The following is a 57671-nucleotide window of genomic DNA, read 5'->3' as shown; positions in this document are numbered from 1 at the left end:
CAGATGATCCAGATTGCCCACCCCGCCCGAAGCGATCACGGGCACATCCACCGCATTCGAGATGGCGCGTGTCAGCGGCAGGTTAAACCCGGCCTTGGTGCCGTCTCGGTCCATTGAGGTCAGCAGGATTTCACCCGCGCCTTTGGCGACAACGGTTTTGGCAAACTCCACGGCGTCGATCCCGGTGGGCTTGCGGCCACCATGCGTGAAAATTTCCCACTTACCGGGGCTGACGGTCTTGGCGTCGATGGCGCAGACGATGCATTGGCTGCCAAATTGATCCGCTGCCTGGGCGACCACGTCCGGATTTGCCACTGCGGCAGAATTGAAACTTACCTTGTCCGCTCCGGCCAGAAGCAGGGCCCGAACATCTTCCTTGGTGCGCACGCCGCCGCCTACAGTCAGGGGAACAAAACATTGCTCGGCCGTGCGTTGAACCACGTCGAACATGGTGCCTCGGTTTTCGTGGGTGGCGTGAATGTCCAGAAAACAAATCTCGTCCGCGCCGGCGGCGTCGTAGGCCTTGGCCGATTCCACCGGGTCGCCTGCGTCACGCAGGCCCACGAAGTTCACGCCTTTGACCACACGGCCATCAGCGACATCCAAACAGGGAATGATGCGGGTTTTCAGCATGGCGGCATCCTTTGTTGCCGCACCTGTACCGACAAAGCCCCGCCGATGCCAGTGCCGAACGGCGCGACACCGGCGAAACGCAGGTTGCATGACCTTCAATCAGTCGGTGTGCAGTATCTTGAGGGCTGACAACAGGTTGGCCTTGTCATCTGTCCAAGGAATCCGACCGTCTGCAACCAAAGGCTGCCACTCTCCCTCTTCGACAAACGCGTCGATGCGGCTTTTGTCACGGCTCAGGATAACCACATGTGTATCGGATGCGCCCTGCTTTTTTTCCTGCTTTCCGACTTTGTCCCTTTGGAGTGCAGCGAAAAGGTCAAGTGCGGCGGCAGACCGGGCCAGTTGCGGGGACAGGTCGTAGTATTGGTTCGAGATATGGAAAACCAAAACGCCATCCTGGTTCAAATGGCGCAGGTAAATTTCGATCGCTTCACGGGTGATCAGGTGCAGGGGGATTGCATCAGAGCTGTAGGCGTCCAGCACCATGATATCAAAATCAAATGCTTGATGTTCCAGCACGATCCGGGCATCGCCAAGATGCGTCTCGGCAGTTGGGGCGCATTCGGACAGATAGGTGAACAGCTCTGGATCACGAGCGATACGGTCGACGGTTTGGTCGATCTCGAAGAAATCCCATGTCTGATGCGGCTGGCCGTAACAGGACAACGCGCCAGTCCCGAGACCAACAATGGCGATATTGCTGGAGTTGACGCCGTAATCCGATGTGAGAACTTCGGCCATCGGTCCGTTCGGATGGTAATACGACAACGCAACTGGTCGTGTGCCGGGGGGCGTTCGTTTTTGCCAACCATGCATTGTGGTGCCGTTCTTGTAGACGCGGAACTCGCCCAAATCAAAAACATCGTGGGTTCCAAAAAAGCTGCGGTCGCGGAAATGGCTGTCTTGCTTGGAAAAGAGCGTTGGTACCAGAACGATCAGCAAAACGGTCGCCAAGCGGGTCGGATTTCCTCTGAACATAAGCAAAACCGCAGCGACAACGGCTGTAACTGCGACAAACGCGAGTGTCCGGGACTCGAATTGAAAGCTCAGCTTCAGAGCGCCAGTCATGAACAGCAGAGGGAACGAGAGGACTATGCCCAGTGCAACGTGGCGCGGATTGAACTTCCCCGATTGCAGCAAGAACAGGCCTCCGGTCAGGATTAGGGTGACGGCGAATTCGATCTCGCGGTTGAAAACGGCAGGTGCGATGATTGAGTTGAAAAGCCCGCCACAAGCGCCGCCAACTGAAAGTGCCAGATAAAACACAGTAAGATGCTGGGCCGGTGGGCGAAACTCATACAGCAACCGGTGCGCAAACAAAGCAATCAAAAAGAGAATAGGAATATACAAGGCCATAACGACGGGTGGCTTGTGCGCGGACAGAGTATTGGACAGCAGCACGACACCTAATGCCAGTGCGATCAAAACCGGCATCTTTAACCCGTTCAGGGTTAAGCGACGCCACTTAGCAAAGGCCAGGATGAACGTCAGTAAATACGTCGCTAGTGGCACAACCCAGATCAGGGGAATAGCACCAAGGTCGATGCTGAGTTTGGTTGTGGTGGCCAACATCAGGGACGAGGGGATGAAGGCAATGAAGACCCAGCCGATGATTGCCCCGAAGCTCAGCCTGTCGCTAGCGGAAGGTGTGTTCTGTGTTGCGACAGGTTTGTTTGCGCCTTTCAGGGCAAACATGCCGCTGACCGCCATGAGAAGCCCGAATGCGACAAACCCAACGGACCAGAACAGGCTGATGTCCTGAGCACCAAAAAATGGATCGGCAATAAGTGGAAACGCCAACAGGGCCAGTAAAGACCCTACGTTGCTGGCCGCATACAGAAAATACGGATCATTGGCCGACGGACCGCCCGAGCGTGAATACCAGGCTTGTAGCAATGGTGCATTCGCTGACAGCACCGCAAACGGTACCCCCACACCGACCGCGAAGACCAGAAGGGTTTGAAGGGCGATCGAGGCCGAGGGATCGAACCTCCAATCGTCTTGCGTGGCAAGAGGCAAAAAACTGAGCGCCAAAACCCAAAGGGCCAGATGTGTCACAATCTGCCACCGAAGACCGAGCCATCGTGTCAGCACATGAGCGTACAAATACCCCAAGATAAGCATCAGCTGGAAGAACAGCATCGCTGTTGTCCAGACCGCAGGTGTGCCGCCAATTTTCGGCAAGACAAGTTTCGCAAACAGTGGCTGCACAAAAAACAAAAGGCTGGCGCTGACAAAAATCGTCACGCAGAAACTGATAACCGGAGCAAGATAACGCCAGTTTTCTGTAGGTTGCGAAACATTTGAAATAGACACGGCAAAACTCCGGCTATGGGGTACGGTTCAGCGGTAGGCGCGGAATTTGACCTTTTCGCGACCGATCTGTGCAAATTCTGCAAGTTTGACCAAAATTGTTTACGATCTGAGATCGATTCGAGGGCCAGTTTTCTTGGGTGGGTCAATCAGATGACAGCAGAGGTAAACACCGCGTCGATGATGCCGGACTTGTGATTGCAAGGCCATTCAAACCCGGGAAGTTTACACCCAAATTCAGCGGGAGATTAATGAGATGCGCAGTTTCATTTTGGCAACTGTTTTCGTTTTAGGAGGAACCGTCGCAGCGATGGCAGACGATATCATCAAGGTTAGCACAGACAAATCGGTGTCAGAGGCGCTGGATGCGTTTGAGGACGCTGTTGGTAATGCGGGTGCAACCGTTTTTGCACGCATTGATCACGCAGCTGGGGCCGAAAAGGTTGGGCTGACCATTCCAGCCAATCAAGTGCTGATCTTCGGCAACCCCGCGATGGGTACGCCCGCTATGCAGATTGATCCGCGTGCAGGATTATTCTTGCCGCTGAAAGTGCAGGCATACGAGGACGAAAACGGTCAGGTTTGGTTGGCCTATGAAGACCCCAAAGAGACTATGGATGATCTAGACGGTGTTGATGCATCCCCGGTCATTGAAAAGATGCGGGGGGCGCTGGCAAAGCTGACGTCTATCGCGGCGGAATAGTTGATCGACTGTGCTGGCAACACGGCTTGTTGGCACAGCCCACCCTTCGAAATCTGCTTGATTGCAGGACTATGGGGCTTTTTCGTTTATCGGGCCTTGCGGGAATCGTCGCACGCAGGGGAAAATGACAGCTTACCTTGAGGGCGGCAAATCCGGCGCTGATGAATCACTCAAGCCAAAGAACGCTGTCTGCACGGGCGCGCGCTAAGCTGATCGTTGGAAATTCTACCTTTCCTGCTTGAAAGAACCGCACTCTGGTAAAGCCGAGACATTCTTTCCAAGCCGTTGGGGGCAGGGGGAGCAAATGTTCCAACCCGGTGTCACGGTCAGGATTAGCTTTTTAGCGTAAACAACGCCTCTTTCAGGTCAATCGCACCATCATAGAGCGCACGGCCCGAAATCGCACCATTCAAAGCTGCGCCACAATCGCGCAGCGCGATCAGGTCAGCGATCGATGAAACGCCACCCGAAGCGATCACCGGAATCGATACAGCGCGCGCCAGGTCTGCGGTAGCTTCGACATTTGGACCCTGCATCGCACCATCGCGGTTGATGTCCGTATAGATGATGGCGGCAACGCCCGCATCCTCGAAGCTGCGCGCCAGATCGGTGACCTGCACGTTGGTTTCTTGGGCCCAGCCTTTGGTGGCAACCATGCCATTGCGCGCGTCGATGCCGACGGCAACTTTGCCCGGGAAGGCTCTTGCAGCCTCTCGCACGAGGTCGGGGTTCTCAACTGCCACTGTACCCAGAATGACGCGTGCCAGACCTTTATCGATCCAAGTCTCGATCGTGGCCATGTCACGAATGCCGCCCCCAAGCTGTGAGGGAACTTTGCAGGCCTTCAAAATTGCTTCAACCGGCGCGGCGTTCACCGGCTCGCCTGCAAAGGCACCGTTCAGGTCTACAAGGTGAAGCCATTCGCACCCTGCGTCAACAAAGGCACGGGCCTGCGCGGCCGGGTCGTCGTTGAAAACGGTGGCCTTATCCATTTCACCGCGCAGCAAGCGCACGGCTTGGCCGTCTTTCAGGTCGATGGCGGGGTAGAGGATCATATTATGCGGCCCTATGTCAGAGGTTACTCGCGCGGCATATCGCACATGCAGGGCAGGGGATGCAACGCGACGCAAAGTCAATCTTGCCCGGTGGCGAATGGCGGGCCAGACTGGCCACAATACAGGGAGACACTCATGAAGACATTTACTTTTGCAGCGGGTTTGGCAGTGCTGGCAACAACCGCCTTGGCAGCCGATCCTGTCGACGGGCTGTGGAGGACCGCACCGGGGGATACCGGCGGGTATCTGCACGTCACGATTGCCGAATGCGGCAGCGCCATTTGTGGCACCATTGATACCGCCTTCGACGCGGATGGGAACGAGCAGTTGGACTATGAGAATCTGGGCAAGCAGATCATCTGGGATATGATCCCCGAAGGCGGCGGCAGCTATGACGATGGCAATATCTGGGCCCCGGACCGGGACAAGACCTATAATTCGAAAATGGCGCTGGACGGCCAGAACGAGCTGACTGTCAAGGGTTGTGTCGCCGGTGGCCTGATCTGCCGCGGACAGACCTGGACACGCGTTCAATAAGCTTTAAGGAATCCAGGTCAGGAAATTCCCGATCATACGCAGACCCACATCCTGGCTTTTCTCGGGGTGGAATTGCATGCCAACCATCGTGTCGCGGCCGATCACGGCCGTGACCTCCTGTCCATAATCCACGTAAGCCAACCGTTCAGCCGGGTTTTTCACCCGGAAGTGGTAGGAGTGGACAAAATAGGTGTGATCGCCAGAGTTGACCCCGCTAAACACCGGGTGGTCGCTTTCCAGCACCAGATCGTTCCAACCCATATGGGGGACTTTCAACGCTTTGTCTGACGGTTCAATCCGCACCACATCGCCAGCGACCCAGCCCAGCCCGTCCGTTTCACAGTATTCATGGCCCTTCGTGGCCATAAGTTGCATACCGACGCAGATTCCCAGAAACGGTCGGCCTTTTTGTTCGACCGCCTCAACCATGGCGTCATAGATGCCTTTATGTCCGCGCAATTCGGCGGCGCAGGCCGGAAAAGCACCGTCGCCCGGCAGAACCAACCGGTCGGCACGCGCAACAACATCCGCGTCCGAGGTCACAACGACCTCACCCGCATCCATTTCGCGCGCCATGCGTTGAAATGCCTTTTCGGCCGAGTGCAGGTTGCCGCTCTCGTAATCAATGATGGCTGTCAGCATTTACAGCGCGCCCTTAGTGGAGGGAATCGCATCTGCCTTGCGCGGGTCAGTCTCAACCGCCTGGCGCAGGGCACGGGCCACGGCCTTAAAGGCAGCCTCGGCAATGTGGTGGCTGTTGAAGCCGTGCAACAGGTCGACATGCAGTGTGATGCCGCCATGGGTGCTGAGCGCCTGAAAAAACTCGCGCACCAATTCGGTATCGAACGAGCCAATCTTGGGTGTCGGCAGGTCCACGTTCCAGATCAGGAATGGGCGGCCTGACAGGTCCAGCGCACAGCGAACCTGCGCGTCGTCCATGGGCAGGTGGCACTCGCCATACCGACGGATACCCTTTTTGTCGCCCAGGGCTTGTGTCAAAGCCTGACCCAGCGCGATGCCGGTATCCTCGACCGTGTGGTGATCGTCGATGTGATAATCACCCTTGGCGCGGATCGTCATGTCGATCAGTGAATGGCGCGCAAGCTGGTCCAGCATATGATCGAAAAACCCGACACCGGTCTGGTTGTCATATATGCCTGCGCCGTCCAGATTGACCTCGACCGAGATTTCGGTTTCGGCGGTCTGACGGCTGATCTTTGCGCTGCGCATGGGCGAATTCCTTTTGCTACAGGCGCGCTTATAGACGGGGTTGGGGCGGCTTATCCAGACCGCACGTGGTAATCAGCGCAAACTGTTGCAGGGGATTGCGCCCGCGCGCGCCCCATGCCAGCCTGCCAGCAATTCAACCAACAAGGCACGGCCCATGTCCACCTGCGTTTTCATCCAGATCCGCTGCAAACCCGGCACCACCTACAAGGTCGCTGAAGAAATCGCCTTGCGCGAAATCCACTCCGAGCTTTATTCGACCAGCGGTGAATACGACCTGCTGCTGAAACTCTACATCCCCGAAGACAAGGATGTGGGGCATTTCATCACGGAAAACCTTTTGGTGATTCCAGATATCGAACGGTCCCTGACCACGATGACGTTCAAGGCGTTCTAGCCCAGCTCAAACGTCGTAACGCCAAAGATGCGGTTCAGGTCGATATCTGGTTCGTGATTCGAATACATCCGCGCCGTTTCAAACACTTTGCTCAGTCCAAGTTCGTCCGCCAATGCCATGGCCGATGCATTGGGCTGAGGCATGTCCACAAATACCTCGTGCGCGCCGTGTCTCTCAGGAAGCGCGGCAAGAACTGCGCCAAGCAACGCCTTTGCGATCTTGCCTGTATCCGCAAACAGGGGGCCAACCTTGTACCCATTCAGGCAGGGGCGCAGTGTGGCATACCCACTGATCCTGCCACTATCGATATACACCTTTGAGACGTGGCCTGATGCGCTCAGCCAATGTTCAAGAAATGCATCGCGCGGCGCGGGGAACAGACTGCGATCATAAACCCGCAGGTCATCTGAAACGCTGGAAAGCTCAGAAATCTGAGCAACCGGCCCTGTTTCCAGTTTGGCCAGTATGTCCATTGCAGTTCCGGAGAAACGATAGTTGTTGTAGGCAAAGGCAAAGCCCGACTTGCGATAGTTGTGTTGCTGATCGACGACCCCATCCAACCCGATGTTGAGCGCATTGCAATTTGCCAGCGCATGCCGCCAGATTTTCAGCCCGTGGCCAGAACCGCGAAACTCGGGCCGAACGATGTAGAACCCAAGAAATGCAAATGTATCGTCGTAGCGGACGACAGAGATTGAGGCGATCATCTCACCATCCAGAAAACCGCCCAGAAACCCGCCGGAATCGGTGCTGTGGAAACATGCGGCATCATGATGACCGGGGTTCCACCCCTCGCGTCCGGCCCAATCTACAGCTATCTGTAGTTCATCAGCAGTTAAAGGGCGGATGACATATTCAGACAAGGCGAATGTCCTGTATTACGCAATACTGCCAGAATGGCGCAATGACAGCGTATACGCTAGGCTATATTGGAGTGTTGGTATCTGGAGCGGGCGAGGCGATTCGAACGCCCGACCCTAACCTTGGCAAGGTTATGCTCTACCCCTGAGCTACGCCCGCATCAGATACATATGTGGTCCAAAGACCTCTCAATGGAGCGGGCGAGGCGATTCGAACGCCCGACCCTAACCTTGGCAAGGTTATGCTCTACCCCTGAGCTACGCCCGCGCCGTTGAGTGAGGAGGGATGTATAAATTCCCACGCAAGCCTGCAAGCGGAAAAACACAAAAAGGCAGAAAAATCTTTCGACGGAAATCCCCGCGCCACACGTTTAAGGCTATGACCGTTGTTGAGTTGGCCGGTTTGAGGAGAGGAAGATGACACGCAGTGCAGATATAAAAACGGCCCTTTTGGCGGCACTAATCTTGCTGACAACCGTGATTTGTGTCCGGGATGAGAACGAGGTGGTCAAGCTGGAACTGACCCTCATGCAAGCCCCACCGATTGAGACGCGGATTTTGGCAGGGTAAGCCCCGCCACGCACGTCACAGCGCCAGCATGAGGTTCGCAATGGCAGCAACCAGTATGGCGGTGAATGTCAGCAGCATTCCCATGCGGCGTAAAATCACGATCTGAGGGGTGCGGCCAAAGCCATATGCGTGAAAAACACGACCGGCTAGCAATGTCAGCCCAAGCATATTCAAGAGAAAGCCTCCTGCGTTTTGCAGTTCGGCCATGGCGATCAGTAGCAACGCAAAAGGCGTGTATTCGACGAAGTTGGAATGCGTTCTGATGACCTTGATCATGTTCTTGCTGCCCCCGTCGCCGTACGAGATTTTGTCGCTCAAGCGTTGACTGATTACCCTTGCGCTGAGGGCGATGTACAGGATTGCCAACAGCGCGGCGTAGATGGGGGATATGGTCAGCATAATTGCCTCCGTTCGATCAGGAAAAGCTGCACTTTTTTTGAAACTTTAATCGGTTTTTCAACCTGTTCCAGTCCATTCGGAAAGTGTGATTTTTGAGATTTCAAACCTGTCACGGCTGGACAAATTTCCGCCGCGGTTTTGCCAAATTCCAATGTCACTTTCTTTGAGAATATTCACTTCATGTACTTGGCTCCTGCTGCCGTTGATGAAAGGGACAATTGAGAAAATGACACGAATTCTTCTGATAACGCGCGTGTTCGCGACATCTTTGATGCTGATTGGGGCAGTCAGTTTTGTAGCTGTTGTCGCGGCACCGGATATGGCCATTGCCAAGAACGGCAATGGCGGCGGTAACGGTGGTGGTAACGGCGGCGGTAACGGTGGTGGTAACGGCGGCGGTAAGGGAAATGGTGGCGACAAGGGCAATGGTGGAAGCCAGGCCAGCGGAAAATCCGGAGAGCAGGGTGTAAAAGCCAAGGGCAACTCAGGCACGAAATCAACCGGCACGGGCAAGGGCCTGTTGGGGAAATTGGGGCTCAAGAAAACTGATCGTCAAAAAACTGCGAAATCCCGCAGTTCAAATCGAAATAAGCCAGGCTTTATAACCAAGATTGAAAAAATAGTGACGGGCAAAAAAAACCAGCCCAAGACGGTGACGCACGCGAAGCCCAAAGCCGTAGTCGCACTCGATGAGGAAGCCGTTCCACCTAACAAACATGGAAAAATCGCTTCCGAGCTGAAGTCGCTCAATGCAGCGCATGCGAGCCAAACGGCGCTTAAAAATGCCGCGCCCAATAGTATGCCTGGCAAGTTGTACGCATATCAACAAAGTGTTTTGGGGTACCCAGACGCAACTGCCGATCTGAGCAAGAAGCAAACCGAACTATCGGATCTGCAAAGTTTGACCGGTGAGCAAATTGAGGAACAGTTCGCGCCGACCGAAGATGAGATTGAGCAGGGCATCACAGCAGAAGACAAGTACAACGATGCAGTGGCCGATGCTGAGCAGGCGGTTCAGGATGCTGAAGACAATCTGGCCGACGCGGCAGACCCGCAAGAGACTTTCGACACGCTAACTGGCGGTCGCGAATTGTCGCCTGATGCGATGGACGAGTTGCATGACCTTCTGGGGTTGCCTGAGCCCGAAGAACTTGACGAAACCTCTGTTGAGGCAAGCACAGAGGCGACAGCGGAAGATGAGGTCGTCGACGGCTGATACCTGCACTCGCCCAAAAGTGAAAAGGCGCGCAGTTTGCGCGCCTTTTTTAGTCTATTCCAGTTCAACCAGCAGGTCTTTTGCGTCAATTTGGCCGCCGGGCTGGACGTTGACGACTTTGACCGTTGCGTCACGCTCGGCGTGGATGCCGGTTTCCATTTTCATGGCTTCGATGGTCAGCAGCATGTCGCCTTCCTTGACCTGTTGACCGGCTGTCACGGCGATTGTTGCAACCACACCAGGCATCGGTGCGCCCACATGGTTGGGGTTACCGACTTCGGCCTTGGGTCGCGCCTGCGTGGCCGATGTGACCATCCGGTTCGGCACTCGGATCACGCGAGGCTGACCGTTGAGTTCGAAGAACACTTTGACCTCACCCTTTTCGTCGGTCTCGCCGATGGCCTGACAACGGATTTCCAGCGTCTTGCCGGGATCGATCTCGGCGGTGATCTCTTCACCCGGTTCCATACCGTAGAAGAAGGTCTTGGTCGGCAGGGTGCGGACCGGTCCGTAGATCCGGTGGCGGCCCATGTAATCCAGAAACACCTTGGGATACATCAGGTAGCCATTCAGGTCCTCGTCATCGACCTGCATCCCTTCCAATTGTCCGGAAAGCTCGGCGCGGGTGGCTTCAAGGTCGACGGGCGGCACATGCTTGCCGGGGCGCTCGGTGTTGGGGGCTTCGTCCTTCAGCACCTTCTTGATGATGGTGTCGGGGAACCCGCCCGGAGGCTGGCCCAGATTGCCGCGCATCATGTCGATGACCGAGTCGGGGAAGGCCACATCCGTGCCGGGGTTCTCAACGTCCGCACGCGTCAGGCCCTGACTGACCATCATCAACGCCATGTCGCCAACCACCTTGGAAGACGGCGTTACCTTGACGATATCCCCGAACATCCGGTTCACATCGGCATACATCTGAGCGACCTCGTGCCAGCGTTCTTCCAGCCCGAGGCTGCGCGCCTGTGCCTTGAGGTTGGTAAACTGACCGCCCGGCATCTCATGCAGATACACCTCGGAGGCCGGGGCCTGCAGGCCGGATTCGAACGCCGCGTACTGGCCGCGCACCGCCTCGAAATAGTCGCTGATCTCGCGGATCGCCTTGATGTCCAGACCGGTGTCCCGCTCGGTATGGCGCAGCGCCTCGACCACGGTGCCCAGCGTTGCCTGGGATGTGTTGCCCGAGAATGCATCCATCGCGCAATCCACCGCGTCAACGCCTGCCTCGGACGCGGCCAGAATGGTCGCGCTGGCGATACCCGCCGTGTCGTGGGTGTGGAAGTGGATCGGCAGCCCGACCTCTTCTTTCAGCGCGCGGATCAGGATTTTAGCCGAGGCCGGTTTCAGCAGGCCCGCCATGTCCTTCAGGCCCAGAACATGCGCCCCTGCGTCGCGAAGCTCCTTGGCCATGCCGACATAGTATTTCAGGTCATACTTGGCACGGTCCGGGTCGAGGATATCACCGGTATAGCAAACCGTTCCCTCACAAATCTTGCCGTTCTCGATCACCGCATCCATCGCCACGCGCATGTTCTCGACCCAGTTCAGCGAGTCGAACACGCGGAACACGTCGATATTCTGCGCGGCCTGACGCACGAATTCCTGCACCACGTTGTCGGGGTAGTTGGTATAGCCAACGCCGTTTGCCCCGCGCAGCAGCATCTGGGTCATCAGATTCGGCATCGCCTCGCGCAGGTCGCGCAGACGTTGCCAGGGGCATTCCTGCAGGAACCGGTAGGCCACATCAAACGTCGCGCCGCCCCAGCATTCGACACTGAATAGCTGCGGCAGGTTGGCGGCATAGCTGGGCGCCACGCGGATCATGTCGATCGAGCGCATCCGCGTCGCCAGCAGCGATTGGTGCCCGTCGCGCATGGTGGTGTCGGTGATTAGCAATTGCCGCTGCGCCTTCATCCAGTCGGCCACGGCCTGCGGGCCCTTTTGCTCCAGCAGGTTGCGGGTGCCCATCTGGGGTTCGGCCTTGAGCGCAGGGGGCTTGGGCTCTTTCAGGTCGGCGCGTGGCTCGGGCCGGTCTTTGGTCTCGGGGTGCCCGTTCACGGTGATATCCGCGATATAGGTCAGCACCTTGGTGCCCCGGTCGCGGCGGCGCTTGAAGGTGAACAGGTCCGGCGTCGTGTCGATGAACTTGGTGGTGTATTCATTCGACAGGAAGGTCGGGTGCTTCAGCAGGTTGATGACAAAGTCGATATTGGTGCTGACGCCGCGAATGCGGAACTCGCGCAGCGCACGGTCCATCCGGCTGATGGCTTTGTCGGGCGTCGGCGCCCATGCCGTGACCTTGGTCAGCAACGAGTCATAATACCGGGTGATCACGCCCCCTGCATAGGCCGTACCGCCATCCAGACGGATACCCATGCCGGTGGCCGAGCGATAGGCGGTGATGCGGCCATAGTCGGGGATGAAGTTGTTCTGCGGGTCCTCGGTGGTAATCCGGGTCTGCAGCGCATGGCCGTTTAGATGCACATCCGCCTGGCTGGCGGCTCCGGTGGCTTCGGCCAGCGTCTTGCCCTCGGCGATCAGGATCTGCGCCTGAACGATGTCGATGCCGGTGACTTCCTCGGTGACGGTGTGTTCCACCTGCACGCGCGGGTTCACCTCGATGAAGTAGAACTTGCCGGTTTCCATATCCATCAGGAACTCGACGGTGCCCGCGCATTCATAGTTCACATGGGCGCAGATCTTTCGGCCCAGTTCACAGATCTCGGCGCGTTGCTCTTCGCTCAGATACGGGGCAGGCGCTCGTTCGACGACCTTTTGGTTCCGACGCTGAACCGAGCAGTCGCGTTCATACAGATGGAAAATCTCACCATGCTTGTCGCCCAGGATCTGCACCTCGACATGGCGGGCGCGGGTGATCATCTTTTCCAGATAGCCTTCGCCATTGCCAAAGGCGGCCTCGGCCTCGCGGCGGCCTTCCAGAACCTTTTCCTCCAGCTCATCCTCGGACTGGATCGGGCGCATGCCGCGCCCACCGCCGCCCCACGACGCCTTGAGCATCAGCGGATAGCCGATTTCCGCGGCTTCGGCCCGGATCGCGTCCATGTCATCGTCCAGAACTTCGGTCGCCGGGATCACCGGAACCCCTGCCGCAATCGCAACCCGCCGTGCGCTGGCCTTGTCACCAAGCGCGCGCATGGTCTCGGCGCGGGGACCTATAAAGGTGATGCCATTCTGAACACAGGCATCCACGAAATCAGGGTTTTCCGACAGCAACCCGTAACCCGGATGGATCGCATCCGCACCACATTGCTTGGCCACGCGGATGATCTCGTCAATCGACAGATACGCCGCAACAGGACCCATCCCCTCACCAATCCGATACGCCTCATCCGCCTTGAACCGGTGCAGGCCCAGCTTATCCTCCTCGGCGTAAACCGCGACGGTCTTCTTACCCATCTCATTCGCCGCGCGCATCACGCGAATCGCAATCTCGCCGCGGTTGGCTATCAATATCTTCTTGAAATCGGTCATATCGGGTCCCGGTCTTTTTTGTTTGGCCGTGTCATAGGTGGACAATAGGCGCTCGTATATCAGTCGTTCTGGGTAGAACCGGCATGTTAACGCTCGCAAACGCCGCTTGTTAGCGGTAACTTCTTACCCGCTCTGCGTTGCAGCATCAATTGGCGTGATCATGTGTCTTTATCTGATCCAGTTGCGCCAACCCCATCTGCCCCATATTCGCCTGCAAATCCTGCCGTAGAATGTCGATGACATGGGCCGGTCCACGTGCCCCCAAAGCAGCGAGGCCATAGAGAAAACCGCGCCCCAGCATGACAAAATCTGCTCCAAGCGCCAGCGCGCGCAGAATGTCCAGACCGCCTTCGACGCCACCGTCAAAGATAAGCGGCAGGTTCGTGGCCGCGCGAATGGCAGGCAGCACGGAAATGCTGGCCGGGGCGCCATCGAACTGCCTGCCACCGTGATTCGAAACCCAGATTGCGTCAACTCCTGCCCGTTGCAGCCGGTCAGCGTCTTCTGCGCGCATCACACCTTTTACAATGAAAGGCCCATCCCACGCGTCACGCAGCCAGTTCACGTAATCCATATCCGGTGAGGTGCGCAGCAGGTAACCGACATGTGCCGTTGGCGAGCGGGCGCTGTGGTTGTCGATATACTTGTCCAACGTCCGCATTCGCGGCATCCCGTTTCGCGCCATCCCCAAGGCCCAGGTCGGACGCAGGGCAATCTGGGCCAGTAGCCTCGGGGTGAGTCGCGGCGGATTGGTCAGGCCGGATCGCACCTGCCGTTCCCGACGAGAGGCGACAGGAACATCGACGGTCAACACAAGTGTCGTGAATCCAGCACTTCTGACGCGGTTCAGCATATCAGTACGGATTTTGGGATCTTTTGGCGGATAAAGCTGAAACCAGGCACTCTGTCCGATATGCGGTGCCATGTCCTCGGGGCTCTGACTGGCGACGGTCGACAGGGTATAGGGCACGCCCGCCTTTGCGGCGGCTTGCGCCAGCAATTGTTCCGCATTCGGCCAGATCAGCCCTGACATCCCAATAGGTGCAATACCGAAGGGCAGTGGAAAGTCATTACCAAGGAACCGCGTGCCAGTCTCACATTCGATTGGGCCATGCAGGATCGAAGGCAGAAATTCGACATCATCCAGCGCAGCCCGGTTTCGATGCATAGTGGCCTCGGTCCCGGTGCCGCTTGCCAAGTATTCCCATACAAAATGCGGCACCCTGCGCCGGGCATGGCGCTTCAGGTCGGCAATGCCGGGGAATGAGCTGTGAAGGTCCATATGAATTGATCCGACCTGTTGCGCGATTCTGCAAGGTTTTCAGACTGCTGCCACCAGAAAGGATGCACGAGCGGGCCTTTGGGCGATTGATGTCAAGACACTGTGCCGACGGAGGCAGGGTGAAACCGGGTGCTGTTCGACCTGTTATGCATAGCCCAGAGATTTATGCGCGCCTGCTGGCAGAACCCAAGCCCGTCAAGTACTCCGGCGCAAAGGGAGTGAAATAGGTGCAGGCAAAACCCGGTGTATTGATCAGAAATGCGACGGTTTTTTTTTGAGTGTTGTGTGAACAAGCCGTGAACAAACCCTTTCCCTTGCGGCGTTTCCAGCGTAGTTTGGGCAAATGAGCAGTTTCGACGAAATGGACGCCTTTGAGGGCGCATCGTTATCCGCGCGTGCCATGGCTGCACGCCCCACGCCGTATCTGAATGAACTGAACCCGGCCCAACGCGAAGCAGTCGAGCGGTTGGAGGGGCCAGTTCTGATGCTGGCTGGCGCGGGTACGGGCAAAACCAAGGCGCTGACGGCCCGGATTGCGCATCTTCTCAGTACTGGTCGCGCGCGTCCGAACGAGATTCTGTCCGTGACCTTCACCAACAAAGCTGCTCGTGAGATGAAAGAGCGGGTCGGTCGATTGCTTGGGCAGCCGGCGGAAGGAATGCCGTGGCTGGGAACATTTCATTCGATCTGCGTCAAGCTGCTGCGCCGCCATGCTGAATTAGTCGATCTGAAATCCAACTTCACGATTCTCGATACGGACGATCAACTGCGCTTGCTCAAGCAGTTGGTACAGGCGGCGAACATTGATGATAAACGCTGGCCCGCGCGAATGCTTGCCGGGATCATCGACGACTGGAAGAACCGCGCGTTGACACCCGACAAGGTGCCTGTGGCTGATGCCGGGGCCTATAACAACAAGGGTATTGAGCTTTACGCGCAGTACCAGACCCGGCTGCGCGAGTTGAATGCAGTGGATTTCGGCGACTTGCTGCTGCACATGGTTACGATTTTCCAGACACATCAGGATGTGCTGGAGCAATACCAGCGTTGGTTCCGGTTTATCCTTGTGGACGAGTATCAGGATACTAACGTCGCGCAGTATCTATGGCTGCGCCTTCTGGCCGGGGCGCATAAGAATATCTGTTGCGTAGGCGATGACGACCAGTCGATCTATGGCTGGCGCGGGGCCGAAGTGGGCAACATCCTGCGCTTCGAAAAGGATTTTCCCGGTGCCTATGTGGTTCGGTTGGAGCAGAACTATCGCTCGACCCCGCATATTCTGGCCGCAGCATCGAACGTGATCCGAGGCAATGAAAGCCGTCTGGGTAAAGAGCTTTGGACAGACGCTGAAGAGGGCGAAAAGGTTCGGCTGATCGGTCATTGGGATGGCGAGGAAGAGGCCCGCTGGATCGGTGAAGAGATCGACGCGATGCAGGGCGGGACGCGCGGTGTGCGGCCCATTGGGCTGGATGAAATCGCCATTCTGGTCCGTGCGTCGCACCAGATGCGCGCGTTTGAGGACCGGTTCCTGACCATCGGCCTGCCCTATAAGGTAATCGGCGGCCCCCGGTTCTATGAGCGGTTGGAAATTCGCGATGCCATGGCTTATTTCCGGCTGGTGGTCAGCCCCGGCGACGATCTGGCGTTCGAGCGGATCGTAAATACTCCGAAAAGGGGTCTCGGCGACAAGGCGCAGCAGACGATCCAAATGACTGCGCGCGAGCATGGCGTGTCACTGGTCGACGGCGCGCGTATTGCGGTCGACAATGGGTTGATCAAGGGCAAGGGCGGTAAAGCGCTGCGCGAGTTGATCGACGGGCTGGCGCGGTGGAACGCGATGACGCGCGGGCCTCGGATCGAGGTCGACGATGACTCGGTCATTGATGATGGCGCCCCGATGCGGTTCGGAGAGCCTGAGGTCTCGCATATCGAGCTGGCGCAGATCATCTTGGATGAATCCGGTTACACCGCCCATTGGCAGAACGAGAAAACACCCGAAGCTCCGGGGCGGCTGGAAAACCTGAAGGAACTGGTCAACCAGCTGGACAATTTCGAAAACCTGCAAGGCTTTCTTGAGCATGTCAGCCTGGTCATGGACAATGAACAAGAGGGCGACGGGGCTAAAGTCTCGATCATGACCTTGCACGCAGCCAAAGGGTTGGAGTTTCCAGCCGTATTCCTGCCGGGGTGGGAGGACGGGCTGTTCCCTTCGCAGCGGTCTATGGACGAATCCGGAATCAAGGGTTTGGAAGAAGAGCGGCGTTTGGCCTATGTGGGCATCACCCGCGCGGAAGAAATCTGCACTGTATCTTTCGCGGCGAACCGGCGCGTGTTTGGGCAATGGCAGAATGCAATGCCGTCACGGTTTATCGACGAATTGCCCGAGGATCATGTTGAGGTGCTAACACCTCCGGGGCTTTACGGCGGTGGTCAACCCACGACTGGGATCGAAACCCGCGCGGCTGAAGCGAATGTCTATAACTCTCCGGGGTGGAGGCGGATGCAGGCGCGACAAGGGCAGTATGGAACCTCTCAGCCGCGCGAAAGCCGCAATACGGTGATCGACGCAACTGCCGTGGCCAGCTTTACGATGGGTGAGCGCGTGTTTCACCAGAAATTCGGGTATGGTGCGGTAATCGGTATCGAAGGCGACAAGGTCGAAGTGGATTTCGACAAGGCGGGGATCAAAAAAGTGGTCTCGCGGTTCCTGTCCGCCAAAGACGACGTGCCGTTTTAACCAAATGGAATGTGCCTGACGGCACATGCTCGACTTATTTTATAGGCGCCCGGCATTGGCCGTGGCGCCTCTTTCGTGCCCGAGGAATGAAAAACGGCGGTTCCCAGGGAGGAGGAGGGGAACCGCCGTTCTTATCAACATCGGGATAGGGAGGAGAAGACCCGATGTATCCGAACCCGGGTTTGATCCCGGTATTTGTAAGTCGCGGCGACGCCAGGGAGGAGGAGAGGTGCCGCCGCGCGCTTTCAACATCAAGGCAGGGAGGAGGAGAGCCCTGATGTATCAGCTTCCGGGTCTGATCCCGGTATGTCGAAGACGCGGCGACGTCAGGGAGGAGGAAGACGTCGCCGCGCTCTTTCAACACCGGGAAAGGGAGGAGGAGTACCCGGTGTGTCAGTGTCCGGCATCCTGGGCCGGTATAATTGCGGCGATATCAGGGAGGAGGAGAGATATCGCCGCTGAAGTACAGGTCCAAAAGGGAGGAGAAGGACCTGATCTTGTTATGTCAGTGCGCGCCTAGGACGCGACGTAGTCTTCTGCCGCCTGCATTGCCATCCGACGGATCATCGAACGGTGCAGACCAAGATCGGCCAGCTCGCGGTTCGACAATGCGGACAGTTCGTTAACTGTTTGACGGTAGATGCGGTACCGGAGGAAGTGGGCTTTCGCGACGTCGATCAGTGACGGTAAGCCAGTCGCCGGTGCGCCTTTAAGTACGGTTTGATGAGTTGCTGCTGCCATCTGCGTTACCCGATAAGTTTCGTTCTTGCCAATGTGTTCCGGCGTTTGCTTGAGACTGAAGATAAGGGAATGCTGCGCTTGCACAACAGCCTACATAGTCAATGCTGCTATGCAGCAAATGCATAGATATCAACGCGTTGGTCGCAAATGGACATAAGTGCCTTTAAAATATAGGTTTTAGGCCAATCCATGCAGTTAACGCAAATGCTTGCGGCAACCGGGGAGTTAAAGATTGCTTTTTCTTTGCGCAGGTTGCTTTGAAATTTGGGCAAATTGAGAATCCGATTGAACGCGAAATTTCGCATCGGTGTGGGCAGCTGTCTGTATGGGAAATTATGGGCATGTCTTGAGAGTCTGGTGTTTTGCTGTCTGCGCGCGTTGGCCTAGGGGTGATTCGGCGCATTTGGGGGCAGTTTTGAACAATTGAGTAGGAGATTCTCATGATGACTCAAAAAAAGTGGGAAATTATGGGAAATGTAGGGTTGGCACTCAAAGTCACTACAAGTTGTGCAAGCTAAGTAATGAATAACCAAATATGGTCGAATTAGGTTAGTTTTCTTTTGGATCGCCTTTGGTTATGTTGCAACGTCTGAAGCTGTGGGTAAAAGTTTCTGTTGATTTCCATGAATTCCCATGTCATCCCTTGAACATAAGATGAGGACGAGGCACATGGGGCGCCAAACGACCCCGAACCAAAAAAACAGGTTTCATACAGGCATCTCGCTTTCATCACTCAGAGATCCGGCGCGCGGGCGAGCAGACATCCCCCCAGGTGGCGCGCGCAGCTGGACATCCCGCACAGCGGGTTAATGCGGCGGGTTGATCAGTGGCAGCAGATCAACCCGCCGTTTTTCATCCGGGGGGACGTGAAGATTTGGTGGGGCGCAAGCGAAAGGGACAGTCGTCTTGGCGCGCAGGTTCAGAGGTGAAAGCCACCACAAGGTGGATACGAAGGGCAGGGTCTCGATCCCGGCCTCTTTTCGCCGTGTACTTGAATCTTCAGACCCAAACTGGCAGCCCGGCGACAATCCAGAGCTCGTGATCGTCTATGGCGACCACCGGCGGAAATTCCTTGAATGCTATACCATGCAGGCGATTGACGAGGTCGATGAGAAGATTGATGCTCTGCCGCGCGGCTCAATGCAACGAAAAATGCTGCAGCGCATGTTTCACGGGCAGTCTTTTCCCACCACAGTCGATGAGACAGGACGTCTTGTTCTACCGGCCAAGCTGCGAACCAAGATCGGGCTTAAGGGCGAGGCATTTTTTATTGCTGCTGGCGACACGTTTCAGATTTGGAAGCCTGAAACTTACGAGTCGGAAGAGCTTGCAGCAGCTGAGGAATGGTTGGATGAACAGCCTGAGGACTTTGACCCCCTCGAATTCCTAGATGGCGTCGGGGAGGCGTAGCGGCATGGCCGACGCTGAAACCCCTTCTGAAAAACCTCACATCCCTGTTCTGCTGCGCCCTTTGCTGGCCGCCGTTGCGCCGGTGTCGGGAGTTTGGCTGGACGGCACCTTTGGTGCGGGCGGGTACACACGCGGCCTGTTGGACGCTGGGGCTGACAAAGTTATCGCCGTTGATCGTGATCCTTTGGCTTTTGAAATGGCTGCAGCGTGGGCGTCTGCCTATGGCGACCGGCTGGTGATGCAACAAGGCGTTTTTTCGCGTTTGGATGAATACGCTTTGGACCTGGACGGAGTGGTGTTGGACCTTGGCGTGTCATCCATGCAGTTGGATCAGGCCGAGCGTGGGTTTTCTTTCATGAAAGACGGTCCGCTTGATATGCGGATGAGCCAGGAAGGCGAAAGTGCCGCTGATCTTGTCAACACGGCGACCGAGGCGCAGTTGGCTGATATTCTTTTTTACTACGGCGAGGAGCGCGCGAGCCGCCGGATTGCAAAGGCCATAGTGAAGGCGCGGGCACAGGAGCCGATCACCACGACTCTGCGTTTGGTCGAAATCATCGAATCTTGCCTACCACGCTCGAAACCGGGCCAGTCACACCCAGCGACGCGCAGCTTTCAGGGGCTTCGGATTGCAGTAAACGCAGAATATGAAGAGTTGTTTCAAGGTCTTATGGCCGCCGAACGGGCATTGAAACCCGGTGGGCAGTTGGCTGTTGTAACTTTTCATTCGATCGAGGACCGGATGGTCAAACGATTCTTTCAGTCACGTGCGGGCAAGACGGGGCGGGCCAACCGTTATGCGCCCGAGGTGGAGCAGGAACAGCCGCAATTCACGCTCAAAACACGCAAGGCCATTGGACCGGATGCGCAGGAATTGCAGGAAAACCCGCGTGCGCGCTCGGCCAAGCTGCGTGTCGCGGTGCGGACAGAAGCTCCGGCGGGGGAAATTGAGGCCCGTGCCGTTGGGATGCCGCAACTCGGGGGAAGGGTGAAATGAAGAGTGTTTTGTATGTGTTGACGGCCTTGTCCGTGTTCGGGCTGGCGCTTTGGGCATATCAGGAAAATTTCCGTACCCAGCAGGTGGTTAAGGAGACACAGAAATTGCAGCGCGAGATCGGGATCGCGCAGGTGCGTTTGGCTGTATTGAACGCGGAATGGGCGTATCTCAACCGGCCTGACCGGCTGCGCGAACTAGCGGATCTGAACTTTGAACGTCTGGGTTTGTTTCCACTGCGTGCCGAACAATTCGGTCGGGCCGATCAGGTTGCCTATGCCGAGGACCCGGACCTGCCCATCGTTGATCCGATCGAGTTACAGGCCATTACCAGCACTCAGGCGCTGGGTGAGGTGCAGATTCCATGACACGGACACCGCTGCGCCCTCTGGCCCGTATTCTTGACGCCCGCGCGCGGGGCGAAAACCCCAAGGCCATCGAGCGTGAGAATATCCGTCAGCGTCACGAAGACATGAAAGACCGCGCCCGCGCTCGTGCTGAAGGGCGTCTCTTGGTGTTGGGTCTGTTCTTTTTCTGCGCATTCTCGGTCGTTGGCGTTCGCATGGGAATGCTCGCCACGTCCGAGGCGCAAGAGCCGCTGGCCAGTGCCCCCGGTGCCGCCATTGCCATGCAGCGCGCCAATATCGTCGACCGCGAGGGGCGCATACTGGCGACTAATCTGGATACCTACTCGGTCTATGCGCAGCCGCCTTTGATGATCGACCCCGAGGCCGCCGCTGATCAACTGGTTGCGATTTTCCCTGATCTTGAAAAAGAACGCCTGATCAAAGACTTCACCGGAAATCGTAAATTTCTGTGGATTAAGAAACGCATCTCGCCCGAACAGAAGCAGGCCGTCCATGACATTGGCGACCCGGGCATCCTGTTCGGCCCGCGTGAGATGCGGCTTTATCCCAACGGCAAGCTGGCCGCGCATATTCTGGGCGGCTCGGGCTTTGGTCGCGAAGGCGTCAGCGCCGCCGAGGTGATTGGTGTCGCGGGCGTTGAAAAGCAATTCGACGACTATCTGCGTGACCCGGCCAACGGTAACAAGCCTCTGCAGCTGTCGCTGGATTTGACAGTTCAGGCTGCGGTCGAGCAGGTTCTGTATGGCGGCATGAAGATCATGAATGCCAAGGGCGCGTCCGCCGTGTTGATGAACGCGCACACGGGTGAGGTCGTCTCGGCTGCTTCGCTACCGTCTTTCGACCCGAACGACCGCCCACGTCCGCCTACATCGGGCTTTGACCCGTCGGACAGTCCGCTGTTCAACCGCTATGTGCAGGGCGTTTACGAGCTGGGATCGGTTTTCAAGATTTTCACGGCCGCTCAGGCGGTGCAGTTGGGGTTGGTGAATTCCGAAACGATCATCGATACCTCGGGTCCGATGCGGATCGGACGTTTCCCGATCGGTGAATTCAACGGCAAGAATTACGGCAAGATTAGCGTGGCGGACGTGATCGTCCACAGCTCGAACCGGGGGACCGGGCGGCTGGCCTTGCAGATCGGCGCAAAACGCCAGCAGGATTTCCTTGAGGCGCTGGGTATGTTCGAACCTACGCCGTTTGAAATCGTCGAAGCAGCGGGCGGCGAACCGCTCAAACCCAAAAAATGGGGCGAACTGAGCACTGTAACCATTTCCTATGGCCACGGTCTTTCGACCAGCCCGATGCATCTGGCCGCGGGGTATGCGGCGATTGCCAATGGCGGTTACTATGTCAGCCCGACCATCCTGCGCAAGAACGGGCCGCAATATGGCCCGCGCGTCATGTCAGAGAACGCGGCCAAACAAGCGCAGAATATGCTGCGCCGCGTGGTGACGGATGGAACTGCAAGCTTTGGCGATGTTGCCGGATACGATGTGGCCGGCAAAACAGGCACGGCGGACAAGCCCAAACCGCGCGGTGGCTATTACGATGACAAGGTGATTGCCACTTTTGCGACCTTCTTCCCCGCTTACGATCCCAAATATGTGCTGATCGTGACCTTGGATGAACCGTCCATCGTTGCCTATGGTGAAAAGCGTCGGACGGCGGGTTGGACCGCGGTTCCCGTTGCCGCCGAGTTGATTGGACGCATTGCACCATTACTGGGCCTGCGTCCCCGGCTTGAGCCTGAGGCGAGCGCTGCTATAACCCTGACCTCGAATTAGGCTGTGCGGTAGAGGTGGGGCATGAGCGCAAGAACGAAAAAACTCAGCCAATTGGCCCTGACCGCGCGGGGTGGTGCAAATCCCGACATCACCGGCCTTGCCGTTGATAGCCGCGAGGTAAAGGACGGCTTCCTTTTTGCCGCTTTGCCCGGTAACCGCGTGCATGGTGGAGAGTTTATCCAATACGCGTTGAGAATGGGGGCTGCGGCGATCCTGACAGACGCCAAGGGTGCTGAAATCGCCGCTGAGGAGCTGGCCGCGTCGCACGCCGCGCTGATCTTGGCTGAAGACCCGCGTCAGGCACTGGCCGGGTGCGCCGCCCTGTGGTTCGGCGTGCAGCCTGAGACCATCGTTGCTGTTACCGGAACCAATGGGAAGACCTCGGTCGCCACCTTTGTCCGCCAAATCTGGACCGAGCTTGGACATGCGGCCGTCAACCTTGGGACCACGGGTGTCGAAGGGGCTTGGACAACCCCGCTGGCGCATACCACGCCGGAACCCATTACGTTGCACCGCTGCTTGGCCGAAGCCGCAGAAAACGGTGTGACCCATGCCGCGATGGAGGCGTCCTCGCACGGGCTCGAACAGCGCCGTTTGGACGGTGTGCATCTGACCGCCGCAGGATTCTCGAACTTTTCGCAGGACCATTTAGACTACCACGAAACTTTCGAGGCGTATTTTGCCGCCAAGTCCGGGCTGTTCGACCGCGTTCTGCCGCAGGACGGCACCGTTGTGATCAACATGAATGATCCTAAGGGCGCAGCCGTTCACAAAATCGCCGAGGTGCGCGGGCAATCGGTTCTTACGGTTGGGTCGGGCGATGCCGATTTGTGCTTGATGGGCCAGCGTTTTGATGCGACTGGGCAGGATTTGCGCTTTTCCTGGCAAGGCAAAGTGCTCCAAGCTCGCCTGAATCTGATCGGCGGGTTCCAGGCCGAAAATATTCTGCTGGCCTGCGGTCTGGTCATCGCGGCGGGTGACGACCCCGAGCGCGTGTTCGAAACCTTGCCGCATCTGACGACTGTCCGGGGCCGGATGCAACTGGCTGCCACACGCCAGAACGGAGCAACGGTTTTTGTCGACTATGCCCATACGCCAGATGCTGTGGCGACGGCGCTAAAGGCGATGCGACCGCATGTCATGGGGCGCCTGATCGCGATTGTCGGTGCTGGCGGTGATCGCGATGCAACCAAACGTCCGCTCATGGGCAAAGCCGCCGCTGATCATGCAGATGTTGTGTTTGTCACTGACGATAACCCACGCAGCGAAGATCCGGCGACCATCCGCGCCGCTGTCCTTTTGGGCGCACCCGAGGCCACCGAAGTGGGTGACCGCGCCGAGGCCATCCTGCGCGGCGTTGATGCGCTCCAACCCGGTGACGCGCTGCTGATTGCAGGGAAGGGGCACGAAACGGGCCAGATTGTCGGCGATCAGGTCTTGCCGTTTGACGACGTGGAACAGGCCAGCATCAGCGTGGCCGCGCTGGATGGGAGGGTGGCATGACGCTGTGGACCGCAGCCGAGGCTGCCGAAGCCACCGGCGGGCATGCAACAACCGACTGGGACGTGAATGGCGTGTCGATCGACACGAGAACCCTCCAACCCGGTGACCTGTTCGTAGCATTGAAAGCCACGCGTGACGGGCATGATTTCGTAGCGCAGGCCTTGGAAAAGGGTGCTGGGGCCGCGCTGGTGTCGCGCATCCCTGATGGTGTTTCCGAAGATGCACCGCTGCTTATCGTAGAGGATGTCCAGGCCGGGCTGGAGGCGCTGGGCAAGGCCGGGCGCGCCCGCACCGGCGCGCGTGTGGTGGGTGTCACCGGTAGCGTGGGAAAGACGTCGACCAAGGAAATGCTGGCCACCATTTTTGAGATGCAGGGAAAAACTCATGCCAGCGTCGCCAGCTACAACAATCATTGGGGCGTACCACTGACGTTGGCGCGGATGCCACGTGATGCCGAATTCGCCGTGATCGAGATCGGTATGAACCACCCCGGAGAGATTGCGCCTTTGGCCCGTCAGGCCCGGCCGCATGTGGCATTGGTGACGACCGTGGCGGCGGTGCATCTGGAGGCTTTTGATTCAGTTGCAGGCATCGCACATGAAAAAGCCGCCATTTTCGAAGGGCTTGAACCTGGCGGTGTGGCCATCGTGAATGCCGATATTGAACATGCAAACATTCTGCGCCGGACCGCGCGGGATCAGGGTGCAAAGATCGTCGATTTTGGCCGCAAGGCTGCGGATTACATCCTGACCGGCGTTGCGCAAGTAAACGGCTCGGTCCGCGCAGATGCAACATTGGGAACCCACGCCTTTACATACGATGTGCAGTCGGCGGGTGCTCATTTCGCCATGAACGCTCTGGGTGCTTTGGCGGCCTGCATTGAGATGGGCGTTGATCTTAACGACGCAATTGCTGGCCTGAAGCAATGGTCGCCGGTCAAAGGGAGGGGCGTGCGCGAAATCTTACCCTTGGCTACAGGGGGCCAGATCGAGCTGCTGGACGACAGCTATAACGCCAACCCCACCTCGATGGAGGCTGCGCTGGATGTTCTCGCAGCGTCCAAAGCCGCGCGCAGGATCGCGTTTCTTGGGGATATGAAAGAGTTGGGCGGACAGGAAGTCGCCATGCATGCCGGGTTGGCAGGCGTTGGCGCGATAGCGCGGGTGGATCAAGTCCACAGTATCGGTCCGCTGATGAAGGCGCTGCATGACGCGCTACCCAAAGACAAGCGTGGGCGGTGGTATGAATCCAGCGCTGAAATGGCTGAGCATCTGCCGGAGCTTGTCCGCGCAGGCGACACGGTGTTGGCCAAAGGTTCACTGAGCATGGCGCTGGCTCAGATTGTTGACGGTTTGCGGAAAATGGGGCAAGGGGTCGCGCCTGGCTCATGATCGCCGCGTTGGAAAGGTTTTGACATGCTGTATTGGTTGACCGCCCTGTCGGATGGAGGCGATTTCTTTAACCTCTTCCGCTATATCACGTTCCGTGCGGGCGGGGCCTTTTTGACTGCGCTGATTTTTGGGTTCATCTTTGGCAAGCCCCTGATCAACGTGCTTCGAAAGAAGCAAGGTAAGGGTCAGCCTATCCGGGATGACGGCCCCGAGGGGCATTTTTCCAAGGCGGGAACGCCCACAATGGGCGGGTTGCTGATCGTTGGCGCGTTGGCGACGTCAACGCTGGTCTGGGCGCGGTGGGATAACCCTTATGTTTGGATGGTGCTGTTCGTGACACTGGCCTATGCCGCGATTGGTTTTGCGGATGATTTCGCCAAGGTGTCGAAACAAAACACCAAGGGTGTGTCGAGCAGGATGCGACTGGCGCTGGGCGTGATAATTGCCGTTCTGGCGTCGCTTTGGGCGTCATTGCATCATCCCGAAGCCTTGCAGAACCAGATGGCGGTTCCGGTTTTTAAGGACACCCTGGTCAACCTTGGGATTTTCTACATTCCCTTCGCGGTTGTGGTTATCGTAGGGGCAGCGAACGCGGTAAACCTGACCGATGGTTTGGATGGGCTGGCGATCATGCCTGCAATGATCGCGGCGTCGACCTTGGGTGTCATCGCCTATGCCGTCGGGCGGGTCGACTTCACCGAGTATCTGGATGTGCATTACGTGCCGGGAACCGGAGAAATCCTGATCTTTACCGCAGCATTGTTTGGGGGCGGGCTTGGGTTCCTATGGTACAACGCCCCGCCTGCGGCTGTGTTTATGGGCGATACTGGATCGCTGGCCTTGGGCGGCGCGCTGGGCGCGATCGCAGTGGCGACCAAGCACGAGCTGGTATTGGCGGTGGTCGGTGGATTGTTCGTGGTCGAAGCGCTGAGTGTGATCATTCAGGTGCTTTATTTCAAACGAACCGGGCGGCGTGTTTTCTTGATGGCACCTATTCATCACCACTATGAGAAAAAGGGCTGGGCTGAGCCGACAATCGTGATCCGCTTTTGGATTATCTCGCTGATCCTTGCGATGATTGGCCTTGCGACTTTGAAGGTCCGGTAACGCTCCCGCCAGGTTCGGCGGACCTGCGGTCCACCTGCCACCTGTTGGGCCGGGCTCGCGCTGCCGCGCGAGCCTTTTGCTGCCCTTGCCATCAGTGATTTCTTCTGCGCAGTGTGGCGGCGAATTGGACGTCAGAAAAAGGTGGGTGGCATGATCCCTGTGAAAGGGTTCTCGGGTCAGAAGGTTGCGGTTTTGGGGCTTGGTCGGTCAGGTCTGGCCGCGGCCCGCGCATTGCGGGCTGGCATGGCCGAGCCGCTTTGTTGGGATGACAATCCAGCCGCGCGGGAAAGGGCCGAGGCTGAGGGGCTCGTCTGTGTTGATCTGCTTCGCAACGGTGCCTTCGAAGGGGTCGCGTCGCTGATTGTATCGCCGGGTATTCCGCATCTTTATCCCGAACCAAACCCGGTTGTTGCAGCCGCGCTAGAGGCAGGCGTTCCGGTAGACAACGACATAGGGCTGTTTTTCCGGTCCTTTGCAGGGCCAGAATGGAACAGCTATGACACCCCGCCGCGTGTGATTGCGGTGACGGGGTCGAATGGGAAATCAACCACTGCGGCATTAATCCATCACATTCTGACCGAAGCCGGACGTGAGGCACAGTTGGCGGGCAATATCGGGCGCGGAGTGCTGGATATCGAACCGGGCGGGGATGGGTCCGTGGTTGTTCTTGAACTTTCCAGCTATCAGACCGAGCTGGCGCGCGCGTTGACGCCAGACGTGGCCGTGTTCACTAATCTTTCACCAGATCATCTAGACCGGCATGGCGGGATGGGCGGCTATTTTGCCGCCAAACGTCGTTTGTTTGCCGAGGGTGGCCCAGACCGCGCCATCATCGGGGTGGATGAAAAAGAAGGCGCGTTTTTGGCGGGGCAGCTTTCGGAGGGGCCGGTTGACGATCGCGTGATCCGTATCTCGGTGTCGCGCAAGCTGACCGGGCCGGGCTGGCAGGTCTTTGCGCGCAAGGACTTTCTGTCTGAATATCGTAAAGGTCGCCAGGCTGGATCAATCGACCTGCGTCAGATCAAGGGGTTGCCGGGCGCGCATAATCATCAGAACGCCTGCGCCGCCTACGCGGCCTGTCGCGCCCTAGGTCTTGCACCGCGTGTGATCGAGGACGCGCTTCACAGCTACCCCGGCTTGCCACATCGAAGCCAGATCATCGCCGAAGCTAACGGCGTAACTTATGTGAACGACTCAAAGGCCACCAATGTAGAGAGTGCCTTGAAAGCCTTGGGCGCATTCAAGAAAATCAGGTGGATTTGCGGCGGGCTTGAGAAAGAAGGCGGCTTGGCGGCCCTGAACGCCGCAGCAGACCAAGTGATCAAAGCCTACGTGATTGGGCGCGAGGCTGCTAGCTTTGCCATGCAGCTAAAAGCTGAGGCGCAGGTTTGCACAACGATGGAGGAAGCCGTTGCGCAAGCCATGGTTGATGCGCAGCCGGGTGAGACTGTGTTGCTTGCGCCAGCAGCGGCTAGTTTCGATCAATACGATAACTTCGAACAGCGCGGAGAAGACTTTACCGCGCAAGTTCGGCAAAGGCTTGCGGAATAGCCATTTGCAATAGACCGCCTGTTCGGCCAAGCTAGGGTGCTATCAGCTTGACGCGCCTTGGCAATTGCGTTTGGCTTCGGGCAAATGCAACACGAGGTTATGACTATGCCATACCGTAAGTTTTCTTTGATCCTTCCCGCTTGTCTGGCGGTTGCCGCCTGCACCAATGTGGGCGCAAATTATGTCCCAATCGTTGATGGGCCAGTTGGACCGAATTACCAATCCGACCTGGCGAATTGTCAGGCCTTGGCAAGAACACAAGGCACTGTGGACGGCAGAACGGCCGGTGCGGCAGCGGTTGGTGCTGCGGGTGCCACGGCAACCACCGCAATCATTCAGGACAGCAGCGACAATCTGGGCCGTGCAGCGGCGGCGGGTGCTTTGGTCGGAGCTGGCGCAAGTGCGATCAATAACACCCAGAACCAGGAAGTCATCGTGCGCAACTGCATGCGCGGACGTGGCTATAACGTCGTAGGCTAACGGGCCGCGATGGCTGTTCCCGCGGCATGGCCAGAGGACCACGCCCACTGGAAGTTGTAGCCGCCCAGCCAACCGGTGACATCGACCGCTTCACCTATTGCATAGAGGCCGGGGACATCCCTGGCCTCCATTGTTTTTGAAGACAGGTCATCAGTATCGATCCCGCCCAGAGTGACCTCGGCGGTGCGATAGCCTTCGGTGCCTGAGGGGGTCAGTTCCCAGTTGCGAAGCGCTGCGGTCAACTCAGTCAGTGCAGTGTCGGACTGGTCGGCCAGATTGCCCTGCAACTGGATGTTCTGGGACAGGTAATCCACAAGCCGCGCGGGAAGGTGACGCGCCAATTCTGTGGTCAGCGCCTTGCGACCTGCGGCCTGTCGCTGATCTCGCAGCAGGTTAAACAGGGGCAGATCAGGGATCATGTTGACCCGGATCGCTTCACCTTCGCGCCAATAGGACGACAGTTGCAGCACCGACGGTCCGCTGAGGCCGCGATGGGTGAACAGCAGCGCCTCGTCAAAGCTGTTGCGGTCGTTGGACAGACGTACGGGCAAGGATACCCCCGACAGGTCTTTGAACTTACCGTCCGAGAATGTGAAGGGCACAAGCGCGGCGCGCGTATCGGTGATCCGCAGGTCGAATTGGCGGGCAATATCATAGGCCAGCCCGGTTGCACCCATCTTGGGGATTGACTTGCCACCTGTGGCCAGGACCAGGTTGGTGCAGGTCACACTCAGGCGCTGCCCCTCGCGGTCAAAATCCAACATGAACCCTGAGTCCGTCTTGCGCAGGTCCTTCAAATCGGTGCGCAGCCACAGCTCAGCCCCGGCACGGTCCATCTCGGACAGCAGCAGTTGAATAATCTGCTTCGACGACCCATCGCAGAACAGTTGGCCCAAAGTTTTCTCATGCCATGCGATCTTGTGGCGCCCAACCAGATCAATGAAATCCCACTGTGTGTAGCGCGCCAATGCGGATTTGCAGAAATGAGAGTTCTGCGACAAGAAGTTGTCGGGCCCAGCATGCATATTGGTAAAGTTGCAGCGCCCACCGCCCGAGATGCGAATTTTCTCACCCGGAGCTTTTGCATGGTCGATCACCAGAACGCGCCCGCCGCAATGGGCCGCGCACATCATGCCGGCAGCACCGGCCCCCAGAATGATCGTGTCAAAGGTCATGGGCAGCGCATGGCGTGAATTGTGCCGGATATCAAGTGGAAGCGGACCAGAAAGCCCATGTAAGGGAAACGATAGCTGTTGTGGTAAACTTCTGAAGCCGCGGACATCAAGATGGATCCGCGCTGAAGGAGGGCACCCCAATGATTATGCGCATTTTCCAAGTCACGGTTCGACCCGGTAAAGAGGCGGAATTCTCAGAGTTCTTCCATGAGACCGCAATACCCCTAATGAAGAACACAGAAGGTATTGTTGAGGTCCTTCCGGGTGCCCCGCGTTCGGAAACGCCGCGTGAATTCAGTTTCGTTATGGTCTGGCGCAGTTTGGATGCGTTAAAGGCCTTTGTGGGTAAGGATTACAACAGCCCGCATATCGATCCGGCCGAAGCTGAATTGGTCGAATCCCGGACGATCAAGCACTACGATCTTGTCGAATAAGCAGGTCTGCGGGATAGGAAATCATATTCCTTACCCGGAACCGCAGCTTTTGGGGGCCAATTTCCGCTGTTGTGCCCTCATTCCGCTAGCCCAAATGCCAAAATCCCTGTAGACTCATTATTAGACCTCGAAAAACGGGGCGTGGATGAGGCAGAGAGTGGCGGTATCTCATGACTGAGATGGTGTATGGCGCGGTCCAGGACCAGCGCGGTGAACCGATTCTACCAAAGTGGTGGCGCACGATTGATCGCTGGACCATGTCCTGCGTGCTGATCCTGTTTGTCATCGGGCTGTTGCTTGGGTTGGCTTCATCGCCACCGCTGGCAGGCCGCAACGGGTTCGATCCGTTCCACTATGTCGAACGTCAGGCGATCTTTGGTGGATTGGCGCTGATTGCGATGCTGTTGACCTCGATGATGTCGCCAACGCTGGTGCGGCGTCTGGCCATTCTTGGGTTTTTGGGTGCTTTCGTGGCGCTGGTCTTTCTGCCCGTTTTTGGCACCGATTTTGGTAAAGGCGCGGTGCGCTGGTATTCGCTGGGTTTTGGCTCGCTGCAGCCATCCGAGTTTCTGAAGCCCGGCTTTATCGTCGTAGCCGCATGGTTGCTGGCCGCATCGCAGGAAATTAACGGCCCTCCGGGGCGGCTTTGGTCGTTTGCGTTGTGCATGGCGATCGTTGGTATGCTGGTATTGCAGCCCGATTTCGGGCAGGCCTGCTTGATCCTCTTTGGCTGGGGCGTGATGTACTTCGTGGCCGGAGCGCCGATGCTGCTGCTGGTGGGGATGGCCGGGGCGGTCGTGCTGGCCGGAATGCTGGCCTATTCGAATTCGGAACACTTTGCCCGTCGGATAGATGGTTTTCTGAACCAAGAAGTCGATCCGACCACGCAAATCGGCTATGCCACCAACGCCATCCGTGAAGGTGGATTGTTCGGTGTTGGCGTGGGCGAGGGGCAGGTGAAATGGTCACTGCCCGACGCGCACACGGATTTCATCATTGCGGTCGCGGCCGAGGAATACGGCCTTGTTCTGGTCCTGATCATCATTGCGCTCTACGCGCTGATCGTCGTGCGGTCGTTGCTGCGCCTGATGCGCGAAAGGGATATGTTCATCCGTCTGGCCGGTACCGGTTTGGCCTGCATTTTTGGCGTTCAGGCCATGATCAACATGGGGGTCGCAGTGCGGTTGCTGCCCGCCAAGGGCATGACGCTACCGTTTGTCAGCTATGGCGGCTCGTCACTTATTGCGGGCGGGATTGCGGTTGGCATGTTGCTGGCCTTCACCCGAACCCGCCCTCAGGGCGAATTCGGTGACATTCTGCGCGGACGAGGTTGATGAGTAAACCGTATCTTCTGATTGCTGCGGGCGGCACCGGCGGGCATATGTTCCCCGCGCAGGCGCTGGCCGAGGCGATGCTGCACAAGGGGTGGCGCGTACGTCTGTCTACCGACCCGCGTGGTGCGCGTTATACCAGCGGCTTTCCGCATTCGACTGAGATTGTCGAGGCGTCCTCTGCCACTTTCGCGCGCGGTGGTCTGGCCGCCAAGGCGCTGGTCGGACCCAAAATTGCGGGCGGCGTGACCAGCATGGCAATGCAGATGATGCGCGACCGACCGGATGTTGTTGTGGGGTTCGGCGGCTATCCCTCAATCCCTGCGCTGGGCGCGGCAACCTTGCTGAACGTCCCGCGCATGATCCATGAACAGAACGGGGTTCTGGGGCGGGTCAACAAACTGTTTGCAACCCGCGTTTCGCAGGTCGCCTGCGGCACTTGGCCGACCGATTTGCCCCAGGGCGCCAAAGGGGTCCACACTGGCAACCCTGTCCGTGCCGCCGTTCTGGAACGCGCAGCAGCCGGCTATATCCCGCCTGGCGATTATCCGATGTCGATTCTGGTGATGGGTGGGTCGCAGGGCGCGCGCATCCTCAGCGACGTGGTGCCTGGCGCTATTGCCGCTTTGCCTGAAGATCTGCGCGGCCATATCCGTGTTGCCCATCAAGCCCGCGACGAGGATGGCGCGCGTGTTGCGGCGTTCTATGCTGATCACGGTATCAGGGCCGAAGTCGAGCCTTTCTTTCAGGATGTCCCGCGCCGTATTTCGGACGCGCAACTGGTTATCTCACGCTCAGGCGCGTCCAGTGTCGCCGACATTTCGGTTATAGGAAGGCCATCGGTTCTGATCCCGTTTGCTGCCGCTGCTGGCGACCACCAGACTGCTAATGCCCGTGGGTTGGTGCAGGCGGGTGGGGCGATCATGATCCCCGAGAATGCCCTTGACGTTTCCTCGCTGACCGAGCAAATCACCTCAGTTCTGACCAACCCGGAAGCGGCGCAAAAGATGGCCCAAGCCGCCTTGTCGACGGGCACCCCGGATGCAACCGAGCGCTTGGTGCATCTTGTCGAAGATCTGGCGCAGAAGGAGATCGCATGAATCCTGCAACCAAACTGCCGCAAGACGTGGGGCTGATCCATTTCGTGGGGATCGGCGGGATAGGGATGTCTGGAATTGCCGAGGTGCTGCTGAACCTGGGGTATCGTGTTCAGGGATCAGATCTGAAGACCTCGAAAATCACGGATCGGCTGGCAGGTCTGGGGGCTGAGATTTTTGTAGAACAACGCGCAGAAAACCTTGAAAACGCTGCTGTCGTTGTGGTGTCGACCGCGATCAAACCGGGCAACCCGGAACTTGATGGTGCGCGTGCGCGAGGGCTGCCCGTTGTGCGCCGCGCCGACATGCTGGCCGAGCTGATGCGGTTGCGCTCGAACATCGCTGTTGCCGGAACCCACGGTAAGACAACCACGACTACGATGATGGCCGAGTTGATGGTTGCAGGTGATTTTGACCCGACCGTGATCAACGGGGGTGTCATCCACGCCTATGGCTCAAACGCCCGTATGGGGCAGGGCGAATGGATGGTTGTTGAGGCCGACGAATCCGATGGGTCGTTTAACCGTCTGCCCGCAACCATCGCCATCGTCACCAATATCGACCCCGAGCATATGGAGCATTGGGGCGATTTCGACAAATTGCGCGATGGGTTCTACGAGTTTGTTTCGAACCTTCCGTTCTATGGTTTGGCTGTGTGTTGCACCGACCACGCCGAGGTGCAAACGCTGGTGGGTCGTATTACCGACCGCCGCGTGCGAACCTATGGCTTCAACGCGCAAGCGGATGTGCGGGCGGTGAACCTGACATACAAGGGCGGGGTCGCGCATTTTGATATCCACCTGCAATACGAAGACACCGTAATCGAGGGGTGTACCTTGCCCATGCCGGGCGACCACAACGTGTCGAACGCACTGTCTGCTGTCGCCGTGGCTCGTCACCTCGGCATGAAAACTGCCGAGATCCGCAAGGCATTAGCCAATTTTGGCGGAGTCAATCGCCGCTTTACCAAGGTTGGTGAGGTCGAGGGCGTGACGATCATCGACGACTACGGCCATCACCCAGTTGAAATCGCTGCCGTCCTGAAAGCAGCGCGTCAGGCAACCGAGGGTCGCGTCATCGCCGTTCATCAGCCGCACCGCTACTCTCGCCTGTCCAATCTGTTCGAAGATTTCTGCACCTGCTTCAACGACGCTGATGTGGTCGCCATCGCGGATATCTTCGCCGCCGGAGAAGACCCGATCCCCGGTGCCTCACGCGATGATCTGGTGCAGGGCCTGATCCGCCACGGCCACCGCCATGCCCGCGCTCTGTTGAATGAGGATGACCTTGAGCGCCTCGTGCGTGAGCAGGCCCGCCCCGGCGATATGGTTGTCTGTCTCGGTGCAGGAACCATTAGTGCATGGGCAAACGGTTTGCCCGTAAGACTGCAAAGAAAACAAGCAGTTTGACCCAAACTGATATTTGTCGCACAACTTGCAAGTGTGACAACCGCACATTTACCACTGCGCGCCTTCGGAGAGGCCAATGGACTATTCGATGACCTTTGCGGCCCTCTGGGTGATATGCGCCACAGTCGTTGGATTGCTTCCGATGCGGCTACAATTTCCACCGGGTTTCATTTTGCTGATCTGTGCGCCGGTTCTGATCATCTGGCTGGGTTATGACCACGGCTGGTTCTGGTCGGTTCTGGCGTTCGGAGGTTTCGTGTCAATGTTCCGCAACCCTATCCGCTTTTATTGGCGCCGTTGGACCGGGCGGGAGGTTGCTGAATGAACTGGTCGATCGCCCTTGCCGCGCTTTGGGGCGTCGCAGCAAATGTACTGGCGATGCTTCCCAGCAAGGATAATCACTGGACCCGAGCCTATATCCTGGTTGCTGTCGGCATCCCAATTCTGGGATATGTCACGTATGAAAACGGCCCGTGGATCGGGCTGCTTGTTCTGGCTGCGGGTATATCCATGCTGCGTTGGCCAGTGATTTACCTGGGGCGGTGGCTGCGCAATGTCATGCGGTCTGCGCCGTAGAGGTTGCAGCTTGCTTTGTGCTGCGAAATTCGCGATCTAGCAGACATGACATCTCTTCCTGTTCCGCGCGGCAAGCTTTCTGAAAATCGGTCCTTGAATGACCTGACATGGCTCCGTGTTGGCGGTCCTGCGGATTACCTGTTCCAACCCGCCGATGTTGACGACCTGAGGGCGTTTCTGCGCGATCTGCCAGCGGGTGTTCCTGTCTTTCCAATGGGCGTCGGATCGAACCTGATAGTCCGCGATGGCGGCTTGCGTGCCGTGGTGATCCGGCTGGGGCGGGGCTTTAACGCGATCAATGTCGAGGGCAACACCGTCACCGCAGGCGCGGCAGCGCTGGATGCGCATGTGGCGCGCAAGGCGGCGGATGCGGGGGTGGACCTGACCTTTCTGCGGACGATCCCAGGTTCGATTGGTGGTGCAGTGCGCATGAATGCGGGCTGCTATGGCAGCTATACGGCGGATGTGCTGCGCAAGGCCACAATCGTCACCCGGCAGGGTGCGCTTGTCGACCTGACCGCCGAAGACCTGAACTTCCGCTACCGCCAGTCCGACCTCCCAGAAGGCGCGGTGCTTGTTTCAGCCACCTTCGACGGCCCCTCGGGCGATCCTGATGAACTTCACGCCCGCATGGAAGCACAACTGAAAAAACGCGACGAAACCCAACCCACCAAGGATCGCAGCGCCGGGTCCACCTTTCGAAACCCTGCCGGGTTCTCTTCGACGGGCCGGGCTGATGACGTTCACGACCTCAAGGCGTGGAAGGTGATCGACGATGCTGGTATGCGCGGGGCTGTCCTTGGTGGTGCGCAGATGAGTCCCAAGCACTCGAATTTTCTCATCAACACCGGGAACGCAACTGCCGCAGACCTGGAAGGTCTGGGGGAAGAGGTGCGAAAAAAGGTTTACCAAACAAGCGGCATCACGCTAGAATGGGAAATCATGCGGGTTGGCGATCCGCTGACAGATTAAAGCCCCAGACGTCGCTCCATAACAGGCAATTAAAAGGCGGCGGATCAAAGGCATAACGCAGCACGGACCACGACATAAGGTCCGGGGACATTGAGGCGCACGAAGTGGGTAGGTCGAGCAGGACAAACCCCAAAGTGGCGGTATTGATGGGTGGCCCCTCGGCGGAACGCGAGGTGTCTCTCAGCTCTGGGCGCGAATGCGCAGCCGCCCTTGTGGGAGAAGGCTTTGAAGTGGTCGAACTGGACGCTGGTCCCGACCTTTACGCGCGCCTGTCCGAAATCAAGCCAGATGTGGTCTTCAACGCTCTGCATGGTCGCTGGGGCGAGGATGGCTGCGTGCAGGGTGTGCTGGAATGGATGCGCATTCCGTATACGCATTCCGGCGTTCTGGCCTCGGCCTTGGCGATGGACAAACAACGCAGCAAGGATGTGTTCCGAAGTGCCGGTTTGCCGATTGCGGACAGTGTAATCCTTCCCAAAGCGGACGTGATGGTAGATCACGTGATGAAGCCACCCTACGTGGTCAAGCCCAACAATGAAGGCTCCAGCGTTGGCATCTACCTTGTGATGGAAGGTACAAACACCCCGCCGCAGCTATCGGATGATATGCCCGATCAGGTGATGGTCGAACAATATGTCGCCGGGCGCGAACTGACGGTTACGGTTATGGGCGACCGCGCGCTGACCGTGACTGAAATCATGACCGATGGCTGGTATGATTACGATGCCAAGTACAAACCCGGTGGTTCGTGGCATGTACTGCCTGCTGAAATTCCGTCGGAAATATTCGAATTATGCCTTGATTACGCCATGCGCGCCCACAAGGTTTTGGGCTGCAAAGGCGTCAGCCGGACGGATTATCGCTGGGATGACACCAAAGGCAAGGATGGCCTGTTCTTGCTGGAAACGAACACACAACCCGGCATGACACCCACTTCGCTGGTACCGGAACAGGCCGAGTTCTGTGGGCTCAGCTTCGGCCAGCTGTGTGCCTGGATGGTGGAGGACGCTTCATGCGACCGCTGAAAGCCGCCCGCGCGCCGGTGATTCACCGGTCCAAACCAGTGACTGGGCCGGATACTGACTTTGCCTCAGGCGCACGGCACGAGGCTGAGGCTGGATTGCACCCAAGCGGTGTCAGGCTGTTCGGTCGCAGGTCGCGACGCTTTGATCCAGCACCGTCACGGTTTAGCTATCGCTTTCAGCGCTGGATGCTGACGCGGGGTGTGCGGCGCGGCCTTAGATTGGGGATACCCGTAGTCCTGCTTGTTGCTGTCGCCGGCGTCTACTTTGGTTCAGAAGATCGGCGCGACGCTGCAGTTGCTTATGTTTCCGACATCAAAACCTCAATCCAGCAGCGACCGGAGTTTATGGTTAACCTGATGGCCATTGATGGTGCCGGACCCAACCTATCGGAAGACATTCGCGAAATTGTGCCACTGGATTTCCCGATCAGTTCCTGGGACCTCGACGCAGAACAGATTCGGGACACGGTTACCGGACTTGATCCGGTCAAGTCCGCCACCGTCCGTGTTCGCCCGGGCGGTATTCTTCAGCTGGACGTGGTTGAACGCCAACCGGTTGTCGTCTGGCGCACACGCCGCGGGATCGAACTGTTGGACGAAACCGGCGCGCATGTTGAACGCATCGCTTCGCGCAAAGACTACGCCAACCTGCCGCTGATTGCGGGGAAGGGCGCGGATGATCATGTTGCTGAGGCCTTGGCCCTGATGAGCACGGCCCGCAGCCTAGGTGGGCGTGTGCGCGGGCTGGTCCGTATTGGCGAACGTCGATGGGACCTAGTTCTGGATCGTGGCCAGCGCATTATGCTGCCAACCGAACGCCCCGTGCGCGCGTTAGAGCGTGTATTGGCCGTGAATGAGGTGCAGGACCTGTTGGAACGCGATGTGGCTGTGGTCGATATGCGCCTTGGACAGCGGCCAACAATCAGAATGACCAAAGCTGCCAGCGAAGACTGGTGGAACACAAGAACGACAGTGGGTAACGGGCAGAAACGACCATGATGACCGATCTATATCAGTCCCAAAGGGCTATGCGGCAAATGCGCAGGCAAGCGATGCAGCGCGGTGTTGTCGCCATTCTGGATGTGGGCAGTTCCAAGATAGCGTGCCTTGTGCTGCGGTTCGATGGTGCGGGTCGGCTAAGCGAGGATAACAGCATCGGGTCGTTGGCGGGTCAGACCGGGTTTCGGGTGATCGGTGCCGCCACAACGCGGTCGCGTGGCGTGCAGTTCGGCGAAGTCACTGCGATGCAGGAAACCGAACGCGCCATTCGCACCGCGCTGCAAGCCGCGCAGAAGATGGCAGACATCCGGGTGGATCACGTCATTGTCTGCTTCTCGGGCGCAAACCCCCGGTCCTATGGGTTGGACGCGCAGGTCGAATTGGACGGACAGGAAGTGACCGAGGCCGAGGTCGGCCGCGTGTTGAATGCCTGCGACGTGCCGGATTATGGGGCTGGACGCGAAGTGCTCCATGCCCAGCCAGTGAACTTTGCGCTGGATAACCGATCGGGCCTGATTGATCCGCGGGGGCAACTGGGTCAGACGCTCGCCGTGGACATGCATATGCTGACGGTAGATGCCGTTGCTATCCAGAACATCCTGCGCTGCATCAAGCGTTGCGATCTTGAACTCGCCGGCATTGCGAATTCGGCCTATGTGTCGGGCATCTCGGCCTTGGTGGAGGATGAGCAAGAGCTTGGCGCGGCCTGTATTGACATGGGCGGTGGCACAACCAGCGTGTCGATCTTCATGAAAAAGCACATGATTTACGCGGATTGCGTGCGTATGGGCGGCGACCACGTCACCGCTGATATCTCGATGGGCTTGGGCGTCCCGGCTGCTGTGGCAGAGCGGATCAAGACCTTTAACGGCGGTGTCCACGCAACAGGGGCCGATGATCGCGACCTGATCGATATTGGTGGCGATACCGGTGATTGGGAGCACGACCGCCGCACCGTCAGCCGCGCCGAGCTGATCGGTATCATGCGTCCGCGTGTTGAAGAGATTCTGGAGGAAGTCCGCGTTCGCCTGGATGCCGCCGGTTTCGAACACATGCCCAGTCAGCAGATCGTGTTGACCGGAGGCGGTAGTCAGATCATGGGGCTGGATGGCCTGGCCACCCGTATTCTTGGCCAGCGCGTCCGTTTAGGCAGACCCCTACGCGTCCACGGCCTGCCACAATCAGCAACGGGGCCGGGTTTTTCGTCGGCCGTCGGGCTTAGCCTGTTTGCAGCGCATCCGCAGGACGAATGGTGGGATTTCGAAATTCCGGTCGACCTTTATGCCGCACGGCCGCTCAAACGTGCTATGCGCTGGTTCCGTGACAATTGGTAAAACACTCAGGCTTGCGGCTCTGGTCGCCTTGCCTCCAATTGCGTCCTACGCCCAAACCCGGATTTCGCCCGATGCTTTTCTGGACGCCGTGCAGGGGAAAACCGTCCGGTTTTACGATTTTCCCAGCGGTATCCTGGTCGGCACCGAGCAGTTTCTGAGTCGCAATCTATCAGTTTGGCGGATGGAGGGCCGGGGCTGCGTCTATGGGCAGATCACCACGCCTGATGGGCAACTTTGCTTTCTGTACGATGACGATCCGGATGGGGTGCCGGTCTGTTGGTGGACCTTTGAGTATGAAGGGCGGCTCATGGTGCGATTGGCCAGCTTTAACCACACTGAAATCCAAGAGGTACGCAACATCTCAGAGGACGACCTGAATTGCCCAAGTGCCCAGATTGGCTGAAGAAATGTCTTGCGTGCCGAACGTATTTCCCGCAAATTACCTATAGGGCCCGTCAGAGGCCAAGCGGCAGGACATGAGCAGTTTTCCGCTTAATAAAACCGGTGATCTTTCAGTGGCGCGTGGTCCAACTCTGCCGCGTGGCCGCTTATTTTGTGGTGGATTGAGATCAGTCCGCAACATATCGCAATTCATGCGAAATACCGTTTTGCGGCGCCTTAATTCCTCCATATTTTGTGGAATTCGACTATTTTTGGCGTGACCTTTTAGGTTTCGAGCGGTAGGATTGTTCGTGAACAGGTAAGAAAAACACCGCTTTGGCGGGTCAATAAAACAGGCGGACAGAGCATGACATTGAATCTTTCGATGCCCGGGCACGACGAACTGAAGCCTCGGATTACAGTATTTGGCGTTGGCGGTGCAGGCGGAAACGCCGTTAACAACATGATTGAGAAACAACTTGATGGCGTGGATTTCGTAGTCGCCAACACCGACGCGCAAGCGTTACAGCAAAGCCAATCGTCGTCACGGGTGCAACTGGGTGTAAAAGTCACCGAAGGTTTGGGGGCGGGGGCCCGCCCAACTGTCGGCGCCGCGGCTGCGGAAGAAAGCATTGAGCAGATCGTTGATCATCTGGCCGGTGCGCATATGTGCTTTATCACGGCTGGCATGGGCGGCGGCACTGGTACGGGTGCCGCGCCGATCATCGCACAAGCCGCGCGCGAACTGGGTGTGCTGACCGTCGGTGTTGTGACCAAGCCGTTCCAGTTCGAAGGCGCCAAACGGATGCGTCAGGCCGAGGACGGTGTTGAGGCGCTGCAAAAAGTCGTCGACACGCTGATCATAATACCGAACCAGAACCTGTTCCGCCTGGCCAATGAAAAGACCACGTTTACCGAGGCGTTCTCAATGGCCGATGATGTTCTCTATCAGGGCGTCAAGGGTGTGACCGACCTTATGGTGCGTCCAGGCCTGATCAACCTCGACTTTGCTGACGTTCGTGCTGTAATGGACGAGATGGGCAAGGCGATGATGGGCACGGGCGAAGCTACGGGCGAAGATCGTGCCGTTCAGGCGGCTGAGAAAGCCATTGCCAACCCGCTGCTGGATGAAATCAGCCTCAAGGGCGCCAAGGGCGTGCTGATCAACATCACCGGTTCGCATGACCTGACCCTGTTCGAGCTGGACGAAGCCGCCAACCGTATCCGCGAGGAAGTGGACCCCGAGGCGAATATCATCGTCGGCTCGACACTCGATACAGCGATGGAAGGGGGCATGCGCGTTTCCGTCGTGGCCACCGGGATCGACGCCAGCGAAAAAAGCGTCGATATTCCGGTCGCACGCCGCACCATGTCAGCCCCGCTGACACGCACGGTGTCCGCCGAAGAGCCGCATCCGGATGAGACACCCACTGTTGCTGATGACATGGCGGAACCCGTTGCGCAGCCCGAAGAAAACCGCGAGCCTTCTTTATTCGAAACGGCTGAGGAGCAGGCGCAGCCTCAGTTCCAGCCTCAGGCAGAGCAGGATGATGACGGTTTGCCGCCGCCGGCCTACCAGCCGCGCGTGGCAGAGTTCGAGCCGACCCCTGAGCCGGTTGAGCACGCCGCGGAAAGCTATGTTGCACCGCAACCCAAGCCCGCCGCTGGCACTCCGTCCCCCGAGGCATTGCAGCGTTTGCAGACGGCGGTTCAAAAGGTTCCTGCATCCGAACGCGGGTTTTCCGCGCCTCGTCCGCAGGCTCCGCGACACGCACCGGCACCCCAGGCAGAGGCGCAGGATCGTCCTCGGTTCGGCTTCAATCGCCTCATCGATCGGATGACCGGACATGCGGCAGATACACCTGCTCAACCGGTCCGCCAGCAGCCCCCGGTGCGCCAAGCTGACGCTACGGCACCGGCGCATGATGAGGCTGACCCAGAACAGGACCGGATCGAAATTCCCGCCTTTTTGCGGCGCCAAGCCAACTGAGCCGGGTAACAAGTTAGCGATTTAGGGTCGCCGCTTGGCGACCCTTTTCTTTTTAAAATCATATCTTAAGCTGTATGTAAGCAGGCTTTTGCCGATCTGATACATTCATGTTTCATTCGGTTACAAAGAGTGAGTTGTGCCTTGACGCCTGCTTCCTTAACTGAATGTCCAAGACGGACCGACTAGGCCGGACACCATTCATCGAGGCTCACCTTGCAACATACGCTCAAATCCCCGATCACGTTTAAAGGCGTCGGGCTGCACAGCGGCAAACCGGCGACGATGGTTTTGAAACCGGCAGCCGCCGGTCACGGAATCTGGTTCAAACGGACGGATATTGAGCTGGGCAATGCGCTGATCCCCGCAATCTACGACGTGGTGGAACGGACACCGCTTTGCACACGTTTGGTGAATGACGCGGGCGTGTCAGTCTCAACTGTTGAGCATATCATGGCTGCGCTGGCCGGTTGCGGTGTGCATAACGCGCTGATCGAAATCGATGGACCCGAAGTGCCGATCATGGACGGATCCGCGATTGATTTCGTACGTGGGATCATGGCGAAAGGTGTGCGCCGCCAAAGCAGCCCAGTGCTTGCTTTTGAGGTTCTTAAACCCGTGACCGCGACGCGTGAAGGCGCAAGCGCATCCATCGTCCCGGCAGACGGTCTAATCATCGACTTCCACATTGATTTCGAAGACAGCGCGATTGGCTGCCAGACCAAAACGTTGGATATGCGCAACGGCTCGTTCGCGCGTGAGCTGAGCGATTGCCGCACCTTCTGCCGACGCACTGATGTTGAGGCAATGCGCGAAAGCGGTTTGGCTTTGGGAGGCACTCTGGACAATGCTGTTGTCGTTCAGGGCGACGACGTTCTGACGCCCGGCGGTTTCCGTCACGCGGACGAGGCTGTACGCCACAAGATGCTGGACGCCTTGGGTGATCTCTATTTGGCGGGTGGGCCGATTCTGGGCCACTTCACCGGCGACAAATCCGGTCATGCGATGACCAACACGCTGCTGCGCAAGCTGTTTGAAACGCCAGGCGCTGTGCGACCGATCCTGTGTACTCCCGAACAGGCTGCGCGCCTTCCGGGGCAGGGTTTAGTTTGGGACGAAATTCCCGAAGTTGCCTGATTGGTTCGCCACGGTCTACAATTCCGCGAACTGACCTACTAAGGCGTTTTGCCCCGGAATTATATATGCTAGACCAAGGGCAAATCCGGGGTATGTCCCGACAAGCAGTACAACAAGGATAGGCGGAATGGTTGGCACCAAAGCGGCAGTCAGATTCGCGGGCGCGATTCTTCTGACAGCAGTTTTGACGGCGTGCGGCAACAGTGGCGCGGACCGCAATCAAAATCTGGAAGGCTTCACGCCCGAGCAGATCTATACGCGCGGTGAATTCGAACTGTCGCAGAATCGCTCGGATGACGCGGCGTGGTATTTTTCAGAAGTCGAACGTCTGTATCCCTATTCCGATTGGGCGAAACGTGCGCTGATCATGCAGGCGTTTTCGTATCACACGGACAAGAATTACGAGGAAAGCCGGGCCGCCGCACAACGGTATATCGACTTTTATCCAACCGACGAAGATGCCGCCTATGCGCAGTATCTTCTTGCGCTCAGCTACTATGACCAGATTGACGAGGTCGGTCGCGATCAGGGGCTGACGTTTCAGGCGTTGCAATCCCTGCGGACGGTGATCGAGGTTTATCCTGACAGCGAATACGCAACCTCGGCTGTGCTGAAATTCGATTTGGCTTTTGACCATCTGGCAGGCAAAGAGATGGAGATCGGGCGTTATTATCTGCGTCAAGATCACTACACTGCGGCCATCAACCGGTTCCGTGTCGTTGTTGAGGATTTTCAGACGACAACCCACACCGCCGAAGCGCTCTATCGTCTGATTGAGGCATATCTGTCGCTTGGCTTAGTGGATGAGGCGCAGTCTGCCGGTGCCATTCTGGGTTATAACTACCAGTCGTCCGAATGGTACGACGCAGGTTACCAGTTGCTGACCTCGCGCGGGTTGGACCTGAAGAGCCGCGGTAACAATTGGCTGAGCCAGATTTATCGCCAGACTATCAAAGGTGAGTGGTTGTAATCGCCATGGTTAAAGGCGTGGGACGCTAAGACCCGATGCTGCGCGCCCTTGATATCCGCGATATGCTGATCATTGACCGGCTGGAACTGACATTTCAGCCGGGTTTGAACGCCTTGACGGGTGAAACCGGGGCGGGCAAGTCGATTCTTCTGGATTCGCTGGGTTTCGTATTGGGCTGGCGCGGACGGGCTGAACTGGTACGTCAGGGGGCCGCACAGGGTGAAGTTGTGGCTGTATTTGAACTTGGCCCTGATCACCCGGCGCATTTGGTTCTGGCTGAGGCTGGCCTGCCGGGTGGCGAGGAGCTGATCCTGCGTCGCATCAACACGGCTGAAGGGCGTAAAACTGCTTGGGTCAACGACCGTCGCTGTTCGGGCGAAGTGTTGCGCGCCCTGTCAGACACCTTGATAGAGTTGCACGGCCAACACGATGATCGTGGATTGCTGAACCCGCGCGGGCACCGGGCGATGCTGGATACCTATGCAAAAACGGACGAGCATCTGGCAGCCGTACGCGGGGCGTGGACGAAAATGTCACGCGCGCGAAAGGCTCTGGCTGAGACCCAGGCGACGCTTGCCGCCATGCGGGCCGAAGAAGAATTCCTGCGCCACGCCGTTGCTGAATTGGACAAGCTGGACCCTCAGTCCGGGGAGGACGCGGAACTGGATGCCCGTCGCCGTATGATGCAGGGGGCCGAACGCATCAGAGACGATGTTGCACGCGCGTTTGACCTGCTGGGCGGAGAAGGGGCCGAGGGCGCGATGTCAGACGCCGTACGATGGCTTGAAGGTGTCTCTGACAATGCAGGTGGGCAGCTGGAAGAGCCGATCGCGGCACTGGGTCGCGCGTTAATCGAATTAGGTGAGGCGCAGGACGGGGTAAACGCTTGTCTTCAGGCGTTGGACTTCAACCCGGCCGAGCTTGAGGCCGCAGAAGAGCGCCTGTTCGCAATCCGTGCGTTGGCACGCAAGCACGATGTCACACCTGATGATCTGGGTCGATTTGCGACCACGCTGCGCGAGCGCCTGAACCGGCTGGATGCAGGTGATGCTGACCTGGCGGATCAGCAAGCGGCAGTCGATGCGGCGCAGGCCGCGTATGACACCGCCGCCGAAGCCCTGAGTGCTGTGCGTCGGCGCGCTGCCGGGCAATTGGATGCCGCGGTGATGGCTGAACTGGCACCGCTGAAAATGGAACGCGCGGTGTTTCAGACCGAAATCACCGCCGCCGATCCTGGCCCTGAAGGCACAGATGCGGTGGCCTTTACCGTCGCCACCAATCCGGGCGCGCCCTCTGGACCATTAAACAAGATCGCCTCAGGTGGTGAACTCAGCCGGTTTTTGCTGGCTCTCAAGGTTTGTCTGACGGGCGATGACAGCGCGCGGACCATGATCTTCGATGAAATCGATCGCGGTGTTGGTGGGGCAACGGCCGACGCGGTCGGGCGCCGTTTGGCGTCTCTGGCGCATGGGGGGCAGGTGCTTGTTGTGACGCATTCACCGCAAGTCGCGGCCCGTGCATCCCATCACTGGCGGGTGCAAAAACAAGTAACCGATGGCCAGACACTGTCCACCGTCATTCCGCTGGCCGAGCCGGACCGGGTGGATGAAATCGCCCGCATGGTTGCCGGAGACACCATAACGGATGAGGCCCGCGCCGCTGCCCGCGCCTTGCTGGATACCTGAGGAAATTCTGCCGCGGTCCGACCTTCAAACCATGGCGATCGCACTTTTATCAGGCGGCTCCGTAGCTTACTAAAGGGTGTGTATTGACCCCCGAGAGCCCATGACCCAATCAACCCGCACCGTTCTGCGCAACCAGCTCAATCAGGCTCTGGCCGCGATAAAGGACGCATGGCGGGTCATGTTGCGACGTGGCCCAAGCCAGGTTCAGTTCTGGTTCATTGCCTTGGCCATCGGAATTGCCGCAGGCTTTATGGCCTTGGGGTTTCGTAAGGCAATTCAGGCGTTGCAGGCGTTTGTTTACGACACCGATGATATCCTTTTACTGCATAGCCACGCTGAAAAACTGCCGTGGGTTCTAATCCTGATCACGCCAATCATCGGCGGTCTGATAGTGGGTGTCATGCTGCATAAGTTCACGGATGATGGTCGGGTGCGGTCGGTCGCGGATGTAATCGAAGGTGCCGCTTTGACCAATGGCCGGGTCGAGGGAAAAGCTGGTGTTGCCTCATTCTTTGCGTCGCTGATCACCCTGTGCACTGGTGGTTCGACCGGGCGAGAGGGGCCGGTTGTGCATATGGCGGGGGTGATTTCGACCTGGGTCAGCAATCGTATCCACGCTGATGGTATTACGGGGCGCGACCTGTTGGGGTGTGCGGTGGCGGCGGCGGTATCGGCAAGCTTTAACTCGCCTATTGCCGGGGCGCTATTCGCGCTTGAGGTGGTGTTGCGCCACTTTGCCGTTCACGCCTTTGCGCCTATCGTCATTGCTTCGGTCGCTGGTACGGTAATCAATCGGTTGGAATATGGCGATGTGACTGAATTCGTTCTTGAAACACCAGGGTCACTGCAATTCTACGTCGAGCTTCCTGCGTTCCTGATCCTGGGCCTGATCTGCGGATTGGTGTCCCTGCTGATGATGCGGTCGATCTTCTTTGCCGAGGATATCGGAAACCATATCCAGACCCGCATCTCTTTGCCGCGCTGGCTGCGTCCGGCGGTATCTGGCGCGATGCTTGGGCTGCTGGCGATCTGGTTCCCGCATATCATCGGTGTTGGGTACGAGACGACGATCCGCGCCTTGGCAGGTGACCTGACCCTGACGGCCGCGATTTTGTTCGCCGTTATCAAAACGGTTGCTGTGGCCATAACCATGGGCGGCCGAATGGGGGGTGGTGTGTTTTCACCCTCGCTTATGATCGGCGCACTGACCGGGCTGGCCTTTGGCCTGATCGCGACCGGGCTGCTGCCAGATGTATCGGGCACGCATACGCTCTACGCTTTTGCGGGCATGGGAGCCGTGGCCGCGGCCGTTCTGGGTGCGCCGATTTCCACCACCATGATCGTCTTTGAACTGACCGGAGATTGGCAGATCGGGATTGCGGTGATGGTTTCGGTTTCAATGTCCACCGCACTGGCCTCACGTTTGGTGGACCGGTCTTTCTTCCTGACCCAGTTGGAACGGCGTGACGTGCATCTGGCGGCTGGACCGCAGGCCTATCTTCTGGCCATGTTACGCGCCGGTGCAGTCATGCGACCAATAGGCGACCCGCGTTCGATCACTAAAGACGAGGCGCTGGACCTGATCAATCAGGGGCTTTGTGTGAATGCCAGCGCAACGCTTGAAGCGGCGATGCCCTATTTCGACCGAGACGACATTCCCTGCATTCCTGTGGTGGTCGTCGAAGAGGACGGCAGCGAAAACCCTGTGGGTGCGTTGTTTCACGTCGATGCGCTAAAGGCTTATAATCGCGCGTTGGCGGCCACTGCGGCCGAGGAACACTCGTAGCCGTAGCACACCGATGCTGTACAACATGGATAGGTGTCAAGGGTAAAACGGTATGAAGAGGCTCGGCGACCCGAGGCGATTGGGCACGGCCCGGGCCGATCGACGCGCCTTCGATCAGGGCACGTTTCTAAAAAATTCATCTACGTCTGGTGTAGACACCACCACCTGCCACTTCAAAAGAAGTTTGGCATCCAAACATCCACCCATCCTCATCCAAGCATGGTGGTGTGTAATGGCATGAAATGGTGATGCACCTGCCGAAGGGATATAGCAGTAGGGCAGACATCAATCAAAGACCAAGACACTCAGAAACGCGTTCGTACCTGCGCGGCAACCCTTACCTAAATCTGCTCGACCTTGACGGTATCACTCGGGTAAAACGCGACATAGCCTTTGAGTTCCGCCATAGCTGGGATCGGGTCTTCATAGCTCCAGGCGGCATTTTCAGTAACCGAGGATTTGTTGACGATCGAGAAATGCGTGGCGTCGCCCTTGTGTGGGCAATGCGTGGTCTTGTCAGTCATGTCCAGAAACGCCATCGCAATGTCCGCGCGCGGGAAGTAGATCACCGAAGGCAGGTCTCCCTCGGTCAATTCCAGTGCATTCGTGCTTTCACCCAATACGGCCCCACCGGAACGGACGCACCATTTGCCTGGTGCCTTGTGAATCGTGATCTCAACCATTTCTCTTCCCTCGTTTTTTTCGGGCTTCTCCTTTGCCCGGTTTATGTAACAGCCCGGTGTCAGATCGGCGCAGTTGCGGCATCCAACCACCGCCGCGCGTCATCGCTCAGCCTTGGCCCGATCTTTTCTGCAACATCGCGATGATACGCGTTCAGCCACGCGCGCTCCGCAGACGTCAGCATTTCAACCACGATCAGCCGCCGATCGATTGGCACGTAAGTCAGCGTACGCCAGTTCAGCATGGCACGGTCGTCGTCCCCGCCTGGAAGGGGTGCGGCGTCGTGTACGACCACAAGATTCTCGATGCGAATCCCGAAAGACCCCTCGCGGTAATAGCCGGGTTCATTGGATAGGATCATGCCCGGTTTCAGGGGCACATGGCTGACCTTGGACAGGCGTTGCGGGCCTTCGTGAACGCTGAGATAAGCACCGACACCGTGCCCGACGCCGTGGTTGAAATCTTGCCCTGCGGCCCAGAGCGGTTCCCGCGCAATCCCTTCAATATCACGCCCGGCAAGCCCACTCGGCCAGCGCAGCATGGACAGGTTAATCATGCCCTTCAAAACACGGGTAAAACACGCTTTTTCCTCATCCCCAACCGTACCGATAGCAATGGTGCGGGTGATATCGGTCGTGCCGTCCAGATATTGCCCACCGCTGTCCAGAACCAGAAGGTGGCCATCTTCCAGACGGCTGTCGGTTTCTTCGGTCACGCGGTAATGCATGATCGCGCCGTTCGGACCCGTGCCCGCGATTGTGTCGAAAGAGATATCCTGAAGCGCATTATCCCTGCGCCTGTTCTCTTCAAGCCGGGTGACCACCTGCGTTTCGGTCAGGGTACCCGGTGCCTGTGCGTCCAGCCAACACAGCGTCTCGATCACTGCAACTGCATCCCGCAAATGTGCCTCGGCGCTGCCTTCGATTTCTGCATCGTTCTTGCAGGCCTTGGGCAGGGCGCAGGGGTCGCCGCCATCGACCATCTGATCGTTTAACACGTCCGCCACGGCCTGCGGGAGCGTTCCCAGATCGACCTGCACCTTGCCCTTCAGCGCCGCGACAGCGTCCAGAAATCCATCGGGCTCATGCGATGTGACCTGATCCGCCAGTGGCACCACCAACTTCTTCGAAGCCATAAAAAGATCAACCCGACCATCGGCGTGCAATATCGCGAACCCATGCGCCACCGGGTTGTATCCGATATCGGAACCGCGAATGTTCAGCAGCCACATGATGGAGTCGGGCAAGGTGATCACGGCGGCTGCACTGCCTGACTCTTGCAGGGTTTTGGCCAGACGCGTGATCTTGCTGTCCGCCGTTTCGCCGGCAAACTCGATCGGATGCGCCTTGATCGGATTCATTGGTGGCTCTGGCTGATCATCCCACACGCGGTCCACCAGATTGTCACAGCGGACAAGTTCGATACTGCTGCCGGCCAGCTCTTTTTGCGTGCTGGCGATCTGGCCAGCGGCATGCAGCCAAGGGTCAAAGCCGACCTTGCCGCCATCGGGCAGTTGATCTTTCAACCACGCGCTGAGGCTGATTTCGGGCCATGCTACGGGTGTGAATTCCTTGGCGACCTGCGCCTTGACCTGAGTGCGATAGCGGCCATCGACAAATACACCGGCCACATCCGTCAAGACCGCGCAGAACCCGGCCGAGCCGGTAAATCCCGTCAACCAAGCCAACCGCTGATCCCGAGGGGCAACATATTCGCCCTGATGCGCGTCCGCGCGGGGGATCAGGAAACCGTCCAACCCTTCTTTTGCCATCTCACCGCGCAAAGCCGCCAGTCGGGGCGGCCCCTGTTCCGGGCGCGCCGTTACCTCAAAGGATTGAAACATCACATACCTCTCCCATACCGGGTTTTACCCGTTCTTCTTTTTTGGAAATTCCGCACATTGGCGGCAAGGCCAGTTTTAGCTGGCTTTTTTCATCCCCATAACCCGCGCGCGTGCGCGTGGGTCGCTGTCAAACAGGGCAGCCAATTGTTCGGTCATCGCACCGGCCAACTGTTCCACGTCTGTTATTGTCACCGCGCGGTCGTAATAACGGGTGACGTCATGGCCGATTCCAATAGCCAGAAGTTCCACCATCTTTCGCTTTTCCACCATTGCGATCACGTCGCGCAGGTGTTTTTCCAGGTAATTGGCGGGATTGACGCTGAGTGTTGAATCGTCAACCGGCGCACCATCCGAAATCACCATCAGGATCTTGCGTTGCTCGCGCCGTGCCAACATCCGGCGGTGCGCCCATTCCAGCGCCTCACCGTCGATGTTTTCCTTTAGCAAGCCCTCTTTCATCATCAGGCCCAGATTTGGCCGCGCCCGCCGCCATGGGGCATCCGCACCCTTGTATATGATGTGGCGCAGATCGTTCAGACGGCCTGGCTGTTGCGGGCGGCCATCGTTCAGCCACGCCTCACGCGCCTGACCGCCTTTCCATGCACGCGTGGTAAAGCCCAAAATCTCGACCTTCACGTTGCACCGCTCTAGCGTCCGCGCCAGAACATCCGCGCAGATCGCAGCGATTGAGATCGGACGCCCGCGCATAGACCCCGAGTTGTCCAGCAGAAGCGTCACCACGGTATCGCGGAACTCGGTGTCCTTTTCGACCTTGAAGCTAAGCGGTGTGGTCGGGTTTGCCACCACACGTGCCAAACGGCCAGCGTCCAGAATGCCTTCTTCGCGGTCGAACTCCCAGCTTCGGTTCTGCTGAGCTTGCAGGCGGCGCTGCAACTTGTTGGCAAGCCGGCTGACAGCCCCCTTCAGCGGTTCAAGCTGCTGGTCCAGATAGGCGCGCAGGCGCTCTAACTCGGCGGGTTCCGCCAGATCCTCAGCCGCGATCTCTTCGTCATGCGTGTTCAGATAGACTTTGTAATCCGGATCAGCTTCGGACGCTGGCTGAGGGGCAGGAGGTTCCAGTGGGGCTTCCCCCTCTGGCATCTCGGCCTCATCGCTCAGCTCATCTTCGGACATCTCATCCATCGAGACCTGAGCTTGGGATTGATCCTGTTGCTCTTCCTGAGTCTGTTCGGGGGTGGCGTCGGCTTCTTGTTCGTCCTGATCGTCCTGGCCAGTGCTGTCCGGGTCAGGCTGTTCGTCGGTGTTTTCCTCGGCCTGATCCTCTTGTTCTTCGTCCAACTCATCCGGGTCGTCACCCAGTTGATCGCCATAGCCAAGATCCTTGATCATCTGGCGGGCGAATTTGGCGAACTCTGCCTGGTCCGACAGGATTTCATCAAGGTTTTCGAGGGTCCCGCCAGCCTGTTCCTCGATGAATCCGCGCCACAGATTCATGATGTTCTCAGCCGCCGGAGGCAGATCGCGCCCCGTGGCCAGATGGCGGATCAGATAGCCGGCGGCCACTGCCAATGGTGCGTCCGCAGGTTGCTTGCATTGGTCATATCCACGCCGCAGCGCCTCATGCCCGATCTTGACGTCGATGTTGGACGCCGTGCCGGGCATGTCGCGCGCGCCCATCGCCTCGCACCGCGCGACTTCCATGGCTTCATACAGATCGCGGGCCATATCCCCCGGGGGGGCATAGCGCGTATGGGTCGCGTCATCGTGGTACTTTCGATGCAGGGCCAACGCATCCGCCGTACCGCGTGCCAGCAGAACCTCTTCGCGCGTCATCCGGCGGCTCACTTGTGGCAAACGCATCGACTCGCCGGACATACCAGAAGGGTCTACCGTATAGGTGACGTTCAACTCGGGATCGTCGGCCATAACTTTGGTGGCTTCGGCCAAGGCCTTCTTGAACGGATCGGCGGGGTTGTCGTTGGGTTTGCTCATGGGGCAGTCCGGTCTTGTTCTGTTCCGGCAACCTAGTGCCAAACGGGTGTCTTGGCCATAGGGCGAACCCTGTTTTCCCATCTAACCAACATCGGGTTGAAAGCATTTGGAAACTGGACAGGTGCGTTGCTGTATCCGCCCTCTCTGTGTTCGTGCATTAAAGCTCTTGTTCAGGGGGAGCTTGCAACCGCTAAAACCTACGAAACCCTGCATCGGCACAGCAAAGGTCCAACGTGTGCGGAAACGCAGAAAAGGCTAAAACCTAACGCTTGAACCGCCTTGTAAGCCTGCTCAGAAAGCCTGCTGAGTCAGTGAATGCAAAGAATTCTTGATCCTTGCCATGGTGCGAGTTCAAAACAATTTGCCTCAGCCGATCCATCTGCCCAGCGTTTAGCGCCATGGGGTCGTTGACTGCGCTTGAATTCACTTTTTGCGCAGGCATTTCGGTCAGGTCAAATCCGTTGTCACGACCGAATTTTTCGAGCCCGCCCCGCAGGTCTGAGAAATCCAGCAGGGATACACGCGCGCCTGACGTGTGTTGGGCGGATTTGTTTACTTCTAACCTGCCCGAGATATTCCCGGCGTCCAGCAAATCTGAAATGGATTTGTTTGACGATACGAGCGCCTTGAATTCCGCCAGATCAATGGGTTCGTTTCGCGCGTCGAGGTCAAAGCCGCCGCCGTCCTTCTTACGCATCCAGCGGTGGGGCGAATAATACAGCGACATCATCCGCTCGACCGGAGGACGGGCAAAGGCATATACCGTGTAATCGGCAAAACCCGGACCAATCAGATCTTTGTATTCAGCCAGCGTCTGGTGCTTGGATTTTGTCGTGTCACCGCTCAGCTCAAACCGGTCGGCGCCATCCTGATGGCCGCTGGTTACCATCGCGTCATCAGAAAACCGAAGAAAACAGCGGGTAAAGAAGTTTCCTCCGGTCTTCGGTATGTGAATGAAAACGCAGTGTTGCTTGGGGAAATGCACGTCTCGTCCCTAACGAAGAGAACGCTGCATTGTATCACAGTTCTGTACTTATCCAATAATAATTCCACAAATAGCACCTTTCTGGTGGAAACGGTGGAGTTTACACCAGATTTCAGTTTTTTGCTATGACCGGCACCTTGTAACCGTATAGCTCGCAATATTTCTGCAGAAGGTCTTTTACAGTAGGGCTGATGTTACCCCAATCCGTTTCTGCTAAATTTGGTTTTTCGTAGTGCACGCCTTTGTACAGTTTTTCGGCGTTAACAGGTTTCAGGTTGATTTCGTTCTTACTGACATCAAAGCCTTTTCCCAAAAGGAAGTCGATGAACCTTTCGCTATCATGCTCGATGCGGAATACAAAATCTGGGTTTTGGCTTCGAATTATTCGCGCCCAAAGACATAGTGAAACAATGGCGCGTTCGGTCTCGGTTTCGAAATCATCAAGATCGATCCCGGTTTCAGCTTTGATATGATCGCGTCGAAAATCATACGATACCGGTGCGTGCTTGTTCTCGCGCATGATCGAGGGGATTGCCGTTTTCGGGTCACGTACGGTTTGTATCATGATCTCCCAGTGCAATGCTCGACGCGTCCGTGCAACGGGGTCCATTGCCCACGGGTTTTCTTCGGCGTCAACAGCGAACATCCAAGAGCTAATGCCATCTGCGCCGCCGGCTTCATGCCCGACATCCAAGCCGGACTTTTTACACAATTCGGCGACAAAACCTGTACCTGTTCGTGGATGTCCGACACACAGAAGCGGCCGAAAGAAAATGCGTTTTACATGGCGCCTGAGTTTTTGTTCGTGCGCGGCTTGCTCCTCCGACGCAGCATGTTTAGCGAGAAAGTCCAACCGGTTTTCTTTGGGGTGAATATGCGAATCCACTGAGCCTTCTGACCAAGATAAATCGGACGCTATCGGAGGGAAAATCGTCTTTGAGGTTTTGCTATCGGCGACCTTCTTATGTACGAATATGTCAGAAGTTGTTTCTACTCTTGTGAAACGATCTAGCAACAACTGGGCAAATGCAGGTGTCATTGCATGACAGGGATTTGACATCCGCACGTCTCTTGTAACACGAACCCGCCTTCTCGGCTTATGGTCGTATGACTTAGCCCACCCCATTCTCAACAACATCGGGATTTTAGGGTCGAATGTGATGCGGTTGGCTTTGATCTTTCTATTGAGCCGTTTTGTAATCCGGCTTGTCCATGGGTGCAGAAGCACATCATCCTCTAGAATCAACGTGCGCCGCTTGGAACGGCTGACTTTTTGCCAGATGTCCAAATAGCTGGCAAAGTTTGCCACCTGCGAGGAGATCAAGACGTTATTTTCACAGTTGCATCGATCCTTCCCACAGCGAAAGCAAGGCGGAAAAGTTGCTACCAAACCTTGTTCGAACAAGACCTGAACCTTGGGGTGTTCTGGCTTGAACGCGTCGTGCCATTCGAAATCGGATATTCCAAATTCGGCCAAATGCTTGGGCAGGCGCCCACGGCGTTCGTCTGCGTCAGGTAAACTGAGCACAATAATCTTATCAACTATTCCCTCAAAAGGACCTAGTTTGCTAGAGTTTCTAGCCAGCAATTTTGACTTCATGAGGATTCAACCCAAGCTCGCGCTCGCTGCACTCTCGGGCAGTTCCTCGTCAAAACAGCGTTGGTAGAACTCGGCGACGGTCTGGCGCTCCAGCTCGTCACACTTGTTCAGGAAAGACAGGCGGAATGCGTAGCCGACATTGCGGAAGATCTCGGCATTCTGGGCCCAGTTGATCACGGTCCGCGGGCTCATCACCGTTGAAAGATCGCCGTTCATAAAAGCAGTCCGGGTCAGGTCGGCAACGGTCACCATCTGGCTGACGGTTTTGCGGCCCTTTTCGGTGTTGTAATGCGGGGCCTTGGACAGCACGATCATCGTCTCGGCATCGTGGCTGAGGTAGTTCAGCGTTGACACCAGCGACCAACGGTCCATCTGCGCCTGGTTGATCTGCTGCGTACCGTGATAGAGGCCAGTCGTGTCGCCCAAACCCACGGTGTTCGCCGTCGCGAACAGGCGGAAATTCGGGTTCGGCGTAATGATCTCATTCTGGTCCAGCAGGGTCAGCTTGCCGTCGTGCTCTAGCACGCGTTGGATCACGAACATCACGTCAGCGCGGCCTGCGTCATACTCGTCGAACACGATGGCAACCGGATTGCGCAGCGCCCAAGGCAGGATGCCCTCGTGGAACTCGGTCACCTGTTTACCGTCCCGCAGCTTGATCGCGTCCTTGCCGATCAGGTCGATCCGGCTGATATGGCTGTCCAGGTTCACACGCACGGCTGGCCAGTTCAGACGGGCAGCGACCTGTTCGATGTGGGTGGACTTGCCAGTGCCGTGATAGCCCTGAATCATCACCCGGCGGTTATGGGCAAAGCCGGCCAGAATCGCCAGCGTGGTTTCAGGGTCGAACTTGTAGGTGTGGTCTATGGCGGGGACGCGATCGCTTGCCTCGGCAAACCCTTTGATCGCCATGTCGGTATCAATGCCGAATACGTCACGGACCGAGATTTCTTCGGTTGGTTTTGCGTTGATGTCAATCGATCCGTCAGCCATGTGCGTAGTCCTTATCCTTCGACCCGTCTTGTCGGGCCTGAACCCGTGTGTGGTGCAACATATTGCAGGCGAGGGCAAGGGAAAGCCGCGTCCGCTATAACGTCGGTCAGCCTTTCTTTGAAACTGGCTTTATCGGCACGCGGGCCAATGTTCGCAGTTGATCACCAAAGCCTGCGACAGCGCCGATTTTCGGATGCGGTATTCATGTCTGCGGATTTCTAAGAAGTGTTAATATTGAAATATCTGGATTTACGAAGTTATATTCAAAATATTCTGATACAAAGACTGCTCCCGGTTTGATGTTAAGCGGTAGAGGCGCGAATGGCGTTAACAATTCAAGGTCCTTCTTCAATTGCGATCCCCAGTGGATCGACCTCTGTTATGCAGTTGTACACGGCGAGCAAAGCAGGAGCTTCATGGAGTGTCGTTGTTTCAGGAACTGGGGGCTTGGCCCCTTCCGACTATTCTGTTTCGATTTCGCAAAGCGGTGTTTTGAGCGTCGAACTAACCCCAGGTGCCGTCATTCCTCCAAACACACAGCTTACTGTTGAAATATTCGCATCAACAGGCCCTGGTAACGGCAATAACGACTCCCTCATCGTAGCTGTCGACCTTCCTGCAGGGACGGTGCCGTGTTTCGTGAAGGGGACTTTGATAGAAACTGAAAAAGGCTATCGCGCCGTCGAGGAATTATCCGTTGGCGACAAGGTCCGTGTTTCCAGTGGTGAACTGCTGCCCATTGAGTGGATTGGTGAAAAGACCTTGAGCGTGGAAATGTTGAAGCGAAACCCGCGATTGCACCCGGTTTGCATCCAAAAAGGAGCGATTGGCGCGGGGGTGCCTGACCGCGATTTATACGTTTCGCCGCAACACAGAATAGTTCTGGAAGGCTGGCGCGCAGAACTGCTGTTCGGCGAGCCGAAAGTCTTCGTCGCTGCGATTCATCTGGTCAACGACAAGACAATTCGCCAAGTCTGGTCCAATGAGGCGGTGACTTACTACCATATTGCGTGCAGTCGTCACGCAATATTGATGTCGAATGGGCTACCTTCCGAAAGCTTGTTTCTGGGTGATATGGCGCTGTTGTCTTTCGGTCGAGAAGATGCCGAGGAACTTTGTGCGCTTTTTCCCGAACTACGCAGCCCTGAATCCATTTGGATGCAAACGCGCGTGCCCTGCCTGAAACGCTCCGAAGCCGAGGCGCTGCGCGCTACGCTGACGTCGTAAATCAACTACTTGAAATTCCGACTGTCCTTAATCTGGTCCCAGGCCCAGACGACCTCTTGCAACTGCTCTTCCTGTGACCGGTCGCCGCCGTTCATGTCCGGGTGCAGCACCTTGATCAGCTTTTTGTAGGCTTTGCGCACTTCGGCCTTGGTCCAGCTGTCCTTGGCTTCGAGAATCTCGATCGCCCGACGTTCGGTCGGGGGCAGGCGGCGGCCCGTGGCGGCGCGGCCCGGGTTCTTGGTGGCATTCTCGCCCAGCACCTGATGCGGGTCCTCGATGCCCAGACGCGCCCATGCGCGCGCTTCGGGGTCGCCCATCGGCTTGGTTTCACGTTCCCAGACCTTGTCTTTTGACCGCTGCGCGTTCAGTTCAGCCTCGGTCGTGCCGTCGAAGAAATTCCACTTTTGGTTATATTCGCGTACGTGTTGCTGGCAAAACCAGTAGAAATCATCCAACACGTCTGGCGCCTTGGGCGCGCGATATTTACCAGGCTCCTGGCACCCAGGATGGTCACAGATCCGAACCGAAGTTTCAGACGCGCCCGACATGCCCCGACGCCCGCGCGGGTTTTTCTTTTTGGCGTTGGAGACGGACATATCGAATCCGAAAGGGTCTGATTTCGTCATGCTGTGATCCTTAAGAACGCATCTTCTCGACTCGGAGGCAGCAGTTTAGTCTAAGCAGCCAAAAGTAGAAGAGGGGGGCGGCAATTAATTTGCTGCCGAGCGAAAAAATGACCGTGACCGACGAAATCTATGAACGTCTTGATGCCGCATTTCACCCGAGAGAGCTGAAGGTTGTCGATGATAGCGAAAGCCACCGAGGGCATGCAGGCTATCAGGAAGGCGGGGAAAGTCACTTCAACGTGTTTATTCGCGCCAGTGCATTCGAAGGCCAATCCCGTGTCGCCAGCCATCGGGCGGTGCACAAGGCGTTAGGTGACATCGTGCCGCGGATACATGCGCTGGCGCTGGATATCGGAACCTAATGCGCGCCTTAGGCGCTTTACTTCAGTTCAGCCCAGAGCTTGGAGACGCAAAGTGCTGCGATCATACCGGCAAGCACCTGGTTTTGATACGGGATGGGCCGCCGCGACGCCAAACCCTAAGATTTGTCTGAGTGGCGGAATTCGATCTTTGCGTCCTTGAGCGTCAACGGAGGGTCTTTTACCTCTTCGGAAATTGGTTCCGGCGCTGTGACGATTTCTGGTCCTGGAACGGGCTGCGCAACCGGAGTTTCGTCGGGGGTTTCTTCCGGGACAGGGGCTGCGACCTCGACCGCCTCGATCGTGCGGCGGAAGACAAGCACATTGCGCCAATTCACGGTAGATCCGGTCAAGCCA

53 protein-coding genes and 2 tRNA genes (2 of these 55 only partly in view) are annotated in these 57671 nt (G+C 57.6%); 34 read left to right on the top strand and 21 right to left on the bottom strand.

Features of this window, described 5'->3' with window-relative positions:
• Both hisF and AC2FIT_RS13875 read right to left on the bottom strand, forming a co-directional pair.
• Window positions 1-633 carry the 5' portion of an imidazole glycerol phosphate synthase subunit HisF gene (gene hisF / locus AC2FIT_RS13880; RefSeq protein ID WP_496830370.1) on the bottom strand. The gene continues 129 nt to the left of window position 1, outside the view, so only the first 633 of its 762 coding nucleotides appear in the window; the start codon lies at window positions 631-633; its stop codon lies beyond the left edge, outside the window.
• Between the two features lie 99 nt (window positions 634-732).
• Window positions 733-2949, bottom strand: a complete 2217-nt coding sequence (locus tag AC2FIT_RS13875; protein ID WP_496830368.1) for a fused MFS/spermidine synthase — start codon at window positions 2947-2949, stop codon at window positions 733-735.
• A gap of 253 nt (window positions 2950-3202) precedes the next feature.
• Between AC2FIT_RS13875 and AC2FIT_RS13870 the strand changes: the two genes are divergently transcribed.
• Entirely contained in the window at window positions 3203-3649 is a 447-nt protein-coding gene (locus tag AC2FIT_RS13870) for a DUF302 domain-containing protein (RefSeq protein ID WP_068335749.1), read from the top strand.
• Window positions 3650-3981: 332 nt separating this feature from the next.
• Here the strand turns inward: AC2FIT_RS13870 and hisA are convergent, their stop codons facing one another.
• On the bottom strand, window positions 3982-4704 hold the full coding sequence (hisA, locus tag AC2FIT_RS13865) for a 1-(5-phosphoribosyl)-5-[(5-phosphoribosylamino)methylideneamino]imidazole-4-carboxamide isomerase (RefSeq protein ID WP_496830366.1): 723 nt from the start codon (window positions 4702-4704) through the stop codon (window positions 3982-3984).
• A 135-nt stretch (window positions 4705-4839) separates the two neighbouring features.
• On the opposite strand from hisA, the gene AC2FIT_RS13860 reads away from it, so the two are divergent.
• Window positions 4840-5241, top strand: coding sequence for a DUF2147 domain-containing protein (locus AC2FIT_RS13860; protein ID WP_496830364.1), 402 nt, complete (start codon window positions 4840-4842; stop codon window positions 5239-5241).
• A 3-nt stretch (window positions 5242-5244) separates the two neighbouring features.
• Here the strand turns inward: AC2FIT_RS13860 and hisH are convergent, their stop codons facing one another.
• Both hisH and hisB read right to left on the bottom strand, forming a co-directional pair.
• Window positions 5245-5883 carry an imidazole glycerol phosphate synthase subunit HisH gene (hisH, locus tag AC2FIT_RS13855; protein ID WP_496830362.1) on the bottom strand — a complete coding sequence of 213 codons (639 nt, stop codon included), beginning with the start codon at window positions 5881-5883 and terminating at the stop codon, window positions 5245-5247.
• Window positions 5884-6471, bottom strand: coding sequence for an imidazoleglycerol-phosphate dehydratase HisB (hisB, locus tag AC2FIT_RS13850; RefSeq protein WP_496830360.1), 588 nt, complete (start codon window positions 6469-6471; stop codon window positions 5884-5886). It abuts the gene before it with no gap.
• A 154-nt stretch (window positions 6472-6625) separates the two neighbouring features.
• Here hisB and AC2FIT_RS13845 point away from each other — a divergent pair, with 154 nt between their 5' ends.
• Complete coding sequence (locus AC2FIT_RS13845) at window positions 6626-6865, top strand: Lrp/AsnC ligand binding domain-containing protein (protein WP_496830358.1); 240 nt, start codon at window positions 6626-6628, stop codon at window positions 6863-6865.
• Here the strand turns inward: AC2FIT_RS13845 and AC2FIT_RS13840 are convergent.
• The 3 genes from AC2FIT_RS13840 to AC2FIT_RS13830 form a co-directional block, all read right to left on the bottom strand.
• Window positions 6862-7728 (bottom strand): GNAT family N-acetyltransferase, encoded by an 867-nt coding sequence (locus AC2FIT_RS13840; protein WP_496830356.1) that lies wholly within the window; start codon window positions 7726-7728, stop codon window positions 6862-6864. The two genes, AC2FIT_RS13845 and AC2FIT_RS13840, sit on opposite strands and share 4 nt — an antisense overlap.
• A gap of 82 nt (window positions 7729-7810) precedes the next feature.
• Window positions 7811-7885 (bottom strand) — tRNA-Gly (locus AC2FIT_RS13835).
• Between the two features lie 33 nt (window positions 7886-7918).
• Window positions 7919-7993, bottom strand: a tRNA-Gly gene (locus AC2FIT_RS13830).
• 149 nt (window positions 7994-8142) lie between these two features.
• Between AC2FIT_RS13830 and AC2FIT_RS13825 the strand changes: the two genes are divergently transcribed.
• Complete coding sequence (locus tag AC2FIT_RS13825; protein WP_496830354.1) at window positions 8143-8295, top strand: hypothetical protein; 153 nt, start codon at window positions 8143-8145, stop codon at window positions 8293-8295.
• A 15-nt stretch (window positions 8296-8310) separates the two neighbouring features.
• On the opposite strand, the gene AC2FIT_RS13820 is transcribed toward AC2FIT_RS13825, so the two are convergent.
• The gene (locus tag AC2FIT_RS13820; RefSeq protein ID WP_496830352.1) at window positions 8311-8694 is read right to left on the bottom strand and encodes an MAPEG family protein; all 384 of its coding nucleotides are present in this window, start codon (window positions 8692-8694) and stop codon (window positions 8311-8313) included.
• 85 nt (window positions 8695-8779) lie between these two features.
• Between AC2FIT_RS13820 and AC2FIT_RS13815 the strand changes: the two genes are divergently transcribed.
• On the top strand, window positions 8780-9910 hold the full coding sequence (locus AC2FIT_RS13815) for a hypothetical protein (protein ID WP_496830350.1): 1131 nt from the start codon (window positions 8780-8782) through the stop codon (window positions 9908-9910).
• A 54-nt stretch (window positions 9911-9964) separates the two neighbouring features.
• Here the strand turns inward: AC2FIT_RS13815 and AC2FIT_RS13810 are convergent, their stop codons facing one another.
• Both AC2FIT_RS13810 and AC2FIT_RS13805 read right to left on the bottom strand, forming a co-directional pair.
• Window positions 9965-13402, bottom strand: coding sequence for a pyruvate carboxylase (locus AC2FIT_RS13810; protein WP_496830348.1), 3438 nt, complete (start codon window positions 13400-13402; stop codon window positions 9965-9967).
• 145 nt (window positions 13403-13547) lie between these two features.
• Entirely contained in the window at window positions 13548-14684 is a 1137-nt protein-coding gene (locus AC2FIT_RS13805) for an alpha-hydroxy acid oxidase (RefSeq protein WP_496830346.1), read from the bottom strand.
• 343 nt (window positions 14685-15027) lie between these two features.
• Here AC2FIT_RS13805 and AC2FIT_RS13800 point away from each other — a divergent pair, with 343 nt between their 5' ends.
• A complete protein-coding gene (locus AC2FIT_RS13800; protein ID WP_496830344.1) occupies window positions 15028-17421 on the top strand; it encodes an ATP-dependent helicase in 2394 nt (797 codons plus the stop codon).
• Between the two features lie 25 nt (window positions 17422-17446).
• The gene (locus AC2FIT_RS13795; protein WP_496830342.1) at window positions 17447-17941 is read left to right on the top strand and encodes a hypothetical protein; all 495 of its coding nucleotides are present in this window, start codon (window positions 17447-17449) and stop codon (window positions 17939-17941) included.
• On the opposite strand, the gene AC2FIT_RS13790 is transcribed toward AC2FIT_RS13795, so the two are convergent.
• A complete protein-coding gene (locus tag AC2FIT_RS13790; RefSeq protein WP_496830341.1) occupies window positions 17938-18162 on the bottom strand; it encodes a DUF1127 domain-containing protein in 225 nt (74 codons plus the stop codon). The two genes, AC2FIT_RS13795 and AC2FIT_RS13790, sit on opposite strands and share 4 nt — an antisense overlap.
• Before the next feature lie 906 nt (window positions 18163-19068).
• On the opposite strand from AC2FIT_RS13790, the gene mraZ reads away from it, so the two are divergent.
• The 9 genes from mraZ (at window position 19069) to AC2FIT_RS13745 (ending at window position 28750) form a co-directional block, all read left to right on the top strand.
• Window positions 19069-19572 carry a division/cell wall cluster transcriptional repressor MraZ gene (mraZ, locus tag AC2FIT_RS13785; protein ID WP_496830339.1) on the top strand — a complete coding sequence of 168 codons (504 nt, stop codon included), beginning with the start codon at window positions 19069-19071 and terminating at the stop codon, window positions 19570-19572.
• A 4-nt stretch (window positions 19573-19576) separates the two neighbouring features.
• The gene (gene rsmH, locus AC2FIT_RS13780) at window positions 19577-20569 is read left to right on the top strand and encodes a 16S rRNA (cytosine(1402)-N(4))-methyltransferase RsmH (protein ID WP_496830337.1); all 993 of its coding nucleotides are present in this window, start codon (window positions 19577-19579) and stop codon (window positions 20567-20569) included.
• On the top strand, window positions 20566-20934 hold the full coding sequence (ftsL, locus tag AC2FIT_RS13775; protein WP_496830335.1) for a cell division protein FtsL: 369 nt from the start codon (window positions 20566-20568) through the stop codon (window positions 20932-20934). Before rsmH ends, ftsL begins: the two co-directional genes overlap by 4 nt.
• Window positions 20931-22718 (top strand): peptidoglycan D,D-transpeptidase FtsI family protein, encoded by a 1788-nt coding sequence (locus AC2FIT_RS13770; protein WP_496830333.1) that lies wholly within the window; start codon window positions 20931-20933, stop codon window positions 22716-22718. Before ftsL ends, AC2FIT_RS13770 begins: the two co-directional genes overlap by 4 nt.
• Window positions 22719-22739: 21 nt before the next feature.
• Complete coding sequence (locus AC2FIT_RS13765; RefSeq protein WP_496830331.1) at window positions 22740-24221, top strand: UDP-N-acetylmuramoyl-L-alanyl-D-glutamate--2,6-diaminopimelate ligase; 1482 nt, start codon at window positions 22740-22742, stop codon at window positions 24219-24221.
• Window positions 24218-25612 (top strand): UDP-N-acetylmuramoyl-tripeptide--D-alanyl-D-alanine ligase, encoded by a 1395-nt coding sequence (locus tag AC2FIT_RS13760; RefSeq protein WP_496830329.1) that lies wholly within the window; start codon window positions 24218-24220, stop codon window positions 25610-25612. Before AC2FIT_RS13765 ends, AC2FIT_RS13760 begins: the two co-directional genes overlap by 4 nt.
• A gap of 24 nt (window positions 25613-25636) precedes the next feature.
• Complete coding sequence (gene mraY / locus AC2FIT_RS13755) at window positions 25637-26719, top strand: phospho-N-acetylmuramoyl-pentapeptide-transferase (RefSeq protein WP_496830327.1); 1083 nt, start codon at window positions 25637-25639, stop codon at window positions 26717-26719.
• A 150-nt stretch (window positions 26720-26869) separates the two neighbouring features.
• Complete coding sequence (murD, locus tag AC2FIT_RS13750) at window positions 26870-28270, top strand: UDP-N-acetylmuramoyl-L-alanine--D-glutamate ligase (protein WP_496830324.1); 1401 nt, start codon at window positions 26870-26872, stop codon at window positions 28268-28270.
• 99 nt (window positions 28271-28369) lie between these two features.
• Entirely contained in the window at window positions 28370-28750 is a 381-nt protein-coding gene (locus tag AC2FIT_RS13745; protein ID WP_496830322.1) for a glycine zipper family protein, read from the top strand.
• On the opposite strand, the gene AC2FIT_RS13740 is transcribed toward AC2FIT_RS13745, so the two are convergent.
• The gene (locus AC2FIT_RS13740) at window positions 28747-29925 is read right to left on the bottom strand and encodes a BaiN/RdsA family NAD(P)/FAD-dependent oxidoreductase (protein ID WP_496830320.1); all 1179 of its coding nucleotides are present in this window, start codon (window positions 29923-29925) and stop codon (window positions 28747-28749) included. The genes AC2FIT_RS13745 and AC2FIT_RS13740 overlap by 4 nt on opposite strands.
• Window positions 29926-30065: 140 nt before the next feature.
• Here AC2FIT_RS13740 and AC2FIT_RS13735 point away from each other — a divergent pair, with 140 nt between their 5' ends.
• The 16 genes from AC2FIT_RS13735 (at window position 30066) to AC2FIT_RS13660 (ending at window position 47047) form a co-directional block, all read left to right on the top strand.
• The gene (locus AC2FIT_RS13735) at window positions 30066-30359 is read left to right on the top strand and encodes an antibiotic biosynthesis monooxygenase family protein (protein WP_496830318.1); all 294 of its coding nucleotides are present in this window, start codon (window positions 30066-30068) and stop codon (window positions 30357-30359) included.
• A 170-nt stretch (window positions 30360-30529) separates the two neighbouring features.
• Window positions 30530-31693, top strand: coding sequence for a putative lipid II flippase FtsW (ftsW, locus tag AC2FIT_RS13730; RefSeq protein WP_068335700.1), 1164 nt, complete (start codon window positions 30530-30532; stop codon window positions 31691-31693).
• Window positions 31693-32790, top strand: coding sequence for a UDP-N-acetylglucosamine--N-acetylmuramyl-(pentapeptide) pyrophosphoryl-undecaprenol N-acetylglucosamine transferase (locus AC2FIT_RS13725; protein WP_496830316.1), 1098 nt, complete (start codon window positions 31693-31695; stop codon window positions 32788-32790). Before ftsW ends, AC2FIT_RS13725 begins: the two co-directional genes overlap by 1 nt.
• Window positions 32787-34196 carry a UDP-N-acetylmuramate--L-alanine ligase gene (murC, locus tag AC2FIT_RS13720; protein ID WP_496830314.1) on the top strand — a complete coding sequence of 470 codons (1410 nt, stop codon included), beginning with the start codon at window positions 32787-32789 and terminating at the stop codon, window positions 34194-34196. The genes AC2FIT_RS13725 and murC overlap by 4 nt, the downstream gene beginning before the upstream one ends.
• 76 nt (window positions 34197-34272) lie before the next feature.
• On the top strand, window positions 34273-34521 hold the full coding sequence (locus tag AC2FIT_RS13715) for a DUF2484 family protein (RefSeq protein WP_224890676.1): 249 nt from the start codon (window positions 34273-34275) through the stop codon (window positions 34519-34521).
• Window positions 34518-34772 (top strand): DUF2484 family protein, encoded by a 255-nt coding sequence (locus AC2FIT_RS13710; RefSeq protein ID WP_496830312.1) that lies wholly within the window; start codon window positions 34518-34520, stop codon window positions 34770-34772. Before AC2FIT_RS13715 ends, AC2FIT_RS13710 begins: the two co-directional genes overlap by 4 nt.
• A gap of 45 nt (window positions 34773-34817) precedes the next feature.
• The gene (murB, locus tag AC2FIT_RS13705) at window positions 34818-35744 is read left to right on the top strand and encodes a UDP-N-acetylmuramate dehydrogenase (protein ID WP_496830310.1); all 927 of its coding nucleotides are present in this window, start codon (window positions 34818-34820) and stop codon (window positions 35742-35744) included.
• A 104-nt stretch (window positions 35745-35848) separates the two neighbouring features.
• Window positions 35849-36769 carry a D-alanine--D-alanine ligase gene (locus tag AC2FIT_RS13700; protein WP_496830308.1) on the top strand — a complete coding sequence of 307 codons (921 nt, stop codon included), beginning with the start codon at window positions 35849-35851 and terminating at the stop codon, window positions 36767-36769.
• Window positions 36757-37767, top strand: coding sequence for a cell division protein FtsQ/DivIB (locus AC2FIT_RS13695; protein ID WP_496830307.1), 1011 nt, complete (start codon window positions 36757-36759; stop codon window positions 37765-37767). Before AC2FIT_RS13700 ends, AC2FIT_RS13695 begins: the two co-directional genes overlap by 13 nt.
• Complete coding sequence (ftsA, locus tag AC2FIT_RS13690) at window positions 37767-39101, top strand: cell division protein FtsA (protein ID WP_496830388.1); 1335 nt, start codon at window positions 37767-37769, stop codon at window positions 39099-39101. Before AC2FIT_RS13695 ends, ftsA begins: the two co-directional genes overlap by 1 nt.
• Window positions 39088-39504 (top strand): hypothetical protein, encoded by a 417-nt coding sequence (locus AC2FIT_RS13685; protein ID WP_496830305.1) that lies wholly within the window; start codon window positions 39088-39090, stop codon window positions 39502-39504. The genes ftsA and AC2FIT_RS13685 overlap by 14 nt, the downstream gene beginning before the upstream one ends.
• Before the next feature lie 345 nt (window positions 39505-39849).
• Window positions 39850-41472: a cell division protein FtsZ gene (ftsZ, locus tag AC2FIT_RS13680; RefSeq protein WP_496830303.1), complete on the top strand. Its 1623-nt coding sequence runs from the start codon at window positions 39850-39852 to the stop codon at window positions 41470-41472.
• Between the two features lie 213 nt (window positions 41473-41685).
• Entirely contained in the window at window positions 41686-42606 is a 921-nt protein-coding gene (lpxC, locus tag AC2FIT_RS13675) for a UDP-3-O-acyl-N-acetylglucosamine deacetylase (protein ID WP_496830301.1), read from the top strand.
• Window positions 42607-42733: 127 nt separating this feature from the next.
• Window positions 42734-43576: an outer membrane protein assembly factor BamD gene (locus AC2FIT_RS13670; protein WP_068335676.1), complete on the top strand. Its 843-nt coding sequence runs from the start codon at window positions 42734-42736 to the stop codon at window positions 43574-43576.
• 35 nt (window positions 43577-43611) lie between these two features.
• Complete coding sequence (gene recN / locus AC2FIT_RS13665) at window positions 43612-45261, top strand: DNA repair protein RecN (RefSeq protein WP_496830299.1); 1650 nt, start codon at window positions 43612-43614, stop codon at window positions 45259-45261.
• Window positions 45262-45361: 100 nt separating this feature from the next.
• The gene (locus tag AC2FIT_RS13660) at window positions 45362-47047 is read left to right on the top strand and encodes a chloride channel protein (RefSeq protein ID WP_496830297.1); all 1686 of its coding nucleotides are present in this window, start codon (window positions 45362-45364) and stop codon (window positions 47045-47047) included.
• Window positions 47048-47388: 341 nt separating this feature from the next.
• Here AC2FIT_RS13660 and AC2FIT_RS13655 read toward each other — a convergent pair whose 3' ends face one another.
• From AC2FIT_RS13655 to cobS, 6 genes are all read right to left on the bottom strand, one after another.
• Entirely contained in the window at window positions 47389-47730 is a 342-nt protein-coding gene (locus AC2FIT_RS13655; protein ID WP_068335669.1) for a DUF427 domain-containing protein, read from the bottom strand.
• A 59-nt stretch (window positions 47731-47789) separates the two neighbouring features.
• Window positions 47790-49571 carry an aminopeptidase P family protein gene (locus tag AC2FIT_RS13650; RefSeq protein WP_496830295.1) on the bottom strand — a complete coding sequence of 594 codons (1782 nt, stop codon included), beginning with the start codon at window positions 49569-49571 and terminating at the stop codon, window positions 47790-47792.
• Window positions 49572-49646: 75 nt separating this feature from the next.
• Window positions 49647-51524 (bottom strand): cobaltochelatase subunit CobT, encoded by a 1878-nt coding sequence (gene cobT, locus AC2FIT_RS13645; RefSeq protein ID WP_496830293.1) that lies wholly within the window; start codon window positions 51522-51524, stop codon window positions 49647-49649.
• Between the two features lie 262 nt (window positions 51525-51786).
• Window positions 51787-52509 (bottom strand): sulfotransferase family 2 domain-containing protein, encoded by a 723-nt coding sequence (locus AC2FIT_RS13640; protein WP_496830291.1) that lies wholly within the window; start codon window positions 52507-52509, stop codon window positions 51787-51789.
• A 112-nt stretch (window positions 52510-52621) separates the two neighbouring features.
• Window positions 52622-54109, bottom strand: coding sequence for a glycosyltransferase family 25 protein (locus AC2FIT_RS13635; protein ID WP_496830289.1), 1488 nt, complete (start codon window positions 54107-54109; stop codon window positions 52622-52624).
• A 6-nt stretch (window positions 54110-54115) separates the two neighbouring features.
• The gene (gene cobS / locus AC2FIT_RS13630; protein WP_496830287.1) at window positions 54116-55102 is read right to left on the bottom strand and encodes a cobaltochelatase subunit CobS; all 987 of its coding nucleotides are present in this window, start codon (window positions 55100-55102) and stop codon (window positions 54116-54118) included.
• 321 nt (window positions 55103-55423) lie between these two features.
• Between cobS and AC2FIT_RS13625 the strand changes: the two genes are divergently transcribed.
• Complete coding sequence (locus AC2FIT_RS13625; RefSeq protein ID WP_496830285.1) at window positions 55424-56329, top strand: Hint domain-containing protein; 906 nt, start codon at window positions 55424-55426, stop codon at window positions 56327-56329.
• Between the two features lie 5 nt (window positions 56330-56334).
• Here AC2FIT_RS13625 and AC2FIT_RS13620 read toward each other — a convergent pair whose 3' ends face one another.
• A complete protein-coding gene (locus tag AC2FIT_RS13620) occupies window positions 56335-56955 on the bottom strand; it encodes a J domain-containing protein (RefSeq protein WP_496830284.1) in 621 nt (206 codons plus the stop codon).
• A 107-nt stretch (window positions 56956-57062) separates the two neighbouring features.
• On the opposite strand from AC2FIT_RS13620, the gene AC2FIT_RS13615 reads away from it, so the two are divergent.
• The gene (locus tag AC2FIT_RS13615; protein ID WP_068336346.1) at window positions 57063-57317 is read left to right on the top strand and encodes a BolA family protein; all 255 of its coding nucleotides are present in this window, start codon (window positions 57063-57065) and stop codon (window positions 57315-57317) included.
• A 116-nt stretch (window positions 57318-57433) separates the two neighbouring features.
• Here the strand turns inward: AC2FIT_RS13615 and AC2FIT_RS13610 are convergent, their stop codons facing one another.
• A protein-coding gene (locus AC2FIT_RS13610) for a DUF4177 domain-containing protein (protein ID WP_496830281.1) crosses the window boundary here: on the bottom strand, window positions 57434-57671 show its 3' portion. 173 nt of this gene lie beyond the right edge of the window; the window shows 238 of its 411 coding nt (coding positions 174-411); its start codon lies off the right edge, out of view; its stop codon occupies window positions 57434-57436.

Source organism: Ruegeria sp. YTSA135 (assembly GCF_059610165.1).
The sequence above is the reverse complement of the archived record's forward strand: the minus strand, read 5'-3'. Positions and strand labels throughout refer to the sequence as shown.

Coding starts and splice junctions, on each gene's coding strand:
- AC2FIT_RS13870 (WP_068335749.1), top strand. CDS start 3,203: ATGCGCAGTTTCATTTTGGCAACTGTTTTCGTTTTAGGAGGAACCGTC.
- hisA (WP_496830366.1), bottom strand. CDS start 4,704: ATGATCCTCTACCCCGCCATCGACCTGAAAGACGGCCAAGCCGTGCGC.
- AC2FIT_RS13860 (WP_496830364.1), top strand. CDS start 4,840: ATGAAGACATTTACTTTTGCAGCGGGTTTGGCAGTGCTGGCAACAACC.
- hisH (WP_496830362.1), bottom strand. CDS start 5,883: ATGCTGACAGCCATCATTGATTACGAGAGCGGCAACCTGCACTCGGCC.
- hisB (WP_496830360.1), bottom strand. CDS start 6,471: ATGCGCAGCGCAAAGATCAGCCGTCAGACCGCCGAAACCGAAATCTCG.
- AC2FIT_RS13845 (WP_496830358.1), top strand. CDS start 6,626: ATGTCCACCTGCGTTTTCATCCAGATCCGCTGCAAACCCGGCACCACC.
- AC2FIT_RS13825 (WP_496830354.1), top strand. CDS start 8,143: ATGACACGCAGTGCAGATATAAAAACGGCCCTTTTGGCGGCACTAATC.
- AC2FIT_RS13820 (WP_496830352.1), bottom strand. CDS start 8,694: ATGCTGACCATATCCCCCATCTACGCCGCGCTGTTGGCAATCCTGTAC.
- AC2FIT_RS13810 (WP_496830348.1), bottom strand. CDS start 13,402: ATGACCGATTTCAAGAAGATATTGATAGCCAACCGCGGCGAGATTGCG.
- AC2FIT_RS13805 (WP_496830346.1), bottom strand. CDS start 14,684: ATGGACCTTCACAGCTCATTCCCCGGCATTGCCGACCTGAAGCGCCAT.
- AC2FIT_RS13800 (WP_496830344.1), top strand. CDS start 15,028: ATGAGCAGTTTCGACGAAATGGACGCCTTTGAGGGCGCATCGTTATCC.
- AC2FIT_RS13795 (WP_496830342.1), top strand. CDS start 17,447: ATGCTCGACTTATTTTATAGGCGCCCGGCATTGGCCGTGGCGCCTCTT.
- AC2FIT_RS13790 (WP_496830341.1), bottom strand. CDS start 18,162: ATGGCAGCAGCAACTCATCAAACCGTACTTAAAGGCGCACCGGCGACT.
- rsmH (WP_496830337.1), top strand. CDS start 19,577: ATGGCCGACGCTGAAACCCCTTCTGAAAAACCTCACATCCCTGTTCTG.
- ftsL (WP_496830335.1), top strand. CDS start 20,566: ATGAAGAGTGTTTTGTATGTGTTGACGGCCTTGTCCGTGTTCGGGCTG.
- AC2FIT_RS13770 (WP_496830333.1), top strand. CDS start 20,931: ATGACACGGACACCGCTGCGCCCTCTGGCCCGTATTCTTGACGCCCGC.
- AC2FIT_RS13765 (WP_496830331.1), top strand. CDS start 22,740: ATGAGCGCAAGAACGAAAAAACTCAGCCAATTGGCCCTGACCGCGCGG.
- AC2FIT_RS13760 (WP_496830329.1), top strand. CDS start 24,218: ATGACGCTGTGGACCGCAGCCGAGGCTGCCGAAGCCACCGGCGGGCAT.
- mraY (WP_496830327.1), top strand. CDS start 25,637: ATGCTGTATTGGTTGACCGCCCTGTCGGATGGAGGCGATTTCTTTAAC.
- murD (WP_496830324.1), top strand. CDS start 26,870: ATGATCCCTGTGAAAGGGTTCTCGGGTCAGAAGGTTGCGGTTTTGGGG.
- AC2FIT_RS13745 (WP_496830322.1), top strand. CDS start 28,370: ATGACTATGCCATACCGTAAGTTTTCTTTGATCCTTCCCGCTTGTCTG.
- AC2FIT_RS13740 (WP_496830320.1), bottom strand. CDS start 29,925: ATGACCTTTGACACGATCATTCTGGGGGCCGGTGCTGCCGGCATGATG.
- AC2FIT_RS13735 (WP_496830318.1), top strand. CDS start 30,066: ATGATTATGCGCATTTTCCAAGTCACGGTTCGACCCGGTAAAGAGGCG.
- ftsW (WP_068335700.1), top strand. CDS start 30,530: ATGACTGAGATGGTGTATGGCGCGGTCCAGGACCAGCGCGGTGAACCG.
- AC2FIT_RS13725 (WP_496830316.1), top strand. CDS start 31,693: ATGAGTAAACCGTATCTTCTGATTGCTGCGGGCGGCACCGGCGGGCAT.
- murC (WP_496830314.1), top strand. CDS start 32,787: ATGAATCCTGCAACCAAACTGCCGCAAGACGTGGGGCTGATCCATTTC.
- AC2FIT_RS13715 (WP_224890676.1), top strand. CDS start 34,273: ATGGACTATTCGATGACCTTTGCGGCCCTCTGGGTGATATGCGCCACA.
- AC2FIT_RS13710 (WP_496830312.1), top strand. CDS start 34,518: ATGAACTGGTCGATCGCCCTTGCCGCGCTTTGGGGCGTCGCAGCAAAT.
- murB (WP_496830310.1), top strand. CDS start 34,818: ATGACATCTCTTCCTGTTCCGCGCGGCAAGCTTTCTGAAAATCGGTCC.
- AC2FIT_RS13695 (WP_496830307.1), top strand. CDS start 36,757: ATGCGACCGCTGAAAGCCGCCCGCGCGCCGGTGATTCACCGGTCCAAA.
- ftsA (WP_496830388.1), top strand. CDS start 37,767: ATGACCGATCTATATCAGTCCCAAAGGGCTATGCGGCAAATGCGCAGG.
- ftsZ (WP_496830303.1), top strand. CDS start 39,850: ATGACATTGAATCTTTCGATGCCCGGGCACGACGAACTGAAGCCTCGG.
- AC2FIT_RS13670 (WP_068335676.1), top strand. CDS start 42,734: ATGGTTGGCACCAAAGCGGCAGTCAGATTCGCGGGCGCGATTCTTCTG.
- recN (WP_496830299.1), top strand. CDS start 43,612: ATGCTGCGCGCCCTTGATATCCGCGATATGCTGATCATTGACCGGCTG.
- AC2FIT_RS13660 (WP_496830297.1), top strand. CDS start 45,362: ATGACCCAATCAACCCGCACCGTTCTGCGCAACCAGCTCAATCAGGCT.
- AC2FIT_RS13655 (WP_068335669.1), bottom strand. CDS start 47,730: ATGGTTGAGATCACGATTCACAAGGCACCAGGCAAATGGTGCGTCCGT.
- AC2FIT_RS13650 (WP_496830295.1), bottom strand. CDS start 49,571: ATGTTTCAATCCTTTGAGGTAACGGCGCGCCCGGAACAGGGGCCGCCC.
- cobT (WP_496830293.1), bottom strand. CDS start 51,524: ATGAGCAAACCCAACGACAACCCCGCCGATCCGTTCAAGAAGGCCTTG.
- AC2FIT_RS13635 (WP_496830289.1), bottom strand. CDS start 54,109: ATGAAGTCAAAATTGCTGGCTAGAAACTCTAGCAAACTAGGTCCTTTT.
- cobS (WP_496830287.1), bottom strand. CDS start 55,102: ATGGCTGACGGATCGATTGACATCAACGCAAAACCAACCGAAGAAATC.
- AC2FIT_RS13625 (WP_496830285.1), top strand. CDS start 55,424: ATGGCGTTAACAATTCAAGGTCCTTCTTCAATTGCGATCCCCAGTGGA.
- AC2FIT_RS13620 (WP_496830284.1), bottom strand. CDS start 56,955: ATGACGAAATCAGACCCTTTCGGATTCGATATGTCCGTCTCCAACGCC.
- AC2FIT_RS13615 (WP_068336346.1), top strand. CDS start 57,063: ATGACCGTGACCGACGAAATCTATGAACGTCTTGATGCCGCATTTCAC.